Below are 57,277 nucleotides of genomic sequence, written 5' to 3'. Positions count from 1 at the left end.
TGCAGGGAGATGACGGTCAGCTTGGCGCCTTCGCGGACATCGATTTCGATGTTCTCGGCGACGATCGCGGTGCCGACGTGGTCAATGACGACGACTGCCTCGGAGTTCGGCTCGGCGATCAGCACGATGTGGGCTGCCGACGCCTCGGTGGAGGAACCGGTCATGGTCATGATGACCTGTTCGCCGGTGCTGCCGGCCGGGATGGTCAGCACGTTGGCCTGGGCCGCGTACTTCCAGGCGTTGGCCGAGATGCGGTCTTCCGGGATGCCGACCGAACCGACGCGTGCGTCGGTCATGGCAACGGCTTCCAGGGCGACGTTTGCCGCGCCCTCAACGGTCAGGGCCGGGGCCGCGCCGTTGAGTTCGTCCTTGTGCAGGCCGCCGAGGCGCTTGAGCGGGGTGAAGCGGAAGTCCTCTTCACGACCGGTCAAGACCGGGAAGTCCTCGAGCTTGTAGCTGGTCAAACGACCGGCACGCGAGGAATCCGGGATGCCGGCGCCGGCGCCGTGGCTGTGCGCCTTGGAGGCGTCGCCGCCCAAGGGCGCAGATGCCTCTGCTTCGTTCAGCGGCGAAAGGTTTTCGCCTTCTTCGGTGAAACCGGCAATGGCTGCCGGTGCGCCGATGCGGGCCTTTTCGCCCGATACGTGAGTTGCAATATCAGTCATAATTAACCGACGGACCCTTCCATCTGCAGTTCAATGAGTCGGTTCAATTCCAGTGCGTACTCCATCGGGAGTTCGCGGGCGATCGGCTCGATGAAGCCGCGGACGATCATCGCCATCGCTTCGGTTTCGGCCAGGCCGCGGCTCATCAGGTAGAAGAGCTGTTCCTCGGAAACGCGCGAGACGGTTGCCTCGTGGCCCATGGTCACGTCGTCTTCGCGGACGTCGATGTACGGGTAGGTGTCCGAACGCGAGATCTGGTCAACCAGCAACGCGTCGCAGACGACCGAGTTCTTTGCACCCTTTGCGCCTTCGCGCACCTGGACCAGGCCGCGGTAGGCCGAGCGGCCGCCGTTGCGGGCCACCGACTTTGCCACGATCGAGCTGGAGGTGTTCGGGGCGATGTGGACCATCTTGGATCCGGTGTCCTGGTGCTGACCGGCGCCGGCGAAGGCGATCGACAGGGTCTCGCCCTTGGCGTGCTCGCCGACGAGGTAGACGGCCGGGTACTTCATGGTGACCTTGGAACCGATGTTGCCATCGACCCACTCCATGGTGGCGCCCTCTTCGCAGACTGCACGCTTGGTCACCAGGTTGTAGACGTTGGTCGACCAGTTCTGGATGGTCGTGTAGCGGACGCGGGCGCCCTTCTTCACGATGATTTCCACGACTGCTGAGTGCAGCGAATCCGAGGTGTAGATCGGGGCGGTGCAGCCCTCGATGTAGTGCACGTAGGAATCCTCATCGGCGATGATGAGGGTGCGCTCGAACTGGCCCATGTTTTCCGTGTTGATGCGGAAGTATGCCTGCAGCGGGATTTCCACGTGGACGCCCTTGGGGACGTATACGAAGGATCCGCCGGACCAGGTCGCGGTGTTCAGCGAGGCGAACTTGTTGTCGCCCACTGGAATGATCGAGCCGAAGTACTCCTTGAAGATGTCTTCGTGCTCGCGCAGTGCGGTGTCGGTGTCCAGGAAGATGACGCCCTGGGCTTCGAGGTCCTCGCGCAGCTGGTGGTAGACGACCTCGGACTCGTACTGGGCAGCGACGCCGGAAACCAGGCGCTGCTTCTCGGCCTCGGGGATGCCGAGCTTGTCGTACGTGTTCTTGATGTCCTCGGGCAGGTCTTCCCAGCTGGTGGCCTGCTTCTCGGTGGAACGCACGAAGTACTTGATGTTGTCGAAGTCGATGCCCGAGAGGTCTGCACCCCAGGTAGGCATGGGCTTGCGGTCGAAGTACTTCAGGCCCTTGAGGCGCATGTCCAGCATCCACTGGGGCTCGTTCTTGAGCTCCGAGATGTTGCGGACTACGTCCTCGTTGATGCCTCGGCGCGCGTTGGCACCCGCGTCGTTCTTGTCGCTCCACCCATATTCGTAATTGCCAATTCCGTGGAGTTCGGGATTCTTCTCCAGGATCTCGGCAATCACGCCGGGGTCAGCGGACTCCTGTGCAATCTGATCCGTCATCGCGGCCTCTCCTGCTTCGTGATCTTGATTCGAGTTCTCTTCTCAGCACGCTGAGGAGTTTGGTTCCGACCCACAGGGATGTGGGTCGTACACACATGCCCGCCGCTGGCGAGCGTCGAGAGCCTTCGCACGTCGACGCCCAGCAGGCGGGAAAAGGCCTGGGTTTCCATCTCGCAAAAGACGGGAAATTCCCTGGCCAAATCTTGGATGGGGCAATGCCCCTGGCACAGCTGAACGCTGAGCATGGTGGCGGTCGGCGAGTTTGCGCCGACCTTCCGGGTGGAAGCGACAAAGCCATCCGCGCTGAGCGCCTCGCTCAAGGCTTCGGCGCGGTCCTCCAGACCTTCGACATCCGCAACCACGGGCCGGTAGCGGCGCTCCATGGCGGCGAAACGGCGGGCGGCGAACGCCTCGATGGCGGCTGGGCCGGCGGCGCGGCCCAATTCGGTGAGGGCATCCGTGGCGATGTCGAGGTAGTCGTTGCCCATTTTCGCCTGGCCGCGGTGCGAAAGGACATAGCGGCGGGACGGGCGTCCAGCGCCGGTGCGCTGGTTGGCCACGAGCTTGACCTCGACCAGCCCTTCCTTGGAAAGGGCATCGAGGTGACGACGGACAGCAGCAGGTGTGAACCCAAGACGCTCGCCCAATTCGGCGGCGCTGACCGGGCCATCCTCAAGAACGGAATACAGGACTCGGTCGCGGGTGCGTTCTTCGGTCTCCCCTGATGCGGGAACTATGCGCGCCGGGTCGTCGGCCAGCGCGGGATTTTTCGATGAATACACAACACAAGCATGCGCTAATGCGGCAAGCTAGTCTAGTAAGGCACCGCTTACTTCGCCACTGGTGGAAACGCGGTTCCCGGCACACGGGACTCCGCGGGTGCGATGTGCGCCACAGCGATGAGTCGATCGACTTCTACCTAGCCTAGAATAACGTGGTGTCCAATGTGCCCCCAAGCCTCGTCATCGAGGACTTGCTCAAAGATTTCGGCCCCGTTCCCGCCCTTGACGGCCGCATGGTGCGCGTACTGAACGGCATCAGCCTCAAGGCCAATGCCGGCAGCGTGACCACCCTGCTGGGTTCCAACGGCGCCGGAAAATCAACCACCCTTGCGTGCGCGCAGGGCCTGTTGCGTCCCGACGGGGGCAAAGTATCCCTGCTGGGCGAGGATCCCTATGGGGCCAGCCCCGCACTGCGCTCGCGCGTCGGGGTCATGCTGCAGGACGGTGGCCTTCCGCCCTCGCTGCGCCCGATCCCGCTGTTGCGCCACGTCGCCTCGCTCTACCAGCGTCCGGCCGACATCAACGCGTTGATCGAGCGCCTGGGCATCAACGAATTCGCCAACACCTCCATCCGCAGGCTCTCCGGCGGACAGAAGCAGCGCGTGGCGCTGGCCGCGGCGCTGGCCGGAAACCCGGAAGTCGTCTTCCTCGACGAGCCGAGCGCCGGGCTGGATCCGCAGTCTCGCCAGGTCGTCTTCGACCTGATCACCGAGCTTCGCAACGCCGGGCTGTGCATCGTGCTCACGACCCACCTAATGGAAGACGCCCAGCGCCTCTCCGACTACGTCTACATCATCGACCGCGGAATCAATGTCGCCGAGGGGACGGTTGCGGAGTTGACGGCACGCGCCAGCCACGAGTCAACCGCCCAGGCCGTGACCTTCACCGCCGCCCCCGCCCTGGCCCTGCCCCGGATGCCCGCGCACCTGCTGCTGCTGGAGCCCGCGCCCGGGCAGTACCGGCTCGAGGGCGTGCGCGATGCCCACGATTTGGCAAGCCTCACCAACTGGTGGGCACGGGAGAGCATCCTGCCCGATTCGCTGCTGATGCAGCCGCGGACCCTCGAAGACGTGTTCTTGGAAATTGCCGACAAGGGAAACGATGTCAACTAGTACCCAAGCAGTGCCCGGCACCTCGAATGCCGTGGGGACCTTCAAGCGCATCCTGCTGCAGGGCCGCTACGAGACGCTGGCCATGGTCCGCAACGGCGAGCAGCTGGTCATCGCGGTCGTGCTGCCGCTGATGGCGTTGTTCGGGCTCGTCTTCACCGACCTGCTCAAGAACATCGCCGCCCGCCCGATCGATGCCGCGGTTCCCGGCGTGCTGGCCCTGTGCGTGGTCTCGACCGCGTTCACCGGCCAGGGCATCGCCACCGGGTTCGACCGCCGCTACGGCGTCATGCGCTTCCTCTCAACCACGCCGCTGGGCCGCACCGGCCTGATCTACGGCAAGGTCATGGCCGTGCTGGCCGTCCTGTCCATGCAGGTCGTCGTCATCGGCGGCACCGGCTTCCTAATGGGCTGGCAGCCCGCCCCGGGCGGAATCCCGTGGGCCATCCTGCTGCTGGTCCTCGGCGCCGCGGCCTTCACGGCCCTGGGCCTGCTGATCGCCGGCACGGTGCGCCCCGAGGCCACGCTTGCCATCACCAACCTTGCGTGGGTCCTGCTGGCCGGAGTCGGCGGAATCCTCTTCCCCTCCACCAGCGTTCCCGCCTTCCTGCACCCGATCATCAACGTGCTGCCCTCGGCCGCACTGGGTGATTCGCTGCGTGCAGCACTGATCTCCGGCACCGCGTCCGGCCCGGGGATCCTGATCCTGCTGGCATGGACACTCATCGCCGGTTTCGCCGCAACCCGCTGGTTCAAGTGGAACTAGAAATCTGGAGCACAAGATCATGAGTACCGACTCCCCCACGACCAACCACTGGACGGACAGGCTGCCGGCCGCGGTCGGCAAGACCGTCCACCGCCTGGCCATCGCCTCGCTGATCTCCCAGATCGGCATCATCGTCACCGGCGGCGCCGTGCGCCTGACCAAGTCCGGCCTGGGCTGCTCGCAGTGGCCCAACTGCGTGCCGGGCTCCATGACCCCGGTCCCGGAACAGGGCGTCCACGGCCTCATCGAGTTCGGCAACCGCACGTTGACCTTCGTCCTGGTCGTCATCGCCGTTGCGTTCCTGGTCTCGATCTGGCGTATCCGCGCCACCCACAGGACGCTCTTCGGGCTGTCCATCGCGTTGCTTGCGGGCATTCCCGCCCAGGCAGTCATCGGCGGCATCACGGTGTTGACCAGGCTGAACCCGTGGGTTGTTTCGCTGCACTTCATCGTGTCGGCGGCCATGGTCATGGCCGCGACCCTGCTGGTCAACCGGACGGGCGCACTGCGCCGCGGGGAAACCTCGCTGGGCAGGCCGGCGGGCACCACCCAGAAGTTCCTCGCCTGGACGATCCTCGCGACCTCCGCGCTGGCGATCGTGCTGGGTACGATCGTCACGGGCACCGGCCCGCACGCCGGCGACGCGGATTCCCCGCGCCACCTGTTCGACCCGTACTTCGTCACCCGCCTGCACGTGGTCCCGGTGTACCTGCTGGTCGCGGCGACGCTGATCGCACTGTTCCTGGCCATGCGCACCGGCGAGGACAAGGCGCTGCGCACCCCGCTGGTCCTGATGGCCACGGTCGTTCTCCTGCAGGGCGTCATCGGCTACACGCAGCACTTCACCGGCCTGCCGATCCTGCTGGTGCTCTTCCACATGCTTGGCGCCTCGCTGCTGGCCGCGGCGGCCATCAACGTGTGGGACCGTGCCACCCGGAAGTTCCCCTTCTAGATCCCTTCACGCAAAAGTGCCTGGAACGTCATGCGTTCCAGGCACTTTTGCGTTTCCGGGCCGCCGGGTCAGGCGGCGTCGTGATCGGTTTCGAGCACGCGGGCCAGGGTCTCAAGGACTTCGTCGGCGCCTTCGCCGTCGGCACGGAGCACGACCTTGGTGCCGTATTCGGCGCCCAGGCCCATGAGCGAGAGGATGCTCGAGGCGTCGAGCGCGTCCTCGGCGGGCTCGCCCTCCAGGGCGATGGTGACCTCGAGGGGCTGGTCAGCGGCGGCCTCGGCGAAGATGGCTGCGGGACGGGCGTGAAGACCGACGCGGCTGGCGATGGTGGCTGTACGTTCTGCCATGATGTTGCTCCTTGGTTGGGTTTCTGGTTCGTTGTGTTGTCAGAGTCGTTTGGGTGTCACAGTCCGAAGACGTCGAGTTCGGGCAGCTCGGCGCGGACGGCGCTGCGGGCCTGCTCCGCGGAACCGGCGCCGAGCGCCAGCTTCGCGATGCGTTGGGCCCCGGGCAGGTCCACGGTCTTGAGGATGGCGGCGACGGCCGGCAGCGCGCGCCGGTTCATCGACAACGTCGCCACCCCGAGCCCGACCAGCACGACGGCCAGGGCCGGGTCGGCCGCGGCCTCCCCGCAAACTCCCACCGGCTTGGGCCCGCCCTGCGCGGCCGCTCCCCCGTCGCAGGTCGCCCTGATCAGGTGCAGCACGGCAGGCTGCCACGGGTCGTTGAGCTCGGCCAGCGCCCCGAGCTGGCGGTCCGCGGCCATCGTGTATTGGGTGAGGTCGTTGGTCCCGATCGACGCGAAGCGGACCTCGGAGGTCAACTGCCTGGCCATCAGTGCGGCGGAGGGGACCTCCACCATCACGCCGGGGGTCTTCAGCCCGGCGTCCGCGCACATGGCGGCGAACGCCGCGGCCTCGGCCGGGGTGGAGATCATCGGCGCCATGGTCCAGACCTCGGCGGCAGAGCCGTCGGCCGCCTCGGCGATGGCGGCGAGCTGGCGGGCCAGGACCCCCGGGACGGCCGCGTCGGTGCGGTAGCCGCGCACCCCGAGGGCCGGGTTCGGCTCCGAAGCGTCGGTGAGGAAGGGCAACGGCTTGTCGGCCCCAGCATCCAGGGTCCGCACGACGACCTTGGCGCCGCCGAACGCGTCGAACACCGCCCGGTAGGCCTGCACCTGCTCCTCGCGGGTGGGCTCGGTGTCCCGGCCCAGGAAGCAGAACTCGGTGCGCAGCAGGCCCACGCCCTGGGCGCCGGCGGCGGCTGCCGCCACGGCGTCGGCGCCGCCGCCCACGTTCGCCAGCAGCGGGACCCGGTGTCCGTCGGCGAGCCGGCCGGTTCCGTCGAACTCCGGCAGCGGGTCCCGGGAGGCATAGGCCTGCGCCAGGGCCGACTCCGCGGAGCCGGGCCCGCGGACGACGGTGCCGTCGATGCCGTCCACGAAGACCAGGTCCCCGTCGACCAGGGCAGTGGTCCCCCGGGCCGCGACGATCGCCGGCAGGCCGAGCGAGCGGGCGATGATCGCGGTGTGCGATTGCGGCCCGCCGTCGCTGGTCACCAGGGCCAGCACGCGCGCCGGGTCCAGCGTCGCGGTGTCGGCCGGGGCCAAGTCGACCGCACAGAGCACAAAGGGCTCGTCGCTGTCGGGAATCCCCGGGGCCGGGACGCCGCGCAGTTGCGCGACGATCCGGGCGCGGACATCCAGCACGTCGGTGGCGCGCTCGGCCATGTAGCCGCCGAGGGCCGCCAGCTGGGTGGCGACGGCGTCGGCCGCTTCCCAGATCGCGGACTCCGCGCAGGTGCCTGTGGCCACGAGCTTGGTGGCCGACTTCAGCAGCGTCCGGTCCGAGGCCATGAGCGCCGTCGCCTTGAGCACCGCCGCGGCGTCGCCCGTGGCGGCCGCGGCGCGTTCCTTCAGACCCGCGGCGACCACCTGCGTGGCCTCGGCCAGCCGTGCCGATTCCTCCTCGGCACTCACGCCCTCGGGCAGCGGGGCGCCGTCGGCCGGTGCGGCGATGGGCGCCGGCATCCGGCGGACCGGCCCGATGACCCGGCCGGCGCAGACGCCGACCCCGGTGAATTTCTCGCTCATGCCGCCACCTGCTCGGCGCCGACTTCACGGTCAAGGGTTGCCGAAGCCGCGGCGGGGCGCTTGCGTGCGTAGCGCTTCAGGGCGACCACGGCCAGGGCACTGATGACGGTGCCGACCACGATCGAGAGGGCGAACATCGGCAGGTTGCCGATCGCGAAGAAGACGAAGATGCCGCCGTGCGGGGCCTGGGAGGTGACGCCCGTGGCCATGATCATGGTGCCTGTCACCCCGGCGCCCAGCATGCTGGCGGGGATGACGCGCAGCGGATCGGCCGCGGCGAACGGGATCGCGCCCTCGGAAATGAAGGCGGCGCCGAGCAGCCAGGCTGCCTTGCCGTTTTCGCGTTCGGCCGGGGAGAAGAGCCTGCGGTCCAGCAGGGTGGCCAGGGCCATCGCGAGCGGCGGGACCATGCCGGCGGCCATGACGGCCGCCATGATCTGCCACGGTGCCTGGTTGGCCACGGCGCCCGCGCCGAGGCCGGCGACGGCGAAGGAGTAGGCGACCTTGTTGACGGGTCCGCCGAGGTCGAAGGCCATCATCAGGCCCAGGATCAGGCCGAGCAGGGCCGCCGCGACGCCGGACATCCCGGAGAGCCAGCCGTTCAGCCCCGCGGTCAGCGCGGCGATCGGGCCGCCGAGGACCAGGAACATCAGTCCGGAGGCGATGATCGAGCCGAGCAGCGGGATGATGACCACGGGCATGAGCCCGCGCAGCCAGCGCGGGGTCTTCCAGGAACCGATCCAGCGGGCGGCCAGGCCGGCGATCAGGCCGCCGGCGATGCCGCCGAGGAAGCCCGCGCCCATGAACCCTGCCACGGCGCCGGCGGTGAAGCCCGGGGCCAGGCCCGGCCGGTCGGCGAAGGCGTACGCGATGTAGCCGGCCAGCACGGGGACCAGGAAGCCCATCGACAGGGCGCCGATCTTGAAGGCGACGGCGCCGAGGTACACGCCCAGCGGGCCGAACTTGCCGTCGACCTGTGCCACGACATCGGCACCGGGGAGGTTGAACAACGTGTTCGTTCCCAGGATGTCGTCCGCGACGCCGGTGATGAGGTAGCCGCCGAGCAGGAAGCCCAGGGCGATCAGCAGGCCGCCGCCGGCGACGAACGGGATCATGTAGCTGACGCCCGTGAGCAGGGCGCGCTTCAACGCGGCGCCGGCGCTCTCGCGCCCGGCGGGGGAACCGCCGGAGCTGTCCGCGGACCCGCTGCCGGCAGCGACGCGGCGCGCGTTGGGGTCGGTCGCGGCGGCCAGCGCCTCGGCCACCATGACGGCGGGCTCGTCGATGCCGCGCTTGACCGGGGACTGGATGAGGGGCTTGCCGGCGAAGCGTTCCTTGCCGCGCACGTCGACGTCAACGGCGAAGATGACTGCCTCCGCGGCCGCGATCACCGCCGGGTCCAGCGGGGTGGCTCCCGAGGATCCCTGGGTTTCGACCTGCAGGTCGACCCCGGCCTCCGCCGCGGCGGCCACCAGCGAATCGGCTGCCATGTAGGTGTGCGCGATGCCGGTGGGGCATGCGGTGACGGCAACCAGGCGGCGCCGCTCGGCAGGAGCCTGGGCGGCGGCAGGAGCGGGTGCAGCAGTCGCGGCGGCAACATCTGCACCGTCGGCAGCGGGCGCCGGGTTGACGGCCCCCTCGACCAGGGCCACGATCTCCGCCGGGCTTCCTGCGGCGCGCAGGGCGGCGGTGAAGTCCTTCTTCACCAGCGAACGGGCCAGCTTGGAGAGCAGTTTGAGGTGTTCCTTGTCCGCGCCCTCGGGGGCTGCGATGAAGAAGATGAGGTCGGCGGGGCCGTCCTTGGCGCCGAAGTCGACCGGCGGAGCCAGCCGGGCCATGGCGAGCGTCGGCTCGGTGACCGCCGTTGAGCGGCAGTGCGGGATGGCGATCCCGCCCGGCACACCGGTGGCGGTCTTCTGCTCGCGGGCCACCGCGTCGCGCTGCAGGGCGGCGGCGTCCGTGGCGCGGCCGGTGGCCACCACGGTGCGCGAGAGCTCGGCGATGACCTCGGTGCTGTTGCCGCCAAGGTACCTGTCGAGCAGGACAAGCTCTTCGGTGATAAGACGCGTCATGGCTTTCCTTCGGTGGGGAGTGGAGTGGGAAGCGCGGCGACGGTGACGGCGCGCGGGTTGGTGTGTTCGGGGGCCGGAATCGTGGAGCCCGGCAGGGCGACGGCGGCCGATCCGTGGGCGACGGCCTGGCGCAGGCAGTCGGCCGGTTCCGCGCCCGCCGCATCGGCGAGCAGGTACCCGGCCAGGGCCGAGTCGCCGGCGCCGACGGTGCTGCGCGCGGTGACGGGCGCATGGGTTGCGTGCCAGCTGCCGGCCGCGGTGGCCAGGACCGCGCCCTTCGAGCCGAGCGTGGCCAGCACGGCCCTGGCTCCGGCCTCGACGAGCCGCAGCGCGGCCCGGCCTGCACGTGCGGGGTCGGCCTCGAGTTCGGCTTCGGTGCCCTCCCCGGTGAGCTCGGCCAGTTCCTCGGCGTTGGGCTTGACGAGGTCCGGGACGCCGGCCGGGCCTGCGGCGAAGAGCGCGGCGAGCGGGGCTCCGGAGGTGTCGACGGCGATGCGCGGGGCCCTGGCTCCGAGCGTGGCGCGGACCTCGGCGACGAGTCCGGCGTAGAACCCCGGGTCGACGCCCGGAGGCAGCGATCCGGCCATCACCAGCCAGTCGGCCCCGTCGGCCGCGGCAAGCACGGCCTCGACGAGGGCCCGCTGGTGTCCGGCATCCAACAGGGGCCCGGGGGCGTTGACCTTGGTGGTGGTCCCGTCGGCCTCGGCCAGCGTCAGGTTGCTGCGCAGCGGCTGGCCGATCGGCAGCGCCATGTGCGACAGGCCGCTGTCGGCAAGGCCGAGCACCACGGGATCGTGCGGGTCCCCGGGCAGCACCGCCAGCGTGGCCAGTCCGCCGGTGGCCAGTGCGCGGGCCACGTTCACGCCCTTGCCGGCGGCCTGCGAGGTCAGCGACAGGGCCCGCTGGACCCCACCGCGCTGCAGGGGCGCGGCCAGTTCGATGGTCCGGTCCATGCTGGGGTTCATGGTCAGCGTGGCGATCATGCCAGCACCACCTCGACGTCGGCCGCCTCGAGTGCCGCGGCCAGCTCGGCGTCCGGCTCCCGGTCGGTGACCAGGGTGTCGATGTCGGACAGTGCGGCGAAGCGGACCAGCGCCGACTCGCCCAGCTTGCTGGAGTCGGCCAGTACCACCACGCGCCGCGCACAGCCGACGATCGCGGTCTTCACCGCGGCCTCGAGCGCATCGGGGGTGCTCAGGCCGAAGCCTGCGTCCACGCCGTTGGCTCCGACGAAGGCTATGTCCGGTCGCAACGAGTCCAGCTGGGCGAGCGTGTGGCTGCCGGTGGCCGCGCTGGTGAGACCTCGCACGCGGCCACCGATCAGTTCCAGCGGCAGGGCTGGAGAGACACGCTGCGCAATGGGCAGTGCGTGGGTGATCACCAGGAGTTCCTCGGCGCGCGGACCGGCAAGTTCCTCGGCCAGCAGCCCGGCCAGAAGTTCTGTGGTGGTTCCCGCATCGAGGAGGATCGAGGTGGCTCCCTGCGGGAGCAGTTCGAGTGCCTTCGCTGCGATCCGTTGCTTGACCGCCAGGTTCTGGGTGGTGCGGGCCGTGTGGCTCTGTTCGGCGGTACTGGTCTTCGTGGCTGTGACCGCACCGCCATGCACCCGGCGCAACACCCCGACCTGCTCCAACTGGGCGAGGTCGCGGCGCACGGTTTCGCGGGTGATGCCGAATCGTTCGGACAGGTCGGCAACACCGACCTTGCCCTGCAGGGACAGCTGCTCGGTGACGAGACGGTGGCGTTCTTCGGCAAACACGATGTGGAGGCCTCCGGGTTGTGTGACGTGAGTCACGGCGATCTTTGTTCATACGACTTTAGGCGCACGACGATCGCAATGTCAACACAAAACAACATAAAACCAAATAAACACAGATTCGCCCGAAACGTTCCGCTCAACCACATGGCCCCGACCCGCCGATTTTCACGGAAAACATACAGTGCATTGGAAGCGATCGGGACATATGATCGACACACCGAAAGCACGGCCTCACCCCCTGCAGGCCGGGCGCATCCAGGCAGTCGCCAGACCGGAAAGCCATGATGATGAGATGAGTGGAATCGACAACCGCAGTTCCGGAAACCCATCGCCCCGCCGGGCCATGCCCGCCGCCATCACGCTGGGGCTGGCCCTGGGCCTGATCCTGACGGCATGCGGCGGCTCGGGCGGACAAGACAAGCAGGCCTTCGGGCCGGACACCTGTGTGGCGCCGACCGGCGCAAGGGTGCAGGACATCGATCCGGAGGACTCCCCCGTCAAGCCGTGGCAAAAACCGGCCGGTGCGGAGCTGGTGGTGGAGTTCGAAACCGGCAAGCTCTCCGCAGACTATGCCGGCAAGGTCACCGACGCGACCGCCATCTGGTCGAAGAGTTCATGCCTGAACGCGGTGGCGGTCGAGACCTGCTCCAGCGGCGCCAACTGCGTATCCGTCGTTGAGGACGATGGCCGTTCACGGAACACCGACGGGGAAATGGATTGGCAAGGGAGCGGCGACTACATGGAAAGTGCGACCATCACCCTGTTCACGCAGGCATTGGGGCGAACCACCGACAACGGGGCACTGGCCACCATCGTCCACGAAATGGGCCACGCGCTGGGCTTGGACCACCGACTCAATAAATCCGACGTCATGAACTCGGTCACCGGCGACGATACCAATCCGGTGCCCGACGCCGTCGATTTCTCCAACCTTGCCGCCATCTACGGATCCTGACCCGGCCGGGGCCAAAGATCCCCTGGAATGAATCCGACGCAAGAGAAAACCTCTCCGCGGGAAGAGGGTCGCTGGAATGCCCGAACTGCGGGCAGGCGGAGCGGGTCCGGCCGATGTTCGCGTGGTCGGGGACCTGTTCAACACGGTGGGTCCACACCACTCGGCGGACGAATTCGGGAAGGCCCTCGAGCGATCCCGGATCCTGGGATTCCTCCCATCGACAGGCACCTGGGCCAGGAATAGGCTTGAGCCGTCCCAGCATGGCCAACACGGAAGACGGAGAGGTGCGCGACATGGGAGCTGCAGAAAACGCTGAACTGGTTCGGCGGGGATACGAGGCTTTCAACGCTGGCGATCTGGCGGCACTTGGCGAACTGTTTGCGGAAGACGCGGTCTGGTACGCCCCCGGAAGCGGTGTGCTGTCCGGGACGAAGCAAGGACGTGACGCCATATTTGCCTACTTCGGCGAGCTGGGGGCGCGTTCCGAGGGTTCCTTCCACGCGACCGTTCTTGACATCGTCGGCGGGGCAAACCACACGGTGGGGATCCATCAAAGCCACGCCGAAAGCAACGGAAAGACTTTGGACCTGGGCACGGCCATCGCGTTCGTACTCCGGGATGGAAAGGTCATCGAAGGCCGGGAGTACTTCGATGACACAGCCAAGGCGGACGAGTTCTGGACATGAGTTCAGGCGCGGAGCGGAGGACGTATCGGTCTCTTCCGGTGCAGCCGTAGAAGGTCGAATGATCGCGTCGAAAATTCGGTGAGAGACACACCTTTCGGGGGCCGCTTGCTCCTAGGTAGGGTGGCTGGCAGCCACACGAACCGCCCCTCAGCAGGAGGATCGACATGACGCAGTACATGATCTCGGTCAGTCACGACACGGCCGAGGCACCGACGATGGAAACCATGGATCCTGCCGTGATCCAGCCGATCATTGACGCGGCCGACGCCTTCAACGACAGGCTCCGTGCCGAGGGAGCATGGGTATTCGCCGGCGGGCTGCACCCCATCCAGACGGCAACCACGGTCGACAACACCGGTGAAACACCGGTCGTGACCGACGGGCCGCATGCCCAGTTCGAGGAATACCTCGGCGGCTTCTGGGTCATCGAGGCCAGCGACCTCGATGCCGCACTGGAATGGGCCAAGGACGCCTCCAAGGCGTGTGCGGGCCGTGTCGAGGTACGCGCGTTCCAGGACGAACCCGCCTGACAAAAATCCTCAACCGGGTACCGCGAATCGATCCACGGTGAAGTCATAATGGGCGGGAACGCCATCCTTCAGGCCAGGGCTCGGTTTCGTGCCGATACGCCAATGTACGAGCATGCCCGCCACGGCCGCGCGATCACGCATGCGATGGGCTTGAAGCCATGCTGATCTACTAGATGGGCGTTTCAGTGGACGGCTTCATCACCAAGGCCGGGTTCGGGTGGACCAACCCCACCGAGGAGCAGTTTCGTTTCCGCATCGAGCAGGTGGGCGAACTCGGCGCCTACCCGTGCGGTCGCCGAAGCCCTTCCGCTGGACCTCATCGAGACCAGGACGTTCGGCCCGAGCGTGGTCTTCGAGCGCTGCCGGCGCGCCCCTGGCCGGTCGGCCTGACAACTGCCGGCAGGCACAAAAAGCGGCCTTCCGGATTGAACCGGAAGGCCGCCATGAAGCTGAAACCTGTTTAGCCGAAGAGCGGGCCGCCCACGAACGGGTCGATCGCCAGGGCGATGAACACGAGCGTCAGGTACGTGATGGAGATGTGGAAGACCTTCATGGCCTTCTTGTTCATGTCCGCCGGCGCGTGGTCGCGCTGCGCCTCGCGGTAGAGCACGTGGCACTCGTAGATGAACCAGGCGCCGCTGGCGCCGGCGAGGGCCGTGTAGACGATGCCCGCGTAGCCCATCGGGGCCAGCAGCAGCGAGCAGACCACGGTGGCCCAGGCGTAGAGGACGACCTGGACGGAAACCTTGCGGGCCGTGGAGATCGCGCCGAGCATCGGCACGTGTGCCGCGTTGTAGTCGTCCGCGTACTTCATGGACAGCGGCCAGTAGTGCGGCGGCGTCCACAGGAAGATGATCAGGAACAAGATGATGGCGGGCCATTCGATCTTGTTGGTGACCGCTGCCCAGGCGATGAGCACAGGCATGCAGCCGGCAATGCCGCCCCAAACGATGTTCTGGGCGGTGCGGCGCTTGAGGATCAGCGTGTAGAGCACCACGTAGAAGAGGATCGCGGCCAGGCCCAGCGCCGTGGTCAGCCAGTTGGTGCCAACGGCCAGCACCACCAGCGAGGCGATGCCCAGCAGGTAGGCGAAGATGAGCGCCTCGCGCGGGGTGACCTCGCCGGTGACCAGCGGGCGCCCCTTGGTGCGCTTCATGATCTTGTCCATGTCGCGGTCGATGTAGCAATTGAATGCACCCGATGCGCCCGCTGCCATGGCACCGCCAAAGAGCGTGGCCAGCACCAGGGTGATCGACGGGAAGCCGCGTTCGGCGAAGATCATGGTCGGCAACGTGGTGACGAGCAGGAGTTCGACCACGCGCGGCTTCGTCAGCGCAAGATACGCCTTGGCCTTGCGTGAAACGAAGTCGCCCACCGATTCATTCGGCTGACGAGCTGCACGAGCAGTCGTTGCGGATTCAACGGAAACGGTCTTCACAGACATGCACTCAGTTCTACGGGGAAATAAGACAGACAGGCCTATCATACCCTTTTACGCGACGTAGAATTCGGCCCGTGAACACCCGCTCCGGGGTCCCCCGCGGTGTTCTTTGTCTCCATCGGACCCGAAACGGCCTTCCAAAATCTTCAAGTTGTGGTCTCAAACGGGCATTTCGCGGCCCGATCGCGATAGGGTTGGAGGGTTGCGACGCCGCCGAAACCACCCAGTGATTATCCGGGTCGGTCCGGCGGCATTGTGCTTCACGGCGGGAAATCCGCCCACAATAGTTTTTGATGCAGACCTTATATAGGGAGGACCCACAACGTGGCGCCACTAGCAGACACCAGCGATTTCGCATGGACCGGCCTTGATCAGCGAGCCGTCGATACCGCACGCGTGCTGGCCGCAGACGCGGTCGAAAAGGTAGGAAACGGACACCCGGGAACGGCCATCTCGCTGGCCCCGGCCGCCTATTTGATCTTCCAGCAACACCTGCGCCACGACCCGAGCGACCCGGCCTGGATCGGCCGCGACCGCTTTGTGCTCTCCCCCGGCCACACGTCGCTGACCCTTTACCTGCAGCTCTTCCTCTCCGGCTACGGCCTGGAAATGGAAGACCTCGAGGCACTGCGCACCTGGGGCGCCAAGACCCCGGGCCACCCGGAATACGGCCACACCGCCGGCGTGGAAATCACCACCGGCCCGCTGGGCCAGGGCCTGGCCTCGGCCGTGGGCTTCGCCTACGCCCAGCGCCGCATGCGCGGCATGCTTGATGCCGAGGCACCAGCGGGCACCTCCCCGTTCGACCACACCGTCTGGGTCATCGCCTCCGACGGCGACCTGCAGGAGGGCGTCACCTCCGAGGCCTCCTCGCTGGCCGGCCACCAGGAACTCGGCAACCTCGTCGTTGTCTACGATGAGAACCACATCTCCATCGAGGACGACACCGACGTCGCGTTCACCGAGAACGTGCTCGGCCGCTACGACTCCTACGGCTGGCACACCCAGCGCGTCGACTGGACCAAGACCGGCAACTACGTCGAGGACCTCGCCGAGCTGGACGCCGCGTTGCGCGCCGCCAAGGCCGAGACCAACCGCCCGTCGATCATTTCGCTGCGCACCGTCATCGGCTGGCCTTCGCCGACCAAGGCGGACACCGGCGGAATCCACGGTTCCAAGCTCGGCGGCGCCGAGGTTGCCGGCCTGAAGCAGGCCCTGGACTTCAACCCGGAGGAATCCTTCGCCATCGAGGCCGAGGTGCTGGAGCACGCACGCTCCGTGCAGGACCGCGGCACCGCGGACCGCGCCGCCTGGCAGACCGGCTTCGACGCCTGGGCCGCGGCAAACCCGGAGAACGCCGCACTGCTGGCGCGCCTGGAATCCGGCGAGCTGCCGGCCGGCTGGGACGAGAACCTCCCAGAGTTCGAGGCTGGCAAGGACGTTGCCACCCGCTCGGCCTCCGGCAAGGTCATCAACGCCGTAGCCGGCGTGCTGCCCGAGCTCTGGGGCGGCTCCGCCGACCTCGCCGGCTCGAACAACACCACCATCGAGGGCGCCGCGTCGTTCATCCCGGCCTCGCGCTCCACCGAGTCCTGGACCGGCAACCCGTACGGCCGCGTGCTGCACTTCGGCATCCGCGAGCACGCAGCCGCGGCGATCGTCAACGGCATCACTCTTGCCTCCCCGACCCGCGCGTACTCCGGCACGTTCCTGATCTTCTCCGACTACCAGCGCCCGGCCATCCGCCTCTCGGCACTGATGGGCGTCCCGTCGATCTACGTCTGGACCCACGACTCGATCGGTCTGGGCGAGGACGGCCCGACGCACCAGCCCGTCGAGCAGCTTGCTTCCCTGCGCGCCATCCCGAACCTCGACGTGGTCCGCCCGGCGGATGCCAACGAGGTCTCCTACGCGTGGAAGAAGATCCTGGAGACCACCTCCAACCCGGCCGGCATCATCCTCTCCCGCCAGAACCTGCCGGTCTACGACCGCAGCGCACTGGGCTTCGGTGCCGCCTCCGGCGTCGAAAAGGGCGCGTATGTGCTCGCCGACGCCACCGCCGACGGCGAGGTCGTCGCACCCGAGGTCCTGCTGCTGGCCACCGGCTCCGAGGTTTCGCTGGCCGTCGAGGCCCGCGAGGCGCTGCAGGCCCAGGGCGTCGCGACCCGCGTCGTCTCCATCCCGTGCCTGGAATGGTTCAACAAGCAGGACGCCGCCTACCGCGAATCAGTGCTGCCCGCGGCCGTGAAGGCCCGCGTCTCCGTCGAGGCAGGCGTCGCCATGGGTTGGCGCGAACTGGTCGGCGATGCCGGTCGCATCATCTCGCTTGACCACTACGGCGCATCGGCCGACTACAAGCGCCTGTACTCCGAGTTCGGGATCACCACCGAGGCGATCACCGCCGCGGCGCTCGACTCCATTGCCGCCGGCTCCGTCTCCGCGGCCAAGTAACCAGACCGACTCGAAGGACTTAGAACCGTGAGCAATCCCAACACCCAGGCCCTTTCCGATGCCGGCGTTTCCATCTGGCTCGATGACCTCTCCCGCGAACGCCTGAGCTCCGGCTCGCTGGCCGCGCTGATCGCCGAGAAGAACGTGGTGGGCGTGACCACCAACCCGTCGATCTTCCACGCCGCGCTGTCAGATGGCGAGTCCTACGCCGCGCAGGTCGCCGAGCTGGCGGCCGCGGGCATGGACGCCGAGCAGGCCGTCTTCAAGATCACCAGCGACGACGTCGCCGCCGCCTGCGACCTGTTCGCGCCGGTCGCCGCCGCGACCAACGGCGCCGACGGCCGCGTGTCGATCGAGGTCGACCCGCGCCTGGCCCGCAAGACCGCGGAGACCATCGCCGAGGCCAAGGAGCTGTACGCCTTGGTCAACCGCGAGAACGTGCTGATCAAGATCCCGGCGACCGTCGAGGGCCTGGAGGCCATCGCCGAGACCCTGGCCGCGGGCATCTCCGTGAACGTGACGCTGATCTTCTCGCTGGAGCGCTACCGCGCGGTCATCAACGCGTTCATGACCGGCCTGGAGTCCGCCAAGGCCAACGGCCACGACATTTCCAAGCTGCACTCGGTGGCATCGTTCTTCGTGTCCCGCGTGGACTCGGAAATCGACGCACGCCTGAACGCCATCGGCACCGACGAGGCACTGGCCCTGCGCGGCAAGGCCGGCCTGGCCAACGCCGTGCTGGCGTACCAGGTCTACGAGGAGTCCTTCTCCTCCGAGCGCTGGAACGTGCTGGCCGCCGCGGGCGCCAACGCCCAGCGCCCGCTGTGGGCCTCGACCGGCGTGAAGGACCCGGCCCTGCCGGACACCCTCTACGTCACCGAGCTGTGCGCACCGAACACCGTGAACACCATGCCGGAAAAGACCCTGCTGGCCACCGCCGACCACGCCGCCATCACCGGGGACACCGTCACCGGCAACTATGCGAAGTCCAACGCGGTGCTCGACGAGCTTGCCGCCCTGGGCGTGAGCTACAACGACGTCGTCGCCAAGCTCGAGGTCGAGGGCCTGGAGAAGTTCGAGGCCGCCTGGAACGAGCTGCTCGCCGACCTCGACGCCTCGCTGGCCAAGGCAGCAGGGAAATGAGTTCGCTCGGCTTCATCGCCACCGGCGCCGCGCAGGCCGCCATCGAATTGCATGTTCCCGCCCTGGTTGCCGACGCCGTGGCCAGCCGTATCGCCGCGAAGGACGCCACCCTCTGGGGCCCGGCCGCCGAGACCGAGGCCTCGGTACGCCTGGGCTGGGTCGACGCCGCGGAGACGTCGGCCGCGTTGGTGCCCGGCATCCTCGCGCTGCGCGACGAGCTGCGTGCCGAGGGCGTGAACCGCATCGTGCTCGCCGGCATGGGCGGCTCCTCGCTGGCCCCCGAGGTCATCGCCGCGACCTGCGACGTCGAACTCGTGGTCTGCGATTCCACCGACCCGGAAATGGTCGCGGGGATCCTCGCCGACCGGCTGGCGACCACCGCACTGGTGGTGTCCTCCAAGTCCGGTTCGACCGTGGAGACCGACTCGCAGCGCCGCGTCTTCGAGCAGGCGTTCAACGACGCCGGGGTCGACGCGAGGCGCCGCATCATCGTGGTCACCGACCCGGGCTCCCCGATGGACAAGGCCTCCCGTGCCGCCGGCTACCGCGCGGTGTTCAACGCGGACCCGAACGTCGGCGGGCGCTATTCCGCGCTGACCGCGTTCGGGCTGGTCCCCGCCGGCCTGGCCGGCGTGGACATCGAGGAATTCCTGGAGGAGGCCGCGGCCGCCGCCGAGTTCCTGGCCGAGGACGACGAGGACAACATCGCCCTCGCCCTGGGTGCGGCGATGGCCGGCACCGTGCCGCTGCGCAACAAGCTGATCTTCGCCGACGAGGGTTCCGGCCTGGTGGGCTTCGCCGACTGGGCCGAACAGCTCATCGCCGAATCCACCGGCAAGTCGGAAACCGGCGTGCTGCCGGTGGTCGTCGAGGCCGGCGCGCCGGAGACCACCAGCACCGCGGCGGACCTGCTGCAGATCCGTCTGGTCGCCGACACCGGCCTGCTCACCGACGACGACGTCGATTCCGACTCCGCCTCGGTGTGCATCTCCGGTTCGCTCGGTGCGCAGATGCTGCTTTGGGAGTACGCGACGGTCGTGGCCGGGCGCCTGCTGGGCATCGACCCGTTCGACCAGCCTGACGTGGAGGCCGCCAAGGTCGCCGCCCGCGCGCTGCTGGAGGCCACCCCGGAACCCGTTCCGGCGGTGCTGAACCAGGACTCGATCGAGGTCCGCGCCTCCGACGGGCTGCTGGACGGCGTCACCGACCTGGAGGGCGCGTTGCGCGCCCTGCTTGCGGCGCTGCCGGCCGACGGCTACCTCGGCGTCCAGGCCTACCTGGACCGCCACGGCGACGCTTCGCTGGAAGGCATCCGCCCGGCCCTGGCCGCGGCGACCGGCCGCCCGGTGACGTTCGGCTGGGGCCCGCGCTTCCTGCACTCGACCGGCCAGTTCCACAAGGGCGGTCCGCGCATCGGTGCCTACCTGCAGGTCACCGCGGACTCCGCGATGGACCTGAGCATCCCGGGTCTTCCGTTCACCTTCGGGGAGCTGATTTCCGCCCAGGCGTCCGGCGACGCCAAGGTGCTCGCGGACCTCGGACGCCCGGTATTGCGCCTTCACCTGCGCGACAAGGAATCGGGCATCGCACAATTGGATAAGATCATTCAGGGCCTCGCATAGGCCTTGGCCCAAAACGATCGGGTGTGTGCCACATGGCACACACCCGATCGGGCAATCACCACCCCCATTCTTCACCGGCACCAAGACAGCTGAAGGCGCTTCCTCGAATGCTTGATTCTTCACCCGGCCCCTCCGGCCAGCACCCCAATCCCCTGCGCGACCGACGGGACCGGCGGCTGAACCGCATTGCCGGGCCCTCCGCGCTGGTCTTCTTCGGCATCACCGGGGACCTGGCCCGCAAGAAGCTCATGCCGGCCGTCTACGACCTGGCAAACCGCGGACTGCTTCCCCCGAACTTCGCGGTCGTCGGCTTCGGCCGCCGCGGCTGGAGCCCGGAGGACTTCGCGGCCCAGGCGCGCGGCTGGGTCATCGACCACGCCCGCACCCCCTTCAACGAGACGGTCTGGGAACAGCTGGCCAGCGGCTTCCGCTTCATCACGGGCGGCTTCGACGACGACGCCGCCTTCATCAAGCTGCGCGAGACGCTCGACGAGCTCGCGCTGACCCGCGGCACCGGGCACAACCACGCCTTCTACCTCTCCATCCCGCCGAACTCGTTCGAGCAGGTCTGCGAGCAGCTCTCCAAGCACGGGCTGGCCCGCGCCGAGGCCACCGACGCCAAGCCCGCCGGCTGGTCCCGTGTGGTCATCGAAAAGCCGTTCGGCCACGACCTGCTCTCCGCGCGCGAGCTGAACGAGATCGTCGAATCGGTATTCCCGCCCGACGCGGTGTTCCGGATCGACCACTACCTGGGCAAGGAAACCGTCCAGAACCTGCTGGCGCTGCGCTTCGCCAACCAGCTGTTCGAGCCGCTGTGGAACTCCAAGTACGTGGACCACGTGCAGATCACCATGGCCGAGGACATCGGCATCGGCGGCCGCGCGGGCTACTACGACGGCGTGGGCGCCGCGCGCGACGTCATCCAGAACCACCTGCTGCAGCTGCTGGCGCTGACCGCCATGGAGGAGCCAATCAGCTTCGACGCGGACCACCTGCGCAGCGAAAAGGAGAAGGTGCTCACCGCCGTGCGCCTTCCGGCTGACCTGTCCCACTCCAGCGCCCGCGGCCAGTACACCTCCGGGTGGCAGGGCGGCGAGAAGGTCACCGGCTTCCTGGACGAGGAGGGCTTCAACCCGGCCTCCAAGACCGAGACCTACGCGGCCATCAAGCTGGAGATCAACACCCGCCGCTGGGCGGGCGTGCCGTTCTACCTGCGCGCAGGCAAGCGCCTGGGCCGCCGCGTCACCGAGATCGCCGTGGTCTTCAAGCGCGCCCCCAACATGCTCTTCCAGGAGCACTCGGACGGCGAGTTCGGGCAGAACGCCATCGTGATCCGCGTGCAGCCGGACGAGGGTGCGACCATCCGCTTCGGCTCCAAGGTCCCGGGCACCCAGATGGAGGTGCGCGACGTGACCATGGACTTCGGCTACGGCCACGCCTTCACCGAGTCCTCCCCCGAGGCCTACGAGCGCCTGATCCTGGACGTGCTGCTGGGCGAGCCCCCGCTGTTCCCGCGCCACGAGGAAGTCGAGCAGTCCTGGCGCATCCTGGACCCGTTCGAGGAGCACTGGGCCTCGCTGCCCGAACAGCCCGAACCCTACGCCCCGGGTTCCTGGGGACCGGCATCCGCCGATGAATTGTTGGCCCGCGACGGAAGGACATGGCGCCGGCCATGATCGTTGAACTGGAAGACACCACCACCTCGAAGATCTCCAAGCAGCTTGTCGCCATGCGGCAGGCCCAGGGCGTCGTCGCGCTCTCGCGCGTGCTCACGCTGCTGGTCATCACCCGCGCCGGCTTCGAGGAGGACGCGATCGCCGCGGCCAACCTCGCCAGCCGCGAGCACCCCTGCCGCATCCTCGTGGTCGTCAAGGGACGGGTCACCGGCGAAACCCGGCTTGACGCGCAGATCCGCGTGGGCGGCGACGCCGGCGCCTCCGAGGTCATCGTGATGCACACCTACGGCCCCGGGGCCCGCGTCGACGAGTCCCTGGTCTCCGGGTTGCTGCTGCCCGACGCGCCGATCGTGGCCTGGTGGCCGCACGGCGTGCCCAAGAACGCCTCGCAGACCCCGCTGGGCAAGATCGCCCACCGCCGCATCACCGATTCCGGCGCCGAGGACGATCCGCGCAAGGCGCTGTTCACCCTCGCGGAATCCTACCGGGCCGGCGACACCGACCTGGCGTGGACCCGGCTGACCCTGTGGCGCGCCCAGCTGGCCGCCGTGTTCGACCAGCTCGATCCCTCCGAGGTGACGGGCGTGACGGTCAAGGGCGCCGTCGACTCCCCCTCCACGGTGCTGCTCGCGGCCTGGCTGACGCTGTGCCTGGACGTGCCCGTCACGATCGCCTCCGCCCCGGAGGGCACGGGCGTGCGCTCGGTGCGTTTCACCCGCGAACGCGGCGACATCGAGCTCTCCCGGCCCGTCGGCGACGTGGCCGAGCTCTACCAGCCGGGCCAGAAGCCCCAGCTGATTTCGCTGCCGCAGCGCCCGGTCGCAGACTGCCTGGCCGAGGAAATGCGCCGGCTCGACCCGGACGAGGTCTTCGGCGAGGTCGTGCGCGTGGGCCTGAAGCGCACCAACCTGAGGAGCATCCGCCCAAGTGAACGCTAAACGCCACATTGTCGTCCACCCGGACCTGCCCGCCACCGCCGCGGCGGTCGCCGCGCGGCTCATCACCGCGATCCTGGACGCCCAGGGGACCCGCGGCGAGGCCACCGTGGTGCTCACCGGCGGCACGCTGGGCATCGCCTCGCTCAAGGCCGTCGCCGACTCCCCCGCGCTGGCCGCGGTGGATTGGTCGCGCGTGAACTTCTACTGGGGCGACGAGCGCTTCGTGGAGGCCGGCTCCCCCGACCGCAACGCCGTCCAGGCGGAGGTGCTGCTCTCGGTGCTCGACGGCCACGGCCTGGACCGCGGGCGCGTGCACGCCATGGGTTCCACTGACGAGTTCGCCACCCCGGAGGGAGCCGCAGCGGCCTACGCGGAGGTGCTTGCCGCGGAAGCGACCAACGAGGGCGCTGCCGGGCTTCCGGTCTTCGACGTGCTGATGCTGGGCATGGGCCCGGATTCGCACGTGGCATCGCTCTTCCCGGACCACGCGGGGGCCGCAACCAGCGGCGCGAGCGTCATCGGGGTGCACGACTCCCCCAAGCCGCCGCCTTTGCGCGTCTCGCTGACCTTTGAGACCATCAACACCGCCCGCGCGGTGTGGCTCGTGGTTGCCGGTGGCGACAAGGCGCCCGCGGCCGCGGTGGCGCTGGGCGGCGAGGCGACGCGTGAGCGCGTCCCCGCCTCCGGCGTCCAGGGCACGCAGGGTACCTGGTGGCTGATGGACCAAGCGGCCGCCGCACTGATCTAGCAACAGGTCTCTACTCGAATTTGCGGTCGTTGCGGCTCTCCCGGGCGATTTTCCGGGAGAACCGCAACGACCGCTTCGGCATAAACATAGGCAATGGTTGATGGATCAAATTCTGCTTGGCACGGTGGGCGGCCTTGCAGCTGCCGTGTACCTCTCAATATTGTTTGCGGCTTTTCGCAGCAAGGGTGTGTTCGGATCACTGCTCGCCGTATGCATGTTGCTTCTCCAAGCCGCCGGGGACATCTTTGAGGTCTCTTGGTTGCCCGGTATTGCGTCTCTTACCGAATCGTGGGGGTTGAACTTCAGTGCGGAGGCGACACGACCGGGAATACTGAGCATCATGATTTCCATGCTCGGAGGCCTCGCCATCGCACACTTTAGCGGTCTGATCGGGTATCTGGGCCGTTGGATTGATCGGCTCGGTACAGCACTCTTGGGACGCTTCTTTGGGCCCCCGGATTCACCTGAAGCAACAGAAAAGTGAAGGACGGCTTCCCCGAGGGGAGGCCGTCCTTCATCGTTATGCGGTGAAAGCTAGGATTCGATGTTGAAGCGCATGACCAGTGCCAATCCGATGATCACGGTTACCCAGGTCAGACCCAGGATGATCGTGATGCGGTTCAGGTTGCGCTCGGCAACGCCGGATGAACCCAGCGAGCTGGTCATGCCGCCGCCGAACATGTCGGACATGCCGCCGCCGCGTCCCTTGTGCAAAAGGATCAGCAGCGTAAGCAGCAGGCTGGTGATTCCCAGAAGTACCTGCAAAACAATCTTGATGGCGTCCATCATTGCCCTTCAATCAGCTGGTGGCGATTACTCGGTCACCAGGTGGTGCTCGAACCTAACAATGTTAGCAAATTCTGCGGCGTCAAGGCTGGCGCCGCCGACCAACACGCCGTCAACGTCCTTTTCGGCGAGGATCTGCGCTGCGTTGTTGGCCTTCACCGAACCGCCGTAGAGCACGCGGACCTTGCCGGCGACCTCGTCGCCGAACAGCGTTGCCAGCTCGACGCGGATCGCGGCGCACAGTTCCTGCGCATCTTTCGGACCCGCGACCTCGCCGGTGCCGATGGCCCACACGGGCTCATAGGCGACCACCAGGGTCTCGGCCTGTTCGGCGGTGACGCCGGCCAGCGAGCCGCGAAGCTGCTCGAGCGTGTACTCGACGTGGGTTCCGGCCTGGCGGATGTCCAGTCCCTCACCGACACACAGCACCGGGGACACGCCGTGGCGGTAGGCCGCGGCGATCTTGGCTGCCAGCAGTTCGTTGCTCTCGCCGTGGAGCGCACGGCGTTCGCTGTGGCCCACCAGCACGTAGCTGCAACCCAGGCGGGAGAGGAACTGGCCGGAAATTTCCCCGGTGTAGGCACCGGAGTCGTGCGCCGACAGGTCCTGTGCGCCGTAGCGCACCGGCAGGTTGTCGCCCATGGTCAGCGTCTGCACGCCGCGCAGGTCGGTGAACGGCGGGAAGACGGCCACCTCCGTGCGGTCGAAGTCGTGCTCCGCGTCGGCCAGCGTCCAGGCCAGCTTCTGCAGCAGGGTGATGCCCTGGACGTGGTCCATGTTCATCTTCCAGTTGCCGGCAATCAGCGGCTTCCGGTCGAACACGCCGTTGGTCGATGTTGTCACTTGGCACCCTCCAGGGCTGTCAGGCCCGGCAGTGCCTTGCCCTCGAGGTATTCCAGGGAGGCACCGCCGCCCGTTGAAATATGACCGAAGTCGTCATCGTTGAAGCCCAGGGTGCGCACGGCCGCGGCCGAGTCGCCGCCGCCGACGACGCTGAACGCCTCGGAATCCGCAAGCGCACCTGCCACGGCACGGGTGCCGTTGGCGAACGCGGGGATCTCGAAGACACCCATCGGGCCGTTCCAGAACACCGTGTTGGCGCTCTTGATGTAGCTGGCGAAGGTTTCCCCGGAGACCGGACCGATGTCCAGGCCCAGGCCGGTGGAACCGAAGGCGCCGCCCTCGATGTTGTCCGCGGACAGCACCTCGTGCTCGGCGTCCGCACCGAACTTGGAGGCGACCACCACGTCGGTGGGCAGCACGATGTCGCAGCCCAGTTCCTTGGCGCGCGACAGGTAGCCGCGGCAGGTATCCAGCTGGTCTTGCTCAAGCAGCGAGCCGCCGACCTCGTGGCCCTGGGCCTTGAGGAAGGTGAAGGCCATGCCGCCGCCGATCAGCAGGTGGTCGGCGCGTCCCAGCAGGTTGTCGATGACGGCCAGCTTGTCGGAGACCTTCGAGCCGCCCAAGACCACCACGTAGGGGCGCTTGGGAGCCTCGGTGAGGGTCTTCAGCACGCGGACCTCGGTGGCAACCAGGTCGCCCTGGTAGGCCGGAAGCAACGCGGCGATGTCGAACACCGAGGCGTGCTTGCGGTGCACGGCGCCGAAGGCGTCGTTCACGTAGGCACCGTTGTCGCCGGTCAATGCGGCAAGCTCGGCTGCGAATTCGGCGCGCTGCGCATCATCCTTGGAGGTTTCGCGCGCATCGAAGCGCACGTTCTCCAGCACCAGCACGGCGCCGTCGGTCAATTCAGCGGCAAGCTGCTTGGCCGAATCGCCCACGACATCGGCGGCAACACGCACGTCGAGCCCGGAGAGCTCGGCAAGCTTGGTGGCGGCGGGGGCGATTGAGTACTTGGCATCCGGTTCGCCCTTGGGGCGTCCCAGGTGAGCCATCACGATGACGCGGGCGCCGGCCTCGGCCAGCTTCTGCACCACGGGGATGGAGGCGCGTACACGCCCATCGTCGGTGACGGTAACGCCATCGAGCGGCACGTTCAGGTCGCTACGGACCAAAACGCGCCGCCCGAGGACACCGTCGGCGAGTAGTTCGTCGAGAGTGTGGGAAGTCATGAGACTAGGTTATCCGAATCGCTCGGACTAACCGAGCTGGCTGCCGACGTATTCCGCGAGGTCAACCAAGCGGGAGGAGTAGCCCCACTCGTTGTCGTACCAGGCGACTACCTTGACGGTGGAACCGATCACGGTGGTGAGGCCGGAATCGAAGATCGCCGAGTGCGCATCGTGGACGATGTCGGTGGAAACCAGCGGGTCCTCCGAGTACTTCAGGTAGCCCTTGAGCGGTCCCTCTTCGGCTGCCTTCTTGAAGGCTGCGTTGATTTCCTCGACGCTGGCCTCGCGGGCCAGGGTGACGGTGAGGTCGGTGGCCGAACCTGTCGGAACCGGGACGCGCATGGCGTAGCCGTTGAGCTTGCCCTTGAGCTCCGGGAGCACCAGGCCAATGGCCTTGGCCGCACCGGTGGAGGTCGGGATCATGTTCAGGGCTGCGGCGCGGGCGCGGCGCGGGTCCTTCTTGTGCGGGGCGTCCTGCAGGTGCTGGTCCGAGGTGTACGCGTGGATGGTGGTCATCAGGCCGTCGACGATGCCGAACTGGTCGTTGAGCACCTTGGCGATCGGGCCCAGGCAGTTGGTGGTGCAGGAGGCGTTGGAGATGATGTGGTGCTTGTCGGCCTCGTACTTCTCGTGGTTGACACCCATGACGATGGTGATGTCTTCCTTGGAAGCAGGGGCGGAAATGATGACCTTCTTGGCGCCTGCCTGCAGGTGCTTTTCGGCGTCCGAGGCCTTGGTGAAGAAGCCGGTCGATTCGATGACGATGTCCACGCCGAGGTCGCCCCAGCCCAGGTGGGCCGGGTCCTTCTGGGAAAGCACCTTGATGCGCTTGTCGCCGATGACGATGTAGGCACCGTCAACGGAGACCTCTTCGTTCAGGCGGCCGAGGATGGAGTCGTACTTGACGAGCATGGCCAGATCGTTGATCGAACCGAGGTCATTGACTGCGACAATTTCAATGTCTGCGCCATTGGCGAGGCTGGCTCGCAGGAAGTTGCGTCCGATGCGTCCGAAACCATTAATGCCAACACGGGTAGTCACGTGAATGTCTCCTAGACAGAGTGGTGTTGCCACAGCCGCCGGATACGCCCCTGGAGGGGGCATGCATAACGGAGTGGCTTGGAATAATGACACTCCGTTGTGTCGCCGGCTGATGCCGGCCGGGTTGTTTCGGGTCTCACGACACAGGCCGTGAGACCCGAAAAACACGTTGTTTTTATCTTACGCTATTTCGGCGCTCGATGTGATGGGCGTAACGCCCATGTGAATTCTTTGTTACTTGCCGGGGACGATCAAAGTCGCGGCACCCGCACGCGCGGCCTCGAAACGAGCCGACACATCCGCCCAGTTCACGATGTTCCAGAACGCCTTCACGTAATCGGCCTTCACGTTCACGTAATCCAGGTAGAACGCGTGCTCCCACATGTCCAGCATCAACAACGGAGTCGTCGCCACCGGCACATTGCCCTGCTGGTCATACAACTGCTCGATGACCAGCTGGCCACCCAAACCCTCGAAGCCCAGCAACGCCCAACCCGAACCCTGCAGGCTCATCGCCGCCGCCGTGAAATGCGCACGGAACGCATCGAAGGAACCGAACGCGTCATCGATCGCCGCCGCCAACTCGCCCTCCGGCTTGTCCCCACCCTCCGGAGACAGGTTGTTCCAGAAGATCGAGTGGTTCGTGTGCCCACCCAGGTGGAACGCCAGGTCCTTGGAGAGCTTCGGGATGTTCCCGAACTCGCCCTTCTCCCGCGCCTCCGCCAACTGCTCCAACGCGGTGTTCGCGCCCGCCACGTAGGCGGCATGGTGCTTGCTGTGGTGCAACTCCATGATCCGCGCCGAAATGCTCGGCTCCAACGCCGCGTAGTCGTACTGCAGCTCAGGCAAGGTGTAAATAGCCAAAATGACTCCTCATTCTCTGTGCACCCGGAACATTGGATGCAATTCAACGTGGTTACTGCATCTCCGCACTGAAGCGGAAAATCTCGCTGCCGGTCAGTTTTCCAGCATGTCTAGGGGAACGCTCGCCTCCGTGCCGGGTATTCCCAGCTCAGAGGCGCGTTTGTCGGCCATGGCCAAGAGCCGGCGGATGCGCCCGGCGATTGCGTCCTTGGTCATGACGGGATCGGCCATGCGGCCGAGCTCGTCGAGGCTCGCCTGCTTGTGTGCCACGCGCAATGCTCCCGCGTACTTGAGGTGCTCCGGGACCTCGTCCCCGAGGATCTCCAAGGCGCGCTCCACGCGGGCCCCGGCGGCGACCGCGGCCTGGGCCGAGCGGCGCAGGTTGGCGTCGTCGAAGTTGGCCAGGCGGTTGGCGGTGGCCCGCACCTCCTTGCGCATGCGGCGTTCCTCCCAGACCATCAGCGCATCGTGCGCACCCATCCGGGTGAGCAGCTGAGCGATGGCCTCGCCGTCGCGGATGACCACGCGGTCCACCCCGCGCACTTCGCGTGCCTTGGCCACCAGGCCGAGGCGGCGCGCGGCGCCGACCAAGGCAAGCGCGGATTCCGGGCCCGGACAGGTGATTTCCAGCGCGGAGGAACGGCCCGGTTCGGTGAGCGAACCGTGGGAGAGGAAGGCTCCGCGCCAGACGGCCTCGGCATCGGCCGTGGAGCCGTTGACGATGACCGAGGGCAGCCCGCGCACGGGACGGCCACGGCCGTCGAGCAGGCCGGTCTGGCGAGCCAGGGCCTCCCCGTCACGGACCACGCGCACCACGTAGCGGTTGCCTCGGCGCAGGCCGCCGCCGGAAACCACGAGGATTTCCGAGGTGTGGCCGTAGACTTCGGCGATGGCCGCGCGCAGGCGGCGGGCCGTTGAGGCAAGGTCGACCTCGGCCTCGATGACAATGCGTCCGGAGATGATGTGAAGTCCACCGCAGAAACGCAACATGGTGGAAACTTCGGCCTTGCGCTCGGATGATTTCCGAACGTCAAGACGGGACAGCTCGTCCTTGACGGAAGCCGTCAGTGCCATGGATTGTTTCCTAACTGCTGGGCTCGTCTGTATTGAACGTCGTAAAAACGTCGTGGTACGCGGCGGCAAGTCTCAAGGGGTCGTGGACGGCGCGTCCGGCACCAACCCCTACTTTACCGAAAAAGGTGCGGGCACCTAGCCGGGCCGCGGCACGGGTGAAACTCTCATGATCCGCCACCGTGGACGGATCCGCCAAAACGGCGTCGAGACGCAGGTCAGGCGCGTAGCGCGAAATGACCTCCAAATGCGCCGCGGCATCCATGCCCGCGGTCTCCGCCGTGTCGGTGGCCAGGTTCATGGTCAGCAGGCGCCGGGCCGGTGTCGACTCGAGCGCCCGCCGCATTTCCGGCAGCAGCAAATGCGGCAGCACGGAGGTGTACCAGGAGCCCGGCCCGAGCACGACCCAGTCGGCAAGTTCGATCGCCTCGAGCGCCTCGGTGCAGGCAGGTGCGTCGGCCGGCTCGAGGCGGACGTTCGAGACGAGTCCTTCTCCCCCCGCGGTCGCAAGTTTCGCCTGGCCCACGACGTGGCGGCGCACCAGGCCCTGCGGCCCGGCGTCCTCGAGCACGTCCCCGGCGATGGTCAGCGGGACGGTGCTCATGGGCAGCACCTGTCCGCGGGCGCCGAGCAGCGCCCCGGCCCAGCGCAGGCCGGCCACCGGGTCCTTGAGCAGCTCCCAGAGCGCGACGATCAGCAGGTTGCCGACAGCGTGCTGGTCGAGCGACGCCGCCGAGTCCGGGGCGGAGGTGAATCGGTGCTGCATGACGTCCCGCCAGGTCCGCCCCCAGTCGGTGTCGTCGCACAGGGCGGCCAGTGCCATCCGCAGGTCCCCCGGCGGCAGCACGCCGAGTTCCTCGCGCAGCCGCCCGGAGGATCCGCCGTCGTCGGCGACCGTGACAATGGCCGTCAGGTCGGTGGTGAGCCGGCGCAGCGCGGAGAGCGATGCCGAGAGCCCGTGCCCGCCGCCGAGCGCGACGACGCGAACCAGCTGGTTGTCCTCGGCCGAGCGGGCGGGAGGCTGGATCGGGATGGGTCCGGTGAAGAACGCCATGGCTGTCTACTCGCGGCCCAGGTCGCGGTGCGTGACGTTGACGCGGACGCCGGGAAGCTGGGCCAAGCGCCGGCCGACCTCCTCGGCGGTGGCCACCGAGCGGTGCTTGCCGCCGGTGCAGCCGATCGCGATGGTCGCGTAGTGCTTGTTTTCGCGGCGGTAGCCCTCGAAGACCGGCTCCAGCGCGGCGATGTAGTGCCCGATGAATTCGGCGGCGCCCTTGGCACCCAGCACGTAGTCGGAGACCTGCTTGTCCTTGCCCGTGTGCGGGCGCAGCTCGGGCACCCAGTGCGGGTTGGGGATGAACCGGACGTCGGCGACGTAGTTGGCGTCGGTGGGAACCCCGTACTTGAAGCCGAAGCTCATCACGTTCAGGCGCAGCACGATCGGGCCGGAATCGGTGAAGAGCTCGGTGACGGAGCGGGCCAGGTCGTGCACAGAGAACTCGGTGGTGTCCAGCACGATCTCGGCGGCTTCCTTCAGTTCGCGCAGCACCTCGCGTTCCTTGGCGATGCCGTCGACGATGCGCCCGTCGCCCTGCAGCGGGTGCGGGCGGCGGCCCTGCTCGAAGCGGCGGACCAGCAGGTCGTCGCCGGCTTCGAGGAACAGCACGCGGTAGGTGATGCCGGCGGCGCTGAGCGAGTGCAGCGCCTCGCGCAGCTGCGGGAAGAGCGACTTGGAGCGCACGTCCATGACGACGGCCAGCTTGGGGATGGAGCCGCCCGAATGCGCGACGAGCTCCGTCAGGGTGCCCAGCAGCGCCGGCGGCAGGTTCTCCACGACGTACCATCCGTGGTCCTCCAGCGCATGGGCGGCGGTGGTCCGGCCGGCCCCGGACATGCCGGTGATGACTAGTAGTTCGGTCTCTGCTGGTTTCACGGGGGAAAGCTCGGTGGTCATATTCCTAGCCTAGTCGCGATTGCGGTGCGGGTGGTTAGTCCAAGACCTCGCCGGTGGTCATGTTGACCGCCGGGGCCGCATCGCCCGAGTCCGCCAGCGCCTCGTGGATCGTCGCGGCAAGCACCGGGCCGACGCCGGGGACCTCCGTGAGTTCCTCCACGGAAGCGGCGCGCATCTTCTTCACCGAGCCGAAGTGCTTGCGCAGCGCGTCTCGCTTGGCCGGGCCCAGGCCCGGGATCGTATCCAGCACGGAGGCCATCATCGACACCGAGCGCTTCTTGCGGTGGAAGGTGATGGCGAAGCGGTGCGCCTCGTCGCGGATGCGCTGGACCAGGTACAGCGCGTGCGAGGCGCGCGGCAGGATGACCGGGAACTCGTCGTCCGGAAGCCAGAGCTCCTCCAGGCGCTTGGCCAGGCCGACCACGTAGATGTCGTCGATGCCCAGGTCGGCCAGCGCGCGGGAGGCGGCGGCGACCTGCGGCGGGCCTCCGTCGACGATGACCAGCGAGGGCGGGTAGGCGAAGCGCCGGGCCGGGGCCTTGGCCGCGGCGTCGGAGATGTCCACCTCCCCGGAGACCATCGGCACCATGTTGGCCGATTCCTCCAGGTAGTTCCTGAAGCGGCGGGAGATCACGTCGTACATCGACGCGGTGTCGTCGCGCGCCGCGTCCCCGGTGATGGAGAACTTCCGGTAGTCGCCCTTCTTGGGCAGCCCGTCCTCGACGACCACCATGGAGGCCACCACGTTGGTGCCCTGCACGTGGGAGACGTCGTAGCATTCGATGCGCAGCAGCGGGCTGGGCAGGCCCAGGGCGTCCTGGAGCTCCTGCAGCGAGGCGGAGCGGGTGCTCAGGTCCCCGGCGCGGCGGGACTTGTGCAGGCGCAGCGCCTGTTCGGCGTTCTCCCGCACGGTCTCGGCAAGCGTCGCCTTGTCCCCGCGCTGGGCCACGCGCAGCGAGACGGCCGAGCCGCGGCGCTCGTGCAGCCAGCTGGACACCTCGTCGGCGTTTTCCGGCAGCACCGGGACCAGCACCTCGCGCGGGATCCGGTCGTCGCCCGCGGCCTCGCCGTAGACCTGGGTGAGCAGGTGCTCGATGAACTCGGCCGGCGTCGAGTCCTCGACCTTTTCGACGACCCAGCCGCGCTGGCCGCGGATGCGCCCGTTGCGCACGTGGAAGACCTGCACGGCGGCCTCGAGCTCGTCCTCGTGCACCGCGAAGATGTCGGCCTCGGTGTTTTCGGCGAGCACCACGGCGTTGCGCTCGAAGACGCGGCGCAGCGCGGCGATGTCGTCGCGGTAGCGGGCGGCCTGCTCGTACTCGAGCTTCGCGACGGCGTCGGCCATCTTGCCCTCGAGCTCCTTGATGAAGCGCGTGCCCTCCCCGCCCATGAACTGGCAGAGCTCGGCGGCGAGCTTCTTGTGGTCCTCGGCGCTGATCCGGCCCACGCAGGGCGCCGCGCACTTGTCGATGTAGCCCAGCAGGCAGGGCCGGCCGGAGGATTCGGCGCGCTTGAACACGCCCATGGAGCAGCTGCGCACCGGGAAGACGCGCAGCAGGGTGTCGAGGGTCTCGCGGATCGCCTTGGCCGGGTAGAACGGGCCGAAGTACTTGGTGTCCTTGCGCTTGTCCCCGCGCATGACCTGCGCGCGCGGGTAGGTCTCCCCCATGGTGACCGCGAGGTACGGGTAGGACTTGTCGTCGCGGAAGACGATGTTGAAGCGCGGGTTGTACTCCTTGATCCAGGTGTACTCCAGCTGCAGCGCCTCCAGCTCCGAGCCCACCACGGTCCACTCGACCGAGCAGGCGGTGTGCACCATCGCGTGGGTCTTGGGCGTCAGCCCCGCGGGGTTGGCGAAGTAGGAGTTCAGCCTCGAGCGCAGCACCTTGGCCTTGCCGACGTAGACGACCCGCCCGACCTCGTCGCGGAAGCGGTAGACGCCGGGATTCAGCGGGATGTCCCCGGTCTGGGGCCTGTAGCTCTTCGGGTCTGCCACGTCTACGCTTTCAGTATTTATTCGGCGGTGGGTGTCTGGTTGTAGGCGTCGACCCGTTCCTGGCCCGTCAGCTCGGCGATGGCGTCGACGATCTCGTCGGTGGCCTTGCGGCGCTGCGGCAGCGGGTGCTTGCGGCCCAGGTGCTCGAACTGCAGCGGCTTGCCGAACGCCAGGGTGAAGTGGTGCGGCTTGATGGTGTTCTTGCCCGCCGGCTGCAGGTTCTCGGTGCCGATCAGGCCGACCGGGACCACCGGGGCGCCGGTGGTCAGCGCGAGCCAGCCAACGCCGGTGCGGCCGCGGTAGAGCTTGCCGTCGCGCGAGCGGGTGCCCTCGGGGTAGATGCCGATGCCGCCGCCGGCCTCCAGGATGTCGACGAGCGATTCCAGGGCCGCCACGGAGGCCGCCTGCTCGCCGCGCTGCACGGGGATGGAGCCGACCGACTCGAAGAAGGTCTTCATGGCCTTGCCCTTGAGCCCGGGGGTGGTGAAGTACTCCGCCTTGGCGAAGAACGCCACGTCGCGCGGGGTCAGCGCCTGGATGATGATCGAGTCCAGGAAGGAGAGGTGGTTGGAGGCGATGATGACCGGCCCGGTGCGCGGGACGTTTTCCAGCCCGGTGACGGTGGGTCGGCACAGGCCGTTCAGCAGGCCGCGGATCGAAGAGCGGGTCATGGTGTACAGGCTCATTTATGCACGCGCTCCTTCGTTGTCGTTGTTGGTCAGTTGTGTGCGGATGGCTTCCTCGGCGGCGTTGCCCAGCAGCAGTCCGGCAAGCTCGGCGGGGTCCTTGGCGTGGGCCCCGGCCCCGGCGGCCTCCAGCTCGCCCGGCGGGGCGAATCCCCACCCGGCGCCGATCGACGCCATGTTGTGGTCGTTCGCCGCCTCGATGTCGTAGCGGCGGTCCCCCACCATGATGCAGTGCTCGGCCTCGAGCCCGTGGGCGTCCAGCACCGCGGCGACGATGTGCCGCTTGGAGGCCGAATTCCCGTTTGCCTCGTCGTCGTTGCCGAAAATGCCGTCCACCGCGTCGGCCAGGCCCTGGATCTCCAGCAGCTGCCGGGCGATCCTCGTGGGCTTGGCGGTTGCGACATACAGGTCGATCCCCGCCTCCCGCAGCGCGGCCAGCGTTTCGCGGATCCCGGGGTACGGGCGCGAGTCCGCCATGCCCGTGGCAGCATATTCCGCACGGTACACGGCAATCAGTTCGTCGAGCATGTGCCCTTCGACGCCGTCGATCTCCGCGAGGCCAAGGACCAGTGGTGGTCCGATGAGTGTGCGGAGTTTTTCTTCACCCGGGTCCGGGACGTCCGCCTGCTTCAATGCGCGGCGGATGCCCGAGGTGATGGCCCCGGCCGGATCCACAAGGGTTCCATCGAGGTCAAGCAGAACGGCGGAGGGAGCAATAATCACTGTCGTATTCTCGCATGAACTGGGTCTATCTGCCGTACACGCATGCCGCATTCGGCATACATGCACGGCAGGCGGGCCTAGCCAAGCAGCGGTGCCAGGAACCTTCCGGTGTAGCTTTCGGCCACCTCGGCGACCTGCTCCGGGGTGCCGACGGCGATGATCTCGCCGCCGCCGGAACCGCCCTCGGGCCCGAGGTCGATGACCCAGTCGGCGCTCTTGATCACGTCGAGGTTGTGCTCGATGGTGATGACCGTGTTGCCCTTGTCCACCAGCCCCTGCAGCACCAGCAGCAGCTTGCGGATGTCCTCGAAGTGCAGGCCCGTCGTGGGCTCGTCGAGCACGTAGATCGAGCGGCCGTTGGAACGCTTCTGCAGTTCCGCGGCGAGCTTGACGCGCTGCGCCTCGCCGCCGGAGAGCGTCGTGGAGGCCTGCCCCAGCCGGACGTAGCCCAGCCCGACGTCCACCAGCGTGCGCAGGTGGCGGGCGATCGGGGTGAAGGCGGCGAAGAACTCCGCGCCCTCCTCGATCGGCATGTTCAGCACGTCGGCGATGGTCTTGCCCTTGTAGTGCACCTCGAGCGTTTCGCGGTTGTAGCGCGCCCCGTGGCAAACCTCACAGGGTACGTACACGTCGGGAAGGAAGTTCATTTCGATCTTCAGGGTGCCGTCGCCGGAGCAGGATTCGCAGCGCCCGCCCTTGACGTTGAAGGAGAAGCGGCCCGGCAGGTAGCCGCGCACCTTCGCCTCGGTGGTCTCCGCGAACAGCTTGCGGATGTGGTCGAACACGCCCGTGTAGGTCGCCGGGTTGGAGCGCGGGGTGCGGCCGATCGGCGACTGGTCCACGTGGATTACCTTGTCAAGGTGCTCGAGCCCCTCGACGCGGGTGTGCCGGCCCGGCACCTGCTTGGCGCCGTTGAGCTTGTTGGCCAGCACCTTGTACAGCACGTCGTTGACCAACGTCGACTTGCCGGAGCCGGAAACTCCGGTGACGGCGGTGAGAACGCCGAGCGGGAAGCGCGCGGTGAGGTCCTCGAGGTTGTTCTCGCGGGCACCCACGACGGTGACCTGGCGCTTCTTGTCGATCTTGCGGCGCTTGGCCGGAACCTCGATCTTCCGGCGCCCGGACAGGTAGTCGCCGGTGATCGACCGGGTGTTCGCCTTCAGGTCCTCCAGGGAACCCGAGTGCACCACCTCGCCGCCGTGCTCGCCGGCACCGGGCCCGATGTCCACGATCCAGTCGGCCTCGGCGATGGTGTCCTCGTCGTGTTCGACGACGATCAGGGTGTTGCCCAGCGACCGCAGGCGGGTCAGCGTCTCGATGAGCCGGCGGTTGTCGCGCTGGTGCAGGCCGATGGACGGCTCGTCGAGCACGTAGAGCACGCCGACCAGGCCGGAGCCGATCTGCGTGGCCAAGCGGATGCGCTGGGCCTCGCCGCCGGACAGCGTTCCCGCCGCGCGCTCGAGGTTCAGGTATTCCAGGCCGACGTCGAGCAGGAAGCGCAGGCGTGCCTGGATTTCCTTCAGCACCTGGGAGGCGATCTGGGCCTCGCGGCCGGTGAGCACCAGGTTTTCGAGGAACTCGGAGCATTCACGCATCGGCATGGCCGACACCGCGGCGATCGACTTGTCGTTGATCAGGACGGACAGCGAGGCGGAATTCAGGCGTGCACCGTTGCATTCGGGGCACGGAATCTGCCGCATGTACTCCTCGTACCGGTCGCGCGCGTGCTCCGATTCGGTTTCCAGGTGCTTGCGGTGGATGTACTGGACCACGCCCTCGAAGCCAGTGGAGTACTTGCGCTCACGCCCGAAGCGGTTCTTGTACTGCACCACGACCTTGTGGTCCTTGCCGTGCATGATGGCGGCGCGGGCCACGGCCGGAAGCTTGTTCCACGGGGTCTCAAGCGTGAAGTCCAGTTCGGCCCCGAGGCCCTCGAGCAGCCGGTTCCAGTACTCGGTGGTTGCAACACCCAACGACCAGGGTGCGATGGCGCCCTGCCCCAGCGGCATATCCACGTCGGGAATGATCAGGTCTTCGTCGACTTCCAACCGGGTACCGATGCCGCTGCAGGCAGGGCAGGCACCGAACGGGTTGTTGAAGGAGAAGGACCGGGGCTCGATCTCGTCGATGGCCAGCGGGTGCTCGTTCGGGCACGCGAGGTTTTCGGAGAAGGCGCGGATCCGGCCGTCGTCTTCCGGGTCGAGATCCACGAAGTCGATCAGCACGCGACCTTCGGAGAGGCCGAGTGCGGTTTCGATGGAGTCGGTCAGGCGCTGGCGGACCGAGTCGTTGATGGCGAGCCGGTCGACGACAACCTCGATGGTGTGCTTGAACTGCTTGCCAAGCTTCGGCGGTTCGCTGAGCTGGATCGTCTCGCCGTCGACACGCGCACGGGAGTAGCCCTTGGAACTCAGTTCCTTGAAGAGGTCGACGAACTCGCCCTTGCGTCCGCGGACCACCGGCGCAAGCACCTGGAATCGGGTCTTCGGTTCGAGTTCCAGCAGCTGGTCGACGATCTGCTGTGGCGTCTGCTTGGTGACGGCCTCGCCGCACTCTGGGCAGTACGGGCGGCCCACACGTGCCCAGAGCAGGCGCATGTAGTCGTAGATTTCGGTGATGGTTCCCACCGTCGAGCGGGGGTTCTTCGAGGTCGACTTCTGGTCGATCGACACCGCCGGGGAAAGTCCCTCGATGAAGTCCACGTCTGGCTTGTCCACTTGCCCAAGGAACTGGCGGGCGTAGGCGGAGAGCGACTCGACATAGCGTCGCTGCCCCTCGGCGAAGATCGTGTCGAAGGCCAAGGATGACTTTCCGGATCCGGAAAGTCCGGTGAAGACGATCATTGCGTCTCTCGGCAAATCAAGGTCGACGTTGCGCAAATTGTGCTCGCGCGCGCCCTTGACCACCAGCCGGGTCAAATCGTGCGGACGAGGGGTTTCAAGGGAGCGGGAAGTAGCCACCCAAACATGCTAATCGAAAACTACTTCGAATTGCTCGTCGATGTGAGCAATAAGACCAGCCTTTGTTAAATCAGCGAGCTAAAGGCCGCCCTGACATAGCCGATTGCCGCTTTTTCGCTGATTCCCCAGCGCTTGGCAACCGCCGCCAATTCGGAGGCAGCGTCGGCCACTGCGATGGATCCTTCGTCCTCCTTCGCCTGGACGATGGTGCCGTGTCGCCCGCGGGTTACCACCGCACCGCTGGCTTCGAGTTCCTTGTAGACCTTGGCTGCGGTGTTTACCGCGAGTCCCAGCTGTTCGGCGAGCGCCCGCACAGAAGGTAGCTTGGTTCCCGCTTTGAGTTTGCCCTTGGCGATTGCGACAAGGATCTGCTGGCGCACCTGGAGGTAAGGGGCCATCTTGTCAGCGGTGTCCACGTTGATGAATGCCAGCGGATTGCTATCCATGGATTTGGTCCTTTGATAGGGATGGGCGTTCTGCTTCTCAGACTATCCCGCTCGATTGCCGTTGCGTCGTAAAGTGGTGGCCATGAGCAAAATTTTCCATGACCTGAATGACGTGACAGTTCGAGGCATTAGCGTCTCGGAGATGGCCAACAACGTTTACCTCGTGACCTCCAAGGCCGACGGTTCGCAGTTGCTGATTGATGCCGCCGACGACGCGAAGGCGATCACCGGGCTAATAGAATCTGCTTCGTCCGATGCCGAGGTTCCGACATCACTGGTTGGCATTGCCACAACACACCAGCACTGGGACCATATCCGCGCGCTACGGGAGATGGTCGACTCCACGGGAGCCAAGACCTTCGCGGGCGCGGAAGACGCGGCCGGGATCCTCGAGGGTGCCTCGGTAAGGATAGATACTCCCCTTGGCCACGGGGATAAGGTCTTCGTCGGTTCGACGGTTCTCGAATGCGTTCACCTGCGGGGCCACACTCCCGGTTCCATTGCCTTCGCCCTTCGGGATAGCAGCGGAACAGTCCTGATCTTCAGCGGGGATTCCCTGTTCCCTGGTGGTGTGGGCAATACCGGGAATGATCCACAACGCTTTACCTCGTTGTTGGACGATGTCACTGAACGACTCTTCGGACAGTACCCGGATGAGTCGATAGTGCTTACCGGCCATGGAGACTCAACGACATTGGGCAAGGAACGCCCGAATCTTGAGGAATGGCGTAACAGGGGCTGGTAAAAGCCGGCGTCTAACAACTATCCACTGGCGGGGACTGCGGTGGACTTTCAGGAGTTCCTGGCAAGGGCGGCGCCATCGAAAGGAATACCTGACCGCTGGACGTGGTGATCTCGATGGTGTGGCGGAGTCCGTCAACCACGCGCTCACTCCACCCCTCGGTTTCCTTGGTGTAGTTGCACCAGGCACAACGCCCGTCGCCGTTCACGGCGGTGGTTCTCCCGCCCATCGCGACTTGTTGAACGTGGTCGTAGTGTCGGATGGGCGCGTCGCAGTATGGCGTCCTGCAGAATTGGTCCCTGACTGCAATCATTCGCTTGAGTTGCTTGGGCAGTATTCGCTTGGAAGACTCCATGGCGACAAGTTCGCCACTGCTTGGCGCGGTAAACAGGCGTCGAATCCAGACTTGCGCCCTGGACTCCTTGGGTGAGAGGTTTGGGTCTCCTGTGACGAGGTATCGGGCATAACCTGCCGGGATGGTTCCATAGCCATTGAGATACGCGGGCTCACTATCACCCTGCATGAGGGTGCGGTCGGTCATCACCAGATTCACCAACAACGGCGTCCCTTCGACTGGTGACTGGCCCGTGACACGCTCGACGAGAGCATCGGCTTTGACCTGCATGTCTGTTCGGCGGTCCTCCGGCGAGCGCTTCTTGGCTGCCGCAGCCACCAATGCCTCATTCAGGGCCACACCCTGTTCCATGGGCAGAGTCCCACTGATCCTCATGAAACCCCCGGGAACCACCCTCACCGAAATGAACCGTTTCCTGAGCGCCTCTGAACTCTTGTTCATTTCGATCGTGTTGTCGAACGCCAGGGTGAGTCGCTTCACGCGTGCGGTGAGTTCTCGTGAGCCCACACCCTCAAGACTGCCGGGCCGGCCCGCAAGTTCTCGGTCGATGATCTCTTGGACCATGGGGTCCAGTTCGCAGGTTTCCCGGACAATGGCCATTGAACGATTTTCTTTGATCTCCCCACGCCTCAGCGCTGCAAACGTATGCGGCATGTGCTCAAGCATGGATCGTGAATAGGCCAGGAATTGAGGCCCAAAGCACTGCGACTCGCCCCGCGCCAACGCAATTTCTGCGCCCGTGCCGCGATTGGGGTTGTCCTGGTACTTACCCTCGGCCTCGTGGCGGGAAATCACGGCTTCTTCCGCTGCCTTGGCTTCGACCGACTGGGTCGCCGAGGCTGAGGACTTGAGCTTTTCCAGGGCGGCAATGCGCGCAAACCCTGTCGCTTCATCCGCGGCTGGCGGGAAGTACCCCATTGCCTCCGTGACCGCCTCAATAAATTCCAAGGCTTCGTCACGCTGTGGCGCGCTGGCCTGTCGAATAGCAACGGGATTCTCGGGGGCGTGGCCGATAGGCCTGTGCCCAAGAAGCATTTCCCCGGCCTGCTCAATTGGCAGCGATTCCGGGTTCGATGGTTCACCGTCGAACTCTTCGAACATATTTACTACTATACGCCGCCCGAGACGCTTTGTGAAGGGTTCGCTTTGCTCTAATGCACGCAAAACACCTAGTCAGTGAGCTAAAAGTAATCCACAGTTCGTTCGTGGGCCATTGACAATTGCGACCCGACGGGATTCGGGAACTACTTGAATGACATGCCTTGCGCTTCACAGGCCCGCTTAAACGCTTCCAGATCGGTTATCACTGGCTTGCCTGCCACGTCCGCGGCAACCGCATTCCGGATGGCTTCAGTTGAAGAGGCTGCACCATGCTCCGCCGCCTTGTCCATATTCGTACGCCCCACGCTCCCGTTATCCGTGTATCCGCTTCCGAAATGGATGCACGCCGTATTGCCCTGTACGTCACGTTGGCGGAACTCATCGGCGCCAGACCCTGCACAGGCTGAAAGGGCCAATCCAAGAATGGCCAGGACCGGGAGGAGTTTTCTCATGCCCCCACCCTATGAGCTTCACCCGAGCTGGATCGAATGCAACGTTTGCGGCCGACCATGAAGATCCGACGGAACGGGAACATCGTCAGCGAGTCACCACCTACCCCTTCGAATGACGGATATGCCTGCGCGACAAGCCGCGCATAGTCTGCTTCAAAATCGGCGGCCTCCGCGGCATTCAGCTTGCCCAGGACGGGACGCAATGCGGTACCGCGTACCCACTCGAGCACCGGGTCCTTACCGGTGAGGACCTGCCCGTACGTTGTTTCCCAGACATCGGCCTCGAACCCCGCAGCAAGCAGGATCTTGAGGTAATCCACCGGTTCCCCGACTGCGTCCTTGTGCCGCAGCACACCGGCCAGCCTCGGCGCCCAACGCTCGGACTCGGCCAGCTCACGCATGAGCGCATGGGAAGGGGAACCAAAGTTTCCAGGCACCTGCGCCGCGAACCAAGCGCCGGGCTGCAGCGCGTCCAGCCATCTGGCCATGAGTTCCCGGTGCCCAGGGATCCACTGCAACATGGCATTGCTGACCAAGACATCCGTGCCTGGGTTCGGCATCCACGTGGTTGCATCGGCAAGCTCGAACTCCAGGCCGGGGGCATGCTGCGTGACGCGGGCCTTCCGGACCATTTCGTCCGAAGAATCCAGTCCAACGACACGGGCCTCGGGCCAGCGCTCGGCCAGCGACCGTGTCAGCGGGCCAGGACCGCACCCCAGATCGACCACGAGGCTCGGTGCCGTGGCGGCAACGCGGCCGGTCAGATCGAAAAACGGCCGGTCACGATAATCCGCGAACTGTACATACTTTTCCGGGTCCCATTTCATCCCCACAGACTAGATGCAACGATGCGTCCCGTTCCAGCCCCGCCAAAAGAAACCGCACCAGAGACGATAGGCTTGAAACATCATGAATCTTACCGAGTTGCTGCCGAACACTCCCCCGCGTGGAGCCACCGCCGAATCCGTCTACGAAGCCTTCATCAAATGGGTGGAGGACCGCGGCATCGGGCTGTATCCGGCACAGGACGAAGCCGTCATGGAATTCGTGGGGGGCAACAACGTCATCCTGGCAACGCCCACCGGCTCGGGCAAGTCCCTGGTGGCCGTCGCAGCGCACTTCTATGCGCTCGCCCGCGGGGAACGCAGCTACTACACCGCACCCATCAAGGCACTGGTTTCCGAGAAGTTCTTCGACTTGTGCAAGATCTTCGGTGCGGAAAACGTCGGCATGGTCACCGGCGATTCCTCGGTCAACCAGGATGCCCCGATCATCTGCTGCACCGCGGAGATCCTCGCCAACATCGCCCTGCGCGAAGGCAAGACCGCCGACCTCGGGCCGGTAGTCATGGACGAATTCCACTTCTACGCCGACCCGCAGCGTGGCTGGGCGTGGCAGGTGCCGCTGCTGGAACTTCCGCAGGCACAATTCCTGCTGATGTCGGCGACCCTCGGCGATGTCAGCCGCTTCGAGGACGAGCTGACGCTGCGCACCGGGCGCGACACGACCACCGTGGCGCACGCCGAACGCCCCATTCCGCTGCACTACTACTACTCGCAGGACCCGGTGCAGGAAGCCATCGAGGAACTGCTCAAGACCCGGCAGGTGCCGATCTACGTGGTGCACTTCAGCCAGCTCGAGGCCATCGACCGCGCCAGCAGCCTGATGAGCATCAACGTCTGCACCCGCGAGGAAAAGGACCGGATCTCCGAACTGATCGCCGGATTCCGCTTCGCCGCCGGGTTCGGAAAGACGCTTAACCGGCTGGTCCGCCACGGCATCGGCGTGCACCACGCGGGCATGCTGCCGAAGTACCGCCGCCTGGTCGAGCAGCTGGCGCAGGCCGGCCTGCTCAAGGTCATCTGCGGCACCGACACCCTGGGCGTCGGCATCAACGTGCCCATCCGCACCGTGCTGATCACCGCGCTGTCCAAGTATGACGGCATCCGCACGCGTCTGCTGAACGCCCGCGAATTCCACCAGATCGCGGGCCGCGCCGGACGCGCCGGCTTCGACACCGCCGGCACCGTGGTGATCCAGGCCCCCGAACACGCGATCGAAAACAAGAAGGCCATGGAGAAGGCGCTGGCGAAGTTCGGCGACGACTCCAAGAAGATCCGCCAGGTCGTCAAGAAGAAGCCGCCGCAGGGCTTCGTGACCTGGGGCGAGAAGACCTACGAGCGCATCATCGTTTCCACCCCGGAACCGCTGAGCTCCTCGTTCGTAGTCACCCACTCGATGCTGCTGAATCTGCTGGACCGCAAGGGCGACTCGTTCGCCGCGGCCCGCCGCCTGCTCACCGAGAACCACGAGACCCCGGCCAAGCAGCGCGCCCTGCAGCGCAAGGCGCTGGGCATCCTGCGCGAGCTGCTGGCCACCGGCGTCGTCGAACGCCTGGATGTGCCCGACGAATACGGCAACAAGCTCGCGCTGACCGTGCACCTGCAGCAGAACTTCGCGCTGAACCAGCCGCTGTCCCCGTTTGCGCTGGCGGCGCTGGAGCTCTTCGACGAGGAAAGCGCCGGGTACGCGCTGGATGTCGTCTCCGTCATCGAGGCCACGCTGGAAAAGCCGCGCCAGGTGCTCTCCGCGCAGGAGAAGAAGGCCCGCGGCGAGGCCATCGCCGCGATGAAGGCCGAGGGCATGGAGTACGATGCCCGCATGGCTGCGCTGGAGGAAGTCACCTACCCGCAGCCGCTGGCACAGGTTCTCGGCGACGCGTTCGAGCAGTACCGCGCCGGCGCCCCGTGGCTCGGCGACTTCGAGGTCGCCCCGAAGTCCGTGGTCCGCGACATGTACGAGCGAGCCATGAGCTTCAGCGAATACGTGCAGTTCTACTCGCTGGCCCGTTCGGAGGGCGTGCTGCTGCGCTACCTGACCGACGCCTACAAGGCGCTGCGCCAGACCGTGCCGCAGGATGCGCTGCGCGAGGACCTCGAGGACCTCATCGAGTGGCTCGGGGAAATGATCCGCCAGATCGACTCCTCGCTGCTGGACGAATGGGAGGAGCTGGCCAACGGCTTGCTGCACGAGCCCGACGCCGAGATCATCCCGCCGGCCCCGGAGCGCCTGACTTCCAACGAGCGAGCCTTCCGCGTCATGGTCCGCAACGACATGTTCAAGCGCGTGAAGCTCTTCGCCGACGAGCAGGACGGCGCACTCGGCGATTTGGACGGCCACAACGGGTTCGACTCCGACACCTGGGCCGACGCCATGGATGCGTACTTCGAGGAGCACGAGGACATCGACGACGGTCCCGGCGGCCGCGGTCCCAACCTGCTGCTCATCACCCCGGGCGCCCAAACCTGGAAGGTGCGCCAGATCTTCGCCGACCCGGCCAACCACCACGACTGGGGCATCGACGCCACGGTGAACCTCGCGGACTCCGACGAGGCCGGCATGCCGGTCATCACAGTCACCAGCGTGGGACGTTTGGACTAGCTCCCCCGGAGACGCCAACAGCCCCTGTTCCCGCTCCTTTCGGAAGCGGGAACAGGGGCTGCGCTGTTTGTCGGGACCTTAGAGTCCCAGGAACTTGCTCAGCGACAGGGCCTGGTTCTTGACTACCAGCACGATCGGCACCACCAGGCCCACCAGCGCGTAGGCGGAGACCGGCACGCAGAGCAGCCATTCGCGGCCCGATCCCGCCTTGCCGAGCACCGGGATGGCGATCCGGCCGCTGGGCTTCCAGATGTCCTTGAGCAGCGGGACCCGGCGCAGCGCCTTCGGGGACTTGATCTTGATGGGCCAGATCAGGTTGCACCCGCCGACCGTGAGCATGTCGCCCAGGATGTGCACGGCACAGCCCACGGCAACCGCAATCACCAGCCAGTTCTGCTCGTCCGGGGAAAACACCGCCACGAAGATGCCCGCGGGAACGGAGAGCAGCCACGGCAGCCTGGCCATGGTGTCCGGGATGAACTTCAGCGCCTTCAGCGCAAAGGACACCAGCAGCACCGCGAGCAGCCCGGCGCCCGGGTAGATGATCCCGAACTTCTCGCTGTCCATGGTCCAGAGGCCCAGCACCCAGGCCAGCGCCGTGAAGACGCCGATGCCCAGCAGCGAGTGCGTGCCGTTGCGGTGTCCGCCGGACACCTCGCCGATGCCCGCGCAAATCGCGTTGGAGACCGGCGGAAGCGAGTGCGCGATGGTCGCGCGGCGATGGTCGGCATCGGGCAGCAGGGCCGCCCCGGCGCACACCATGGCACCGGCGACGCCGGCGATGGGGGTTTGTTCCAGCAGGCCGAAGCCCAGCGGGATGGCATCGGGCATCCACGAGATCATCTCGGGGAGGTTGCCGGTGGGGAGCTTGAAGCTCGTGGTCAACGCGATCCAGGCTGCTGCGCCCGTGGCCGCGTGGTGGCCGCCCATCATATGGGGGTCCCCCCTCTAACTTGTTCTAGCATTCGATCGCCCCCACCTTATGACGCGGCACCCACGCGTTGGCTTCACCGCGCGCAATCCGCCCCGGTAGGCTTGGTCACATGCCTAACCTCCGACCCGCACAACCGGCCGACGTCCCCGCAATACTCCAACTCATCCACGAATTGGCGGTGTTCGAGCGGGAACCAGACGCCGTGAAAAACACCGAAGATGAACTCACCGCGCACCTTTTTGACGCCAACCCGCAGGTCTACGCGCACGTGGTCGAGGTGGACGGCGAGGTGCTCGCCTTCGCCCTGTGGTACCTGACGTACTCCACCTGGGAGGGCACGCACGGCATCCACCTGGAGGACCTCTACGTGCGCGAATCCGCGCGCGGCGGCGGACACGGCACGGCGCTGCTGCGCGAACTCGCGGCCATCGCCGTGCAACGCGGCTACAAGCGAGTGGAGTGGAGCGTGCTCGACTGGAACACCCCGGCCATCGGCTTCTACGACTCGCTCGGCGCCGGCTCCATGGACGGCTGGACCGTGCGCCGCCTCGAGGGCGCCGCACTGGCCGAACTGGGGGCCGGCGCATGAGCAGCTTCCGCGGCATGGACACCACCGAGCACTACTTCCAAGTCCCGCTTGACCACGCAAAACCCGCCGGAGAGACGATCACCGTGTTCGCCCGCGAGATCGTCTCCACCGAGCACGAGGACCCCTCGGCGCTGCCGTGGCTGCTCTTCCTGCAGGGCGGCCCGGGCGGCAAGTCCCCGCGCCCCGGCTCGCTGAACGGCTGGATGGCCGAGGCCGCCAAGACCTTCCGCATCCTGCTGCTCGACCAGCGCGGCACCGGCCTGAGCACCCCGGCCAACCGGCAGACCCTGCCGCTGCGCGGGGACGCGGCCGCGCAGGCCGCCTACCTGACCCACTTCCGCGCCGACTCGATCGTGCGCGACGCCGAGGCCGTCCGCGAGGCCCTGGGCATCGACAAGTGGAGCACGTTCGGGCAAAGCTACGGCGGCTTCTGCACGCTGACCTACCTGTCGATCGCCCCGCAGGCGCTGGAGCGCTGCCTGGTCACCGGCGGCCTCGCCTCGCTGACCGCGGACGCCGCGACCGTGTACCGGGCGACCTATGCCCGCATGGCCGCGCGCAACGAGGAATACTTCTCCTGGTACCCGCAGGACCGGCAGATGCTGGCGCGCATCGCGAAGCACCTCCGGGGCACCGTGGAGCACCTGCCCAACGGGCGTCCGCTCACCATGGCCATGGTGCAGATGCTTGGCCAGTTCCTCGGCGGCAACGCCCGCGTGCACCTGCTGCACCACGTCTTCGAGGGCGCCCTGGTGCATACCCCCGGCGGGGACCGGCTCTCCGACACCTTCCTGGCCGAGGTACAGAACCAGGCCGACCGGACCACGAACCCGCTCTACGCGCTGATGCACGAATCCATCTACGGGCAGGGCGCCGCGACCGCCTGGGCCGCGGAGTCGGTGCTGGAGGAATTCCCGGCCTTCTCCCCCGAGGCCGAGGTCCCGCTGCTCACCGGCGAAATGGTGTACCGCTGGTACTTCGAGTCGGACCCGGTGCTGCGCCCGCTGGAGGAAACCGCACGCATCCTCTCCGAGCACGAGGACTGGGCCCCGCTCTACGACGCCGAGGTCCTGGCACGCAACACGGTTCCCGTGGCCGCGGCTGTGTACACCGACGACGTCTATGTCGATCGGGACCTGTCGATGGAAACCGCCGACGCGGTGGCCGGGCTCAAGGTCTGGGAAACCGCGGACTTCCACCACGACGGCATCAGCGATGAGGGTGCGATGATTTTCGCGAAGCTGCTGGAAATGACAGGGCTGCTGGAAATGACCGACACACCGGCGTAGGTTTCCTTCCATGGGCGATGAACTGGTTTTGGTCACCGGCGGATCCGGGTTCCTGGGTGCGCACTGCATCGTGGCGCTGCTGGAACGCGGCTACCGGGTGCGCACCACGGTGCGTTCGATGGACCGCCAGGTGGAGGTCTGGGCCGCGCTGGACATGGCCGGGTTGCCCGACGCCGCGGTGGAGATCGTCGCGGCGGACCTGACCTCCGATGCCGGCTGGGCGGAGGCGGTCGCCGGGTGCGACTACGTCCTGCACACCGCTTCCCCGTTCCCGGTCAATGCCCCGAAGGACGAGAACGAACTCATCGTCCCGGCCCGCGACGGCGCCCTGCGGGTGCTGTCCGCCTCCCGCGATGCCGGGGTCAAGCGGGTGGTGCTGACCTCGTCGTTTGCCGCGGTCGGCTACGGGCACCGGCCAGGGGACACGGACTTCACGGAGGCCGACTGGTCGAACCCGGACGCCGACATCGGCGCCTACACCAAGTCCAAGACCCTGGCCGAGCGCGCGGCCTGGGACTTCATCGCGGCCGACGGCGGGACGCTGGAACTGGCGGTGGTGAACCCCGTGGCGATCATCGGCCCGGTGCTGGGGCCCAAGCTCTCCGCGTCGATCGAGCTGGTGCGGCGGCTGCTGTCCGGGGGCATGCCGGGGTTGCCCCGGATCTCCACAGCGCTGGTCGACGTGCGCGACGTCGCCGACCTGCACCTGCGCGCCATGGTCGATCCGGCGGCCGCGGGCGAGCGGTTCCTGGCCGTCGCGGGCCCGGCGTTGGGCATGGAGCAGATGGCGCACATCCTGCGCACCCGGCTGGGAGACGAGGGCTCGAAGATGCCGACCCGCGTGCTGCCCGACTGGCTGGTGCGCGCGGCTGCGGTCTTTGTCCCGGCGCTGCGCCAGCTGGTCCCCCGGCTGGGCGTGGTGCGGAACGCGTCGAACGCCAAGGCCGTCGGCACCCTCGGCTGGGCACCGCGGCCCGTCGGGGACTCGCTGGTCGACACCGCGCGGTCCCTGCAGAAGCTGGGGATGCTTTAGGAAGCCGCCCTCTTGCGCTGGACTCCAAGCTCGCGCAGGCAGAAGGCCGTCACGGCCAGAACGAAGACCAGACAGAGGTAGCCGAGCCCGGCGTACCCCAGCCAGGCCAGCAGCAACCCGGACCCGGCCGCGCCGAGCGCCCCGGCGGCACCCATGAGCGTGTCGGAGACTCCCTGCACCAGCACGCGGCGTTCACGTGACACCCGCTCGGCCAGGAACGCCGAGCCGGAGACCGTGGCCATCGACCAGCCCAGGCCCAGCAGCACCAGCCCGGTGGTGACCGCTGCCTGCGAATCCGCTCCGAGGCCGCAGACCAGCACCGCGGCAACCAGCATGCCCTGGGATGCAAGCATCATCCGGATCCGCCCGATCCTGTCGGCCAGTGCGCCGACCAGCGGGGAAAGCGCATACATGCCGGCGATGTGCAGGGAGATGGTGAACCCGATGACCACCAGGATGTCGCCGGTGCCGTGGTGCATTGCATGCCCCGGCGTGGCGGCCATGTCCTTGAGGTGCACGGGCGTCATGGACATGATCCCGACCATCACCAGGTGCGCCACCACGATCGTGGCGATGCCCAGCAGTGCGCCGGGCGTTTGCCGTGCTGCGGCCAAGCCGGTGGCCAGCGAGCCGCGTTTGCGGCCCGGCATGGCCTTGGCGGTCGGGTGCCCGGCGGCCTCGTCGAAGCCCCGGGCCAGCATGATCGGGTCGGGGCGCAGCCCGATGTTCAGGATGGCGATGGCCAGCACCATGCCGGCCAGGGAGAAGAGGAACGGCCCGCTCATCGGCGGCAGCCCGAGGCTGGCGCCGAGCGCCGATCCGGGGCCTATCAGGTTCGGGCCGGCGACGGCGCCGACGGTGATCGACCAGACCACCAGGCCCAGGTCGCGGCCGCGGGTGGCGTCGTCGGCCAGGTCCGTTGCGGCGAAGCGCGCCTGCAGGTTGGCCGCGGACCCCACGCCCAGCAGCGCCGCGCCGAGCATCAGCACGGCAAAACTCCTGGTGACGGGTGCCAGCATCATGAGCACCGCGCCGATCCCGGCCAGGAAGTAGCCCAGCGACAGAGCCACCCGGCGTCCGCGCTTGACCGCCAGCGCCGCCAGCGGCAGCGCGCTCACGGCGCCCGCCACGGAGATCGCCGTGGTGGAGGCCCCGGCAAAGGCGTTCGATCCGGTCAGCTCCACGGCCATGAGCGAGCCGATGGCCAGGCCGGCGCCGTTTCCCACGCCGGAGAGCAGCTGCGAGGCCGAAAGCGTGAGCACCACGCGGCGCTGCGCCCGGGCGCGGGTGGAAACGGGTTTGAGCACCGGTTTTGATGAAGTAGTCACCCGTGCAAGCTTAGCAACGCACGGGGCTTAACGACCGTCGGGGCCCGCCTCCGGAAGGAAGCGGGCCCCGACGGGGACAGGCAGTGCCGGGCGACTACTCGGAGTCTGCCTTGGCTGCTTCGTCTGCAGCCTTGAGTTCCTGCGTGGCCTTGTGCTCGGCGGCGGCGCGGCGGCCTGCCGGGGAGAGTAGCGAGGCAACCGTTGCGACGACGATGGTGCCCAGGATGACCACCAGCGAGGTGGTGATCGAGATTTCCGGGACCCACTCGATGTGGTGGCCGCCGTTGATGAACGGCAGCTCGTTGACGTGCATTGCGTGGAAGACCAGCTTGATGCCGATGAAGGCCAGGATGATCGACAGTGCGTGCTTGAGGTAGACCAGGCGGTCCATCAGGCCACCGAGCAGGAAGTACAGCTGGCGCAGGCCCATCAGCGCGAACAGGTTCGCGGTGAAGACGATGAACGGGGACTGCGTCAGGCCGAAGATCGCCGGGATCGAGTCGACCGCGAAGAGCAGGTCGGTCATGCCGATGGTGATGAAGACCATGACCATCGGGGTGAACATGCGCTTGCCATCGATGGTGGTGCGCAGCTTGTTGCCGTCGAACTCCTTGGAGATCGGCAGGTTCTTGGTCAGCTTGTAGATCAAGCCGTTGTTCGCTCCGTCGGACTCGTCCTCGCCGTGGTCGGTCGCCTGCTTCCAGGCGGTCCAGAGCAGGAACGCACCGAAGATGTAGAAGACCCACGAGTAGTTCTCGATGACAGCAGCACCGAGGATGATGAAGATGCCGCGCAGGATCAGCGCGATGATGATGCCGAACATCAACACTTCTTGCTGGTACTTACGTGGCACCGAGAAGCGGGCCATGATGATGATGAACACGAAGAGGTTGTCGATGCTCAGCGAGTACTCGGTGACCCAGCCGGCGATGAACTGCTGGCCGAGGTCCGGGCCCGCCTGCCACCAGACAACGGCACCGAAGATCAGGGCCAGGGTGACGTAGAAACCGACCCAGAGGCCGGATTCCTTCATCGAAGGTTCGTGTGGTTTCTTGACTACGTAAAGCAGGTCAAGCAAAAGAATGATGCACAATGCAGACAGAGATATGATCTCAAACTGCAGCGACAAGCCGTGGTTTCCCAATGTGGGGCCTTTCAAAACGGGGTACGTGAAATTACCGCAAGTCTCTCCGCCGCCCGCTCAGATTGGGACGACCGCTGCGCCCGGCGAGGCATCGATGCCTCGCGTGTTGACGACCACAGCACAAGTGGGATACTCCCCTACGCTTGAAACAGTCTAACGCACTCGTGTTTCGGTCCCGTGGACGACCCCTACGCGTGACCTGCGTTTTTCATCTGGCGAAGTTCCTTCTTCAGCTCCGACACCTCGTCGCGCAGGCGAGCGGCGACCTCGAAGTGCAGCTCGGCGGCCGCCGCGTGCATCTGCTCGGTCATCTGGCTGATCATGTCGACAAGGTTTTCCGCAGGGGCCGCGGCCAGCCCGTCTGCACGCACCACCTCGTGCGCCTTCTTGGTGCCGGCGGCCGAACGCTTGGCGGTCTTGGCCAGGCGCTGGTTGTTCAGCAGCTCCTGGGTGTCCGCGTCCTCGCGGGCCAGCGAATCGGTGATGTCGGCGATCTTCTTGCGCAGCGGCTGCGGGTCGACGCCGTGGTCCTTGTTGTACTTCTGCTGCACCTCGCGGCGGCGGTTGGTCTCCTCGATCGCCTGCGCCATGGCGTCGGTGATCTTGTCCGCGTACATGTGGACCTGGCCGTCGACGTTTCGGGCGGCGCGGCCGATGGTCTGGATCAGCGAGGTCGCCGAGCGCAGGAACCCCTGCTTGTCGGCGTCCAGGATCGCCACGAGCGAGACCTCGGGCAGGTCGAGGCCCTCACGAAGCAGGTTGATGCCGACCAGAACGTCGAACAGGCCCATGCGCAGCTCGCGCAGCAGCTCGACGCGGCGCAGCGTGTCCACGTCGGAGTGCAGGTACTGCACCCGGACCCCGTGTTCGGTGAAGTAGTCGGTGAGGTCCTCGGCCATGCGCTTGGTCAGCGTGGTGACCAGGATGCGTTCGTTGCGTTCGACGCGGGCGCGGATCTCGTCGAGCAGGTCGTCGATCTGCCCCTTGGTGGGCTTGACGATGATCTCGGGGTCGATCAGGCCGGTGGGGCGGATGATCTGCTGGACCACGCCGTCGGCCTTGCCCAGCTCGTACTTGCCCGGGGTCGCCGAGAGGTAGACGGTCTGGCCGATGCGCTCGAGGAACTCGTCCCACTTGAGCGGCCGGTTGTCCATGGCCGAGGGCAAGCGGAAGCCGTGCTCCACCAGGGTGCGCTTGCGCGACATGTCACCCTCGTACATGGCTCCGATCTGCGGGACCGTGACGTGGGATTCGTCGATGACCAGCAGGAAGTCGTCGGGGAAGTAGTCGATGAGGCAGTGCGGCGCGGTGCCGGCGGCACGGTCGTCAATGTGCCGGGAGTAGTTTTCGATGCCGTTGCAGAACCCCATCTGCTCCATCATTTCCAGGTCGTAGGTGGTGCGCATACGCAGTCGCTGGGCCTCCACCAACTTGTTCTGGCTCTCCAGGGTCTCCAGGCGCTGACGCAGCTCGTCCTCGATGTCGCCGATGGCGCGGTTCATGCGCTCGGGACCCGCCACGTAGTGGCTTGCAGGGAACACGTACATCTCGTTTTCCTCGCGGATCACGTCCCCGGTGACCGGGTGCAGCGTGTGGATCGATTCGATCTCGTCGCCGAAGAACTCGATGCGCAGCGCCTGCTCCTCGTACATCGGGATGATTTCCACGGTGTCGCCGCGCACGCGGAAGGTACCGCGGTGGAAGTCCATGTCGTTGCGGGCGTACTGCATGGAGACGAACTTGCGCAGCAGGTCGTCGCGGTTCAGCTCCATGCCCTTCTTCAGGGTCACCATGCCCGCGACGTACTCCTCCGGGGTGCCCAGGCCGTAGATGCAGGAGACCGTGGCCACGACGATGACGTCGCGGCGGGTCAGCAGCGCGTTGGTGGCCGAGTGGCGCAGGCGTTCGACCTCCTCGTTGATGGAGGAGTCCTTCTCGATGAAGGTGTCCGTCTGCGGCACGTAGGCCTCTGGCTGGTAGTAGTCGTAGTAGGAGACGAAGTACTCGACGGCGTTGTTGGGCAGCAGCTCGCGGAACTCGTTGGCCAGCTGCGCGGCCAGCGTCTTGTTCTGCACCATGACCAGCGTGGGGCGCTGCACCTGTTCGATGAGCCAGGCGGTGGTGGCGGACTTGCCGGTGCCCGTGGCGCCGAGCAGCACCACGTCCTTTTCGCCCGCGTTGATGCGTGTCGTCAGTTCCTTGATCGCCGTTGGCTGGTCGCCGGCGGGCTTGAACTCGCTGATGACCTCGAAGGGGGCCACGACGCGGTTGATTTGCTGGGCAAGACTCATGGTTCTAGGTTACGCCCCGGGACGGACAGGTTGGCCGGTGCTCGCGTTGGGCTGAACGGATCCGGGCCAGCGCCTCGCCCTGCCCGCGGCCGATGGCGTGGTGGACCCAGTGGAAATAGCGTTCCGCACCCGTGAGGATGCCCGGAACGACGTCGGCCGGATCGACCCTGCGGGACATGCCGTTGGCCGTGAACACGGCATTTCGGGACGTGCCCTTCAGGGCGAGGCTGGCCGGTTGGCCGGACAGGGTTCCCGTGCCGTTGCCGGCGTCCAGGAATCCATCAAGAACATCCAGCAGCGCCAGCCAGATGCCCGTCACGTCGTCCCACAGATCCAGCGGGAGCAGGTGTTGGCCGTGGTACAGCAGGTGGACCAGGCCGTCGCTGCCGACGGGGTTGCGCGTGGCGCGGTCGAACCACAGCGCGGCCGCACGTTCGGGCTCCCGGTCGACACTCACCAGGTAGTGCCCCGGCCGGGCACGGAAGTCCGCCAGGTCCGTCACCGTGTGCGGGACCAACAGGAAGGTCTCGGTGGCGAAGGCGTTCGTGTTCACGGACGGCGCGTGTTCTTGCGCGCGTCGCGTTCGACGATGTTGCCCAGCACGGTGCGCAGGGTGCGCATCATGAACAGCACCGTGGCAAACGTGGCCGCGGCGAGGCCCAGCAGCGCCAGCCACGCCGGAACGAGCACCACGGCGGTGTAGCCGGAGTTCCGCAAGACGAATTGCACGAGGCCGCCCATCAGCAGCCACGGAACCAGCGCGGAGGCAAAGCTCAGCCCGCTGATCAGCCAGGCGATCTTGATGCGGCGCAGCTCGCGGTCGGCGCGGGCCTGTTCGGCCTCGAGCAGCGACCGGAGTTCCGCCTTCGCGGCCTCGCGGTCAGCGGACATGCTTGGATTCAGCACGCAGTGAATTCCAGAACTCGTTGACGCGGTCCCGGAGCTGCTCCACGGTGCCGGAATTTTCGATGACGACGTCGGCGACGGCGGCGCGCTCCGCGTCCGTGGCCTGCGCGGAAATGCGCGCCAGGGCATCGGATTCGGCCATGCCGCGGTCCCGGGCCATCCGGTGCAGGCGCTCGGCCAGCGGGGCCGCGACGACCAGGACCACGTCGAAGTCCTTGGCCTGCCCGGTCTCCACCAGCAGCGGGATGTCCTGGACGATCACCGCGTCCGCGGGGGCCGCCTCGCGGAGCCGGGCCGCCTCGGCGCGCACCAGCGGGTGCACGATCGAGTTCAGCCTTTCGCGCGCGGCGGCGTCCTTGAACACCAGCGCGCCCAGGGCCGGGCGGTCAAGCGTCCCGTCGGCGGTGAGGATGCCGGGCCCGAACGCGGCAACGACCGCCGCAAGCCCGGGGGTCCCGGGCTCCACGACGGCCCTTGCGATGGCGTCGGCATCGATGAGCACCGCGCCGAGTTCGGCCAATTGCCGCGCGACGGCGGATTTTCCTGCGGCGATCCCGCCTGTCAGACCAACATTGAGCATGTGCCCTAGCCTACAGGCGCGGGCTCGATGTTCTGGTTGTGGTGGAACAGGTTGGCCGGGTCGTAGTGCGCCTTGATCCGGGCCAGCCGGTCGTAGTTCTGCAGGTAGGAGGCGCGGATCCGGTCGGTTCCCTCCTCCATCATGAAGTTCACGTAGGCCCCTCCGGCGGTGGTGGGATGCAGCTCGTCGTAGTACGACTTGGTCCAACCGGTGATCAGCTCCGCGTTGGCGGGGTCCGGATCGACCCCCACGATCACGCCCGCCCAGCCGCCCTGCCGGTAGGCGAAGGCCGTCGCGTCTGCCGGGACGCGTGCCGCGGCCCCGTCGATCGGGTACAGGTGCATGGTGGAGAAGCCGGTGGGCAGGGCGGCACCGTACTTGGCGTGGATGTCGATCGCTGCGTCGGAAATCTCCTTCACGAAGTCGGCGCGCCAGTACCACTGCAGCCCGGCGGGATACAGGGCGTCGAACGCCTGCTGCAGCGTGCTGAACGGCATGGCGTGCAGGCCCACCAGCAGCGGGGAGCCGAACTCGCGCACCGGGGCCAGCACTGCGTCCGCGGCGGCGTGCTCGCCCGTGTAGCACCAGATGATGCCGCAGGCCTTGCGGCCCCAGAGCGACTCGGGGAACGGGGCGGCCGGCGGGATGGTCAGCAGGCCGAGCCATCCGCTGAGCTCCTCCGGCAGCGCGGGCAGCAGCTCCCGGTACCAGCGCATGACCGCCGGCGCGTCGGCCAGGTCGTAGAGCACGGGACCCCCGATGATGACCCCGTGCTCCCCGATGTCGTGGGTGCGGAAGGTGAAGGAGGTGACGACGCCGAAGTTGCCGCCGCCCCCGCGCAGGGCCCAGAACAGGTCCGGGTGGCGGTTTTCGTCGGCGGTGACCAGGGTCCCGTCGGCCAGCACCACGTCCGCGGCCAGCAGGTTGTCCACCGTCAGGCCGAAGCGCCGGGTCAGGTAGCCGATGCCGCCGCCCAGGGCCAGCCCGCCGACGCCCGTGGAGGCGATGAACCCGCTGGGGGTGGCCTGGCCGAAGGCGACCGTGGCGTGGTCGACGTCGGCCCAGACGGCGCCGCCGTCGACCCGCACGGTGTGGGCCGCGGGGTCGATCGTGGTGGAACGCATGCCGCCCAGGTCGATGACCAGCGCACCGTCGGCGACCGACAGCCCGGAGGCCTGGTGCCCGCCGCCGCGCACCGCCGGGTCCAGTCCGTTCTCGCGGGCGAAGTTCACGCAGGCGACGATGTCCGCGGTGTCCGCGACCCGGGCGATGGCCGCCGGGCGGCGGTCGACCATGCCGTTGTAGACGGCACGCGCCGCATCGTATCCGGCGTCCTGCGGCAACGTCAGTGTTCCGCGCAATGACGCCGCGAGTTCGGCATAGGGTGCTTCCGTTGTGTCCGGATGCCCGCTCATGGTGTTCTCCTGCTGGGTGCTTGGGGTGGGGTTGATGACCACCACGCTAGGCTCCCGCGCGTTCGTCAGGCGTTCGCCTCCAGCCGGCGCAGCAGCGCGACGCTGCCCTGCTCCCCAGCCACGGCGCGGGCCCGCTCGAGCATCGCGCGGCGCTCCGGTCCGCCGGCCAGGCCGGCGCGCAGGCGCAGCACCTCCGGGAGCCACCAGACGTCGCTGTGCTGTTCGGCGGTGGCCAGGGCCGCGTCCAGCACCGCGCACGCGCCCTTCGCGTCGCCCTCGTCGGCCATGCCGGAGGCCAACAGCGACAGCCAGTAGGGCATGCGGGCCAGCGCATCGTGGGCGCGCAATGCCGCGATTCCGGCGCGGATTTGCCGCGTTCCCTCAGCGCCGCCGGTCAGCCGGCCCTGCAGGATTTCGCCCCATTGCCCGTAGTAGGCGAGGTCGTAGCGGCGGCACAGCCCCAGCAGTTCATCGATGAGTGGCTCCAGCGCGCCGGTGTCCCCGCGCAGCTGCTGCAGCACGGCGGCATAGGCCAGTGCCACGGCCCGCGTGTAGGGAACCTCGCCCCCTCCGGACATGGCCAGCGCCTCGCCGGCCAGTTCCGTGGCGCGGGCATCGTCCCCGACCAGCCAATGGGCGTGGGACGCCCAGGCCCGTGCATGGATCTCCAGCCTGGTGCCCAGGATGTAGGAGTAGCCGGGCCCGCCGATCTCGCTGCACCGGTCGAAATGCCCGATGGCCTCGGCGGCCAGGCCCAGCCCCTGCGCCGCACCGCCCACCGCAAAGTGCGCCTGGCCCAGCAGGTCCGGGTCCTCCCCGGCGAGCGCCAGCGCCTGGCAAGCGATCCTGTACGACGGCCCGATCCGTCCCTGGACGAAGCTGCCCGCGAAGAGCCCGATCAGGCTGTCCGCCAGCACCTCCCGCTGCCCCAGCCCCAGGGCGAGTTCCCGGATGCGTTCGAGGTTGCCCATCAGCTCCGCCGACGAGTAGCCCAGCAGGGCCGTCTGCGGAGGGGACATGGAACGGCGGACGGACAGCTCGGCCTCGTCCCGTGCGCGGCCCGCCGGTTGGGCGGAGATCAGCCCGAGCGCCCGGCCGTAGCTTTTCAGCGCCGCGGTGTTGGCAAACACCCGCGCGGCGTCGGCCCCGGCCCGCAGGTGGAACGGCAGGGCGCGCTCCGGGCTGGAGCCCAGCGTGTATTGCTCGGCGAGCGTCGAGGCCACTGCGT

General features: G+C 67.1%; 52 protein-coding genes (2 of these 52 only partly in view). 18 read left to right on the top strand and 34 right to left on the bottom strand.

All coding sequences use genetic code 11. From position 1 onward, the window contains the following. The 3 genes in view from sufD to ACIQLF_RS11230 are tightly spaced (at most 2 nt apart) and all read right to left on the bottom strand, a layout consistent with a single transcriptional unit that may run on beyond the window. Positions 1-665, bottom strand: partial view of a Fe-S cluster assembly protein SufD gene (gene sufD / locus ACIQLF_RS11240; protein WP_400298126.1) — the 5' portion only. 622 nt of this gene lie to the left of the window's left edge; the window shows 665 of its 1,287 coding nt (coding positions 1-665); it begins with the start codon at positions 663-665; the stop codon falls past the left edge of the window. 2 nt (positions 666-667) lie between these two features. Continuing rightward, entirely contained in the window at positions 668-2,128 is a 1,461-nt protein-coding gene (gene sufB, locus ACIQLF_RS11235) for a Fe-S cluster assembly protein SufB (protein WP_209997337.1), read from the bottom strand. After that, positions 2,125-2,910: a helix-turn-helix transcriptional regulator gene (locus tag ACIQLF_RS11230; protein WP_400298122.1), complete on the bottom strand. Its 786-nt coding sequence runs from the start codon at positions 2,908-2,910 to the stop codon at positions 2,125-2,127. The genes sufB and ACIQLF_RS11230 overlap by 4 nt, the downstream gene beginning before the upstream one ends. A gap of 155 nt (positions 2,911-3,065) precedes the next feature. On the opposite strand from ACIQLF_RS11230, the gene ACIQLF_RS11225 reads away from it, so the two are divergent. The 3 genes from ACIQLF_RS11225 to ACIQLF_RS11215 are packed head-to-tail and all read left to right on the top strand — an operon-like array spanning position 3,066 to position 5,737. Further along, positions 3,066-4,022, top strand: a complete 957-nt coding sequence (locus ACIQLF_RS11225) for an ABC transporter ATP-binding protein (protein ID WP_400298119.1) — start codon at positions 3,066-3,068, stop codon at positions 4,020-4,022. Beyond that, a complete protein-coding gene (locus ACIQLF_RS11220; RefSeq protein ID WP_400298116.1) occupies positions 4,012-4,785 on the top strand; it encodes an ABC transporter permease in 774 nt (257 codons plus the stop codon). Before ACIQLF_RS11225 ends, ACIQLF_RS11220 begins: the two co-directional genes overlap by 11 nt. A 19-nt stretch (positions 4,786-4,804) precedes the next feature. Next, positions 4,805-5,737 (top strand): heme A synthase, encoded by a 933-nt coding sequence (locus ACIQLF_RS11215; RefSeq protein WP_400298114.1) that lies wholly within the window; start codon positions 4,805-4,807, stop codon positions 5,735-5,737. A gap of 68 nt (positions 5,738-5,805) precedes the next feature. On the opposite strand, the gene ACIQLF_RS11210 is transcribed toward ACIQLF_RS11215, so the two are convergent. From ACIQLF_RS11210 to ACIQLF_RS11190, 5 genes are read right to left on the bottom strand one after another with little or no spacing between them, the layout of a single operon-like run. After that, the gene (locus tag ACIQLF_RS11210; RefSeq protein ID WP_400298111.1) at positions 5,806-6,084 is read right to left on the bottom strand and encodes an HPr family phosphocarrier protein; all 279 of its coding nucleotides are present in this window, start codon (positions 6,082-6,084) and stop codon (positions 5,806-5,808) included. Positions 6,085-6,140: 56 nt separating this feature from the next. Next, positions 6,141-7,829 (bottom strand): putative PEP-binding protein, encoded by a 1,689-nt coding sequence (locus ACIQLF_RS11205; RefSeq protein ID WP_400298108.1) that lies wholly within the window; start codon positions 7,827-7,829, stop codon positions 6,141-6,143. Then, positions 7,826-9,901 carry a fructose-specific PTS transporter subunit EIIC gene (locus tag ACIQLF_RS11200; protein WP_400298106.1) on the bottom strand — a complete coding sequence of 692 codons (2,076 nt, stop codon included), beginning with the start codon at positions 9,899-9,901 and terminating at the stop codon, positions 7,826-7,828. The genes ACIQLF_RS11205 and ACIQLF_RS11200 overlap by 4 nt, the downstream gene beginning before the upstream one ends. Next, complete coding sequence (locus ACIQLF_RS11195; protein WP_400298104.1) at positions 9,898-10,884, bottom strand: 1-phosphofructokinase family hexose kinase; 987 nt, start codon at positions 10,882-10,884, stop codon at positions 9,898-9,900. Before ACIQLF_RS11195 ends, ACIQLF_RS11200 begins: the two co-directional genes overlap by 4 nt. Further along, positions 10,881-11,660, bottom strand: a complete 780-nt coding sequence (locus ACIQLF_RS11190; protein WP_400298458.1) for a DeoR/GlpR family DNA-binding transcription regulator — start codon at positions 11,658-11,660, stop codon at positions 10,881-10,883. Before ACIQLF_RS11190 ends, ACIQLF_RS11195 begins: the two co-directional genes overlap by 4 nt. Before the next feature lie 292 nt (positions 11,661-11,952). On the opposite strand from ACIQLF_RS11190, the gene ACIQLF_RS11185 reads away from it, so the two are divergent. The 3 genes from ACIQLF_RS11185 (at position 11,953) to ACIQLF_RS11175 (ending at position 13,831) form a co-directional block, all read left to right on the top strand. Next, complete coding sequence (locus ACIQLF_RS11185; RefSeq protein ID WP_400298102.1) at positions 11,953-12,615, top strand: matrixin family metalloprotease; 663 nt, start codon at positions 11,953-11,955, stop codon at positions 12,613-12,615. A 260-nt stretch (positions 12,616-12,875) separates the two neighbouring features. Further along, the gene (locus tag ACIQLF_RS11180; RefSeq protein WP_400298099.1) at positions 12,876-13,301 is read left to right on the top strand and encodes a nuclear transport factor 2 family protein; all 426 of its coding nucleotides are present in this window, start codon (positions 12,876-12,878) and stop codon (positions 13,299-13,301) included. A 164-nt stretch (positions 13,302-13,465) separates the two neighbouring features. Next, complete coding sequence (locus tag ACIQLF_RS11175) at positions 13,466-13,831, top strand: YciI family protein (RefSeq protein ID WP_400298096.1); 366 nt, start codon at positions 13,466-13,468, stop codon at positions 13,829-13,831. Positions 13,832-14,291: 460 nt separating this feature from the next. Here ACIQLF_RS11175 and ACIQLF_RS11170 read toward each other — a convergent pair whose 3' ends face one another. Then, positions 14,292-15,275, bottom strand: a complete 984-nt coding sequence (locus tag ACIQLF_RS11170; protein ID WP_400298094.1) for a heme o synthase — start codon at positions 15,273-15,275, stop codon at positions 14,292-14,294. A gap of 321 nt (positions 15,276-15,596) precedes the next feature. On the opposite strand from ACIQLF_RS11170, the gene tkt reads away from it, so the two are divergent. The 7 genes from tkt (at position 15,597) to ACIQLF_RS11135 (ending at position 24,334) form a co-directional block, all read left to right on the top strand. After that, positions 15,597-17,723 (top strand): transketolase, encoded by a 2,127-nt coding sequence (gene tkt / locus ACIQLF_RS11165; RefSeq protein WP_400298091.1) that lies wholly within the window; start codon positions 15,597-15,599, stop codon positions 17,721-17,723. Positions 17,724-17,750: 27 nt separating this feature from the next. Then, on the top strand, positions 17,751-18,866 hold the full coding sequence (gene tal, locus ACIQLF_RS11160) for a transaldolase (protein ID WP_400298088.1): 1,116 nt from the start codon (positions 17,751-17,753) through the stop codon (positions 18,864-18,866). Next, positions 18,863-20,488: a glucose-6-phosphate isomerase gene (locus ACIQLF_RS11155; protein ID WP_400298085.1), complete on the top strand. Its 1,626-nt coding sequence runs from the start codon at positions 18,863-18,865 to the stop codon at positions 20,486-20,488. Before tal ends, ACIQLF_RS11155 begins: the two co-directional genes overlap by 4 nt. A gap of 107 nt (positions 20,489-20,595) precedes the next feature. After that, positions 20,596-22,164, top strand: a complete 1,569-nt coding sequence (gene zwf, locus ACIQLF_RS11150) for a glucose-6-phosphate dehydrogenase (RefSeq protein ID WP_400298082.1) — start codon at positions 20,596-20,598, stop codon at positions 22,162-22,164. Next, positions 22,161-23,102 carry a glucose-6-phosphate dehydrogenase assembly protein OpcA gene (locus tag ACIQLF_RS11145; protein ID WP_400298080.1) on the top strand — a complete coding sequence of 314 codons (942 nt, stop codon included), beginning with the start codon at positions 22,161-22,163 and terminating at the stop codon, positions 23,100-23,102. The genes zwf and ACIQLF_RS11145 overlap by 4 nt, the downstream gene beginning before the upstream one ends. Further along, the gene (gene pgl, locus ACIQLF_RS11140) at positions 23,092-23,850 is read left to right on the top strand and encodes a 6-phosphogluconolactonase (RefSeq protein WP_400298077.1); all 759 of its coding nucleotides are present in this window, start codon (positions 23,092-23,094) and stop codon (positions 23,848-23,850) included. The genes ACIQLF_RS11145 and pgl overlap by 11 nt, the downstream gene beginning before the upstream one ends. Before the next feature lie 100 nt (positions 23,851-23,950). Beyond that, complete coding sequence (locus tag ACIQLF_RS11135; protein ID WP_400298074.1) at positions 23,951-24,334, top strand: hypothetical protein; 384 nt, start codon at positions 23,951-23,953, stop codon at positions 24,332-24,334. Positions 24,335-24,384: 50 nt separating this feature from the next. Here ACIQLF_RS11135 and secG read toward each other — a convergent pair whose 3' ends face one another. From secG to ACIQLF_RS11070, 13 genes are all read right to left on the bottom strand, one after another. Next, a complete protein-coding gene (secG, locus tag ACIQLF_RS11130; protein WP_387527552.1) occupies positions 24,385-24,636 on the bottom strand; it encodes a preprotein translocase subunit SecG in 252 nt (83 codons plus the stop codon). A gap of 27 nt (positions 24,637-24,663) precedes the next feature. Then, entirely contained in the window at positions 24,664-25,479 is an 816-nt protein-coding gene (tpiA, locus tag ACIQLF_RS11125; RefSeq protein WP_400298071.1) for a triose-phosphate isomerase, read from the bottom strand. Beyond that, positions 25,476-26,708, bottom strand: a complete 1,233-nt coding sequence (locus ACIQLF_RS11120) for a phosphoglycerate kinase (RefSeq protein WP_400298068.1) — start codon at positions 26,706-26,708, stop codon at positions 25,476-25,478. The genes tpiA and ACIQLF_RS11120 overlap by 4 nt, the downstream gene beginning before the upstream one ends. A 27-nt stretch (positions 26,709-26,735) precedes the next feature. Next, on the bottom strand, positions 26,736-27,749 hold the full coding sequence (gene gap, locus ACIQLF_RS11115) for a type I glyceraldehyde-3-phosphate dehydrogenase (protein WP_400298065.1): 1,014 nt from the start codon (positions 27,747-27,749) through the stop codon (positions 26,736-26,738). A 234-nt stretch (positions 27,750-27,983) separates the two neighbouring features. Further along, entirely contained in the window at positions 27,984-28,613 is a 630-nt protein-coding gene (locus ACIQLF_RS11110) for a superoxide dismutase (RefSeq protein WP_400298062.1), read from the bottom strand. 93 nt (positions 28,614-28,706) lie between these two features. Beyond that, the gene (gene whiA / locus ACIQLF_RS11105; RefSeq protein WP_387525299.1) at positions 28,707-29,687 is read right to left on the bottom strand and encodes a DNA-binding protein WhiA; all 981 of its coding nucleotides are present in this window, start codon (positions 29,685-29,687) and stop codon (positions 28,707-28,709) included. A gap of 10 nt (positions 29,688-29,697) precedes the next feature. Continuing rightward, on the bottom strand, positions 29,698-30,738 hold the full coding sequence (yvcK, locus tag ACIQLF_RS11100) for a uridine diphosphate-N-acetylglucosamine-binding protein YvcK (protein ID WP_400298059.1): 1,041 nt from the start codon (positions 30,736-30,738) through the stop codon (positions 29,698-29,700). Positions 30,739-30,744: 6 nt separating this feature from the next. After that, a complete protein-coding gene (gene rapZ, locus ACIQLF_RS11095) occupies positions 30,745-31,638 on the bottom strand; it encodes an RNase adapter RapZ (protein WP_400298056.1) in 894 nt (297 codons plus the stop codon). Positions 31,639-31,672: 34 nt separating this feature from the next. Further along, positions 31,673-33,634 (bottom strand): excinuclease ABC subunit UvrC, encoded by a 1,962-nt coding sequence (uvrC, locus tag ACIQLF_RS11090; RefSeq protein ID WP_400298053.1) that lies wholly within the window; start codon positions 33,632-33,634, stop codon positions 31,673-31,675. A 17-nt stretch (positions 33,635-33,651) separates the two neighbouring features. Beyond that, the gene (locus ACIQLF_RS11085; RefSeq protein WP_387525310.1) at positions 33,652-34,320 is read right to left on the bottom strand and encodes a lysophospholipid acyltransferase family protein; all 669 of its coding nucleotides are present in this window, start codon (positions 34,318-34,320) and stop codon (positions 33,652-33,654) included. Next, positions 34,321-35,043 (bottom strand): HAD hydrolase-like protein, encoded by a 723-nt coding sequence (locus ACIQLF_RS11080; RefSeq protein ID WP_400298049.1) that lies wholly within the window; start codon positions 35,041-35,043, stop codon positions 34,321-34,323. 77 nt (positions 35,044-35,120) lie between these two features. Next, entirely contained in the window at positions 35,121-38,003 is a 2,883-nt protein-coding gene (uvrA, locus tag ACIQLF_RS11075) for an excinuclease ABC subunit UvrA (protein ID WP_400298046.1), read from the bottom strand. A gap of 65 nt (positions 38,004-38,068) precedes the next feature. Then, positions 38,069-38,449, bottom strand: a complete 381-nt coding sequence (locus ACIQLF_RS11070; protein WP_400298043.1) for a GntR family transcriptional regulator — start codon at positions 38,447-38,449, stop codon at positions 38,069-38,071. 82 nt (positions 38,450-38,531) lie between these two features. On the opposite strand from ACIQLF_RS11070, the gene ACIQLF_RS11065 reads away from it, so the two are divergent. Further along, a complete protein-coding gene (locus ACIQLF_RS11065) occupies positions 38,532-39,194 on the top strand; it encodes an MBL fold metallo-hydrolase (RefSeq protein ID WP_400298040.1) in 663 nt (220 codons plus the stop codon). 10 nt (positions 39,195-39,204) lie between these two features. On the opposite strand, the gene ACIQLF_RS11060 is transcribed toward ACIQLF_RS11065, so the two are convergent. The 3 genes from ACIQLF_RS11060 to ACIQLF_RS11050 form a co-directional block, all read right to left on the bottom strand. After that, positions 39,205-40,647, bottom strand: coding sequence for a DUF222 domain-containing protein (locus ACIQLF_RS11060; RefSeq protein WP_400298037.1), 1,443 nt, complete (start codon positions 40,645-40,647; stop codon positions 39,205-39,207). A 143-nt stretch (positions 40,648-40,790) separates the two neighbouring features. Beyond that, positions 40,791-41,099 (bottom strand): hypothetical protein, encoded by a 309-nt coding sequence (locus tag ACIQLF_RS11055; protein ID WP_400298034.1) that lies wholly within the window; start codon positions 41,097-41,099, stop codon positions 40,791-40,793. Next, on the bottom strand, positions 41,096-41,926 hold the full coding sequence (locus ACIQLF_RS11050; RefSeq protein ID WP_400298032.1) for a trans-aconitate 2-methyltransferase: 831 nt from the start codon (positions 41,924-41,926) through the stop codon (positions 41,096-41,098). The genes ACIQLF_RS11055 and ACIQLF_RS11050 overlap by 4 nt, the downstream gene beginning before the upstream one ends. A gap of 82 nt (positions 41,927-42,008) precedes the next feature. On the opposite strand from ACIQLF_RS11050, the gene ACIQLF_RS11045 reads away from it, so the two are divergent. Beyond that, positions 42,009-44,540 carry a DEAD/DEAH box helicase gene (locus tag ACIQLF_RS11045; protein WP_400298029.1) on the top strand — a complete coding sequence of 844 codons (2,532 nt, stop codon included), beginning with the start codon at positions 42,009-42,011 and terminating at the stop codon, positions 44,538-44,540. 78 nt (positions 44,541-44,618) lie between these two features. Here the strand turns inward: ACIQLF_RS11045 and ACIQLF_RS11040 are convergent, their stop codons facing one another. Next, positions 44,619-45,473 (bottom strand): metal-dependent hydrolase, encoded by an 855-nt coding sequence (locus tag ACIQLF_RS11040; RefSeq protein WP_400298026.1) that lies wholly within the window; start codon positions 45,471-45,473, stop codon positions 44,619-44,621. A 110-nt stretch (positions 45,474-45,583) separates the two neighbouring features. Between ACIQLF_RS11040 and ACIQLF_RS11035 the strand changes: the two genes are divergently transcribed. The 3 genes from ACIQLF_RS11035 to ACIQLF_RS11025 are packed head-to-tail and all read left to right on the top strand — an operon-like array spanning position 45,584 to position 48,385. After that, positions 45,584-46,063 carry a GNAT family N-acetyltransferase gene (locus ACIQLF_RS11035; protein ID WP_400298023.1) on the top strand — a complete coding sequence of 160 codons (480 nt, stop codon included), beginning with the start codon at positions 45,584-45,586 and terminating at the stop codon, positions 46,061-46,063. Beyond that, the gene (locus tag ACIQLF_RS11030) at positions 46,060-47,352 is read left to right on the top strand and encodes an alpha/beta fold hydrolase (protein ID WP_400298021.1); all 1,293 of its coding nucleotides are present in this window, start codon (positions 46,060-46,062) and stop codon (positions 47,350-47,352) included. The genes ACIQLF_RS11035 and ACIQLF_RS11030 overlap by 4 nt, the downstream gene beginning before the upstream one ends. 10 nt (positions 47,353-47,362) lie before the next feature. Further along, entirely contained in the window at positions 47,363-48,385 is a 1,023-nt protein-coding gene (locus ACIQLF_RS11025) for an SDR family oxidoreductase (RefSeq protein WP_400298018.1), read from the top strand. On the opposite strand, the gene ACIQLF_RS11020 is transcribed toward ACIQLF_RS11025, so the two are convergent. From ACIQLF_RS11020 to ACIQLF_RS10985, 8 genes are all read right to left on the bottom strand, one after another. Next, a complete protein-coding gene (locus ACIQLF_RS11020; RefSeq protein ID WP_400298015.1) occupies positions 48,382-49,713 on the bottom strand; it encodes an MFS transporter in 1,332 nt (443 codons plus the stop codon). The genes ACIQLF_RS11025 and ACIQLF_RS11020 overlap by 4 nt on opposite strands. Positions 49,714-49,807: 94 nt before the next feature. After that, a complete protein-coding gene (locus tag ACIQLF_RS11015; RefSeq protein WP_400298012.1) occupies positions 49,808-50,857 on the bottom strand; it encodes a TerC family protein in 1,050 nt (349 codons plus the stop codon). A 188-nt stretch (positions 50,858-51,045) separates the two neighbouring features. Then, positions 51,046-53,148: an excinuclease ABC subunit UvrB gene (gene uvrB, locus ACIQLF_RS11010; RefSeq protein ID WP_400298010.1), complete on the bottom strand. Its 2,103-nt coding sequence runs from the start codon at positions 53,146-53,148 to the stop codon at positions 51,046-51,048. 4 nt (positions 53,149-53,152) lie between these two features. Then, on the bottom strand, positions 53,153-53,701 hold the full coding sequence (locus tag ACIQLF_RS11005) for a hypothetical protein (RefSeq protein WP_400298008.1): 549 nt from the start codon (positions 53,699-53,701) through the stop codon (positions 53,153-53,155). Continuing rightward, on the bottom strand, positions 53,698-54,039 hold the full coding sequence (locus ACIQLF_RS11000; RefSeq protein WP_400298005.1) for a hypothetical protein: 342 nt from the start codon (positions 54,037-54,039) through the stop codon (positions 53,698-53,700). Before ACIQLF_RS11000 ends, ACIQLF_RS11005 begins: the two co-directional genes overlap by 4 nt. Then, entirely contained in the window at positions 54,029-54,634 is a 606-nt protein-coding gene (coaE, locus tag ACIQLF_RS10995) for a dephospho-CoA kinase (RefSeq protein ID WP_400298003.1), read from the bottom strand. Before coaE ends, ACIQLF_RS11000 begins: the two co-directional genes overlap by 11 nt. 5 nt (positions 54,635-54,639) lie before the next feature. Further along, positions 54,640-56,049, bottom strand: coding sequence for an FAD-binding oxidoreductase (locus ACIQLF_RS10990; RefSeq protein ID WP_400298000.1), 1,410 nt, complete (start codon positions 56,047-56,049; stop codon positions 54,640-54,642). Between the two features lie 65 nt (positions 56,050-56,114). After that, on the bottom strand, positions 56,115-57,277 hold the end of the coding sequence (locus ACIQLF_RS10985; protein WP_400297997.1) for an ATP-binding protein. The gene runs 1,864 nt beyond the window's last position; only the last 1,163 of its 3,027 coding nucleotides appear in the window; its start codon lies beyond the right edge, outside the window; its stop codon occupies positions 56,115-56,117.

The sequence above is a fragment of the Paeniglutamicibacter sp. NPDC091659 genome (assembly GCF_044756805.1).
Classification (GTDB): Bacteria; Actinomycetota; Actinomycetes; order Actinomycetales; family Micrococcaceae; genus Paeniglutamicibacter.
This window is presented reverse-complemented; position numbering and strand designations above follow the sequence as displayed.

Coding starts and splice junctions, on each gene's coding strand:
- sufB (WP_209997337.1), bottom strand. CDS start 2,128: ATGACGGATCAGATTGCACAGGAGTCCGCTGACCCCGGCGTGATTGCC.
- ACIQLF_RS11220 (WP_400298116.1), top strand. CDS start 4,012: ATGTCAACTAGTACCCAAGCAGTGCCCGGCACCTCGAATGCCGTGGGG.
- ACIQLF_RS11215 (WP_400298114.1), top strand. CDS start 4,805: ATGAGTACCGACTCCCCCACGACCAACCACTGGACGGACAGGCTGCCG.
- ACIQLF_RS11210 (WP_400298111.1), bottom strand. CDS start 6,084: ATGGCAGAACGTACAGCCACCATCGCCAGCCGCGTCGGTCTTCACGCC.
- ACIQLF_RS11205 (WP_400298108.1), bottom strand. CDS start 7,829: ATGAGCGAGAAATTCACCGGGGTCGGCGTCTGCGCCGGCCGGGTCATC.
- ACIQLF_RS11200 (WP_400298106.1), bottom strand. CDS start 9,901: ATGACGCGTCTTATCACCGAAGAGCTTGTCCTGCTCGACAGGTACCTT.
- ACIQLF_RS11195 (WP_400298104.1), bottom strand. CDS start 10,884: ATGATCGCCACGCTGACCATGAACCCCAGCATGGACCGGACCATCGAA.
- ACIQLF_RS11185 (WP_400298102.1), top strand. CDS start 11,953: ATGAGTGGAATCGACAACCGCAGTTCCGGAAACCCATCGCCCCGCCGG.
- ACIQLF_RS11180 (WP_400298099.1), top strand. CDS start 12,876: ATGGCCAACACGGAAGACGGAGAGGTGCGCGACATGGGAGCTGCAGAA.
- ACIQLF_RS11175 (WP_400298096.1), top strand. CDS start 13,466: ATGACGCAGTACATGATCTCGGTCAGTCACGACACGGCCGAGGCACCG.
- ACIQLF_RS11170 (WP_400298094.1), bottom strand. CDS start 15,275: ATGTCTGTGAAGACCGTTTCCGTTGAATCCGCAACGACTGCTCGTGCA.
- ACIQLF_RS11155 (WP_400298085.1), top strand. CDS start 18,863: ATGAGTTCGCTCGGCTTCATCGCCACCGGCGCCGCGCAGGCCGCCATC.
- zwf (WP_400298082.1), top strand. CDS start 20,596: ATGCTTGATTCTTCACCCGGCCCCTCCGGCCAGCACCCCAATCCCCTG.
- ACIQLF_RS11145 (WP_400298080.1), top strand. CDS start 22,161: ATGATCGTTGAACTGGAAGACACCACCACCTCGAAGATCTCCAAGCAG.
- ACIQLF_RS11135 (WP_400298074.1), top strand. CDS start 23,951: ATGGATCAAATTCTGCTTGGCACGGTGGGCGGCCTTGCAGCTGCCGTG.
- secG (WP_387527552.1), bottom strand. CDS start 24,636: ATGGACGCCATCAAGATTGTTTTGCAGGTACTTCTGGGAATCACCAGC.
- ACIQLF_RS11120 (WP_400298068.1), bottom strand. CDS start 26,708: ATGACTTCCCACACTCTCGACGAACTACTCGCCGACGGTGTCCTCGGG.
- whiA (WP_387525299.1), bottom strand. CDS start 29,687: ATGGCACTGACGGCTTCCGTCAAGGACGAGCTGTCCCGTCTTGACGTT.
- yvcK (WP_400298059.1), bottom strand. CDS start 30,738: ATGGCGTTCTTCACCGGACCCATCCCGATCCAGCCTCCCGCCCGCTCG.
- rapZ (WP_400298056.1), bottom strand. CDS start 31,638: ATGACCACCGAGCTTTCCCCCGTGAAACCAGCAGAGACCGAACTACTA.
- ACIQLF_RS11085 (WP_387525310.1), bottom strand. CDS start 34,320: ATGAGCCTGTACACCATGACCCGCTCTTCGATCCGCGGCCTGCTGAAC.
- ACIQLF_RS11070 (WP_400298043.1), bottom strand. CDS start 38,449: ATGGATAGCAATCCGCTGGCATTCATCAACGTGGACACCGCTGACAAG.
- ACIQLF_RS11065 (WP_400298040.1), top strand. CDS start 38,532: ATGAGCAAAATTTTCCATGACCTGAATGACGTGACAGTTCGAGGCATT.
- ACIQLF_RS11060 (WP_400298037.1), bottom strand. CDS start 40,647: ATGTTCGAAGAGTTCGACGGTGAACCATCGAACCCGGAATCGCTGCCA.
- ACIQLF_RS11055 (WP_400298034.1), bottom strand. CDS start 41,099: ATGAGAAAACTCCTCCCGGTCCTGGCCATTCTTGGATTGGCCCTTTCA.
- ACIQLF_RS11050 (WP_400298032.1), bottom strand. CDS start 41,926: ATGAAATGGGACCCGGAAAAGTATGTACAGTTCGCGGATTATCGTGAC.
- ACIQLF_RS11045 (WP_400298029.1), top strand. CDS start 42,009: ATGAATCTTACCGAGTTGCTGCCGAACACTCCCCCGCGTGGAGCCACC.
- ACIQLF_RS11040 (WP_400298026.1), bottom strand. CDS start 45,473: ATGATGGGCGGCCACCACGCGGCCACGGGCGCAGCAGCCTGGATCGCG.
- ACIQLF_RS11035 (WP_400298023.1), top strand. CDS start 45,584: ATGCCTAACCTCCGACCCGCACAACCGGCCGACGTCCCCGCAATACTC.
- ACIQLF_RS11030 (WP_400298021.1), top strand. CDS start 46,060: ATGAGCAGCTTCCGCGGCATGGACACCACCGAGCACTACTTCCAAGTC.
- ACIQLF_RS11025 (WP_400298018.1), top strand. CDS start 47,363: ATGGGCGATGAACTGGTTTTGGTCACCGGCGGATCCGGGTTCCTGGGT.
- uvrB (WP_400298010.1), bottom strand. CDS start 53,148: ATGAGTCTTGCCCAGCAAATCAACCGCGTCGTGGCCCCCTTCGAGGTC.
- ACIQLF_RS11000 (WP_400298005.1), bottom strand. CDS start 54,039: ATGTCCGCTGACCGCGAGGCCGCGAAGGCGGAACTCCGGTCGCTGCTC.
- coaE (WP_400298003.1), bottom strand. CDS start 54,634: ATGCTCAATGTTGGTCTGACAGGCGGGATCGCCGCAGGAAAATCCGCC.
- ACIQLF_RS10990 (WP_400298000.1), bottom strand. CDS start 56,049: ATGAGCGGGCATCCGGACACAACGGAAGCACCCTATGCCGAACTCGCG.